Below are 49,355 nucleotides of genomic sequence, written 5' to 3' on the forward strand. Positions count from 1 at the left end.
ACATCCTTTTTCAGTAGGGTGAGGAAAATCCGGTATTTTATGCAAAAAAAAAGAACCCGCCTCTGTTTGTGAAACAGGCGTTAGTTCCTTTGTGCTGTTCTTGTTCCTTTTAGCTTTTAAATATTTAATTTTGATAGGGTTATTGCGCTTCCTTTCACCATATTCAATGTCCACGACTTTAGAATCTGTAATTGGAACATTTTAATCTTCTTTTCGAGCATATATAAAGAACCTCCACGTGTCTTCCTGAATAAAATAACCGGGAAATTGTATTCGGGAGATGATTTGTGATTGGATAACATGAACAGTATTAGACCTGATGACCTTTGTGAGAAATTCGCGGAAATTCTGGGGGCAACTCCCGCTGTTATTAATGGCGTTTGTACTGCAACAAGATCCCGTACAAATATTCACCCGGTTGTACTAGGCCGTAGAGCTGATTCCTTTATGTTTGTACCTCAGGCATACTCCTTTGAAAACCTTGATCAAAATGGAAAGGCATTGTGTCTTGGTGAAACTGTCCTTCTGCAGGAGGAAGCAAACCGATTTATGGTGAGGCTGCGTGAAGAGGGAATCATTGTAACCGCCCTTCACAACCATTGGTTGTTTGAAAATCCGCGATTGATGTATATGCATTTCGAATCCCTGGATGAACCTTTATCTTTTGCCAAAAAAGTAAGAAGAGCTCTGAACGTTTTAACTACCCGCAATATTGGACGTTCCCGAGGAAAACAAAAAACACCGAATAGACGGGGAGAAGAGCTTTGTGAGGAGTTCAATCAAATTTTGGATGGCAGCATGCATACATTTGAAGATGGGGCTTGTATTGTGATGAAATCTCGTACAAATATTATGCCTCGGGTTCTCGGAAGGCGGGGAACGTCATTTTTATTAATTCCGCAAATGTTTGCCTTTGAATCGTTATCTTCAGATGGGAGAGCCCTTTGCAGCGGGGAAACGGTGATCCTGGAAGAAGAGCTCAATCCATTCATCAGTGAGCTTCTTAAACATGACATTATTGTAACCGGCTTTCATAATCATTGGTTGTTTGAGGATCCGAGGCTCATGTATATCCATTTTGAAAAAGTTGAAAAGCCAATCCGATTTGCGAAAGATGTAAAGGATGCTTTAGAAGTATTGACTACAAAGAAGGTATCCTCCGATATTATATAATGAAGACATACCATATAAAGTGTGAGAACATAAGGGGGCTTCACTAAAAGAAGGAAATGTCCCCGGAGCAATAGGGATTCAATTTTTAGAGCATGTGTTAAACACGGTCAGCCACTGCTATTATGGATAATTCATAATTTCTTGGATATAAATAACCCTGTCTCTGGAAGAGGCAGGGTTACTTATGTTTGAGTGATGAGGACTACGCCTATTTATTTAAATCCCGTTTCATTTCCGCTTAGACAACACCCTGCATGATCATCGCATCCGCAACTTTAAGGAAACCAGCAATATTAGCACCAACGACAAGATTGTCTTCATAGCCAAATTCAGCAGCTGCATCTTTTGCTTGTTTGTAGATATTTTTCATGATGTCATGCAGTTTGGCATCCACCTCTTCAAATGACCAAGGCATCCGTGCGCTGTTTTGCGCCATTTCAAGAGCAGAAACGGCTACGCCGCCTGCATTGGCTGCTTTTGCCGGGGCAAAAAGAACACCATTTTTCAAGAAAATATCGATTGCTTCAAGGGTAGAAGGCATATTTGCCCCTTCGCCGACTGCTTTCACACCATTGTCCACAAGCTGCTGTGCTGATTCTGCATTAATTTCATTCTGCGTTGCACAAGGAAGAGCAATTTTACAAGGAATCGTCCAAATACCTTCGCAGCCTTCTGTATAAACTGCAGTCGGATGGAATTTCACATATTCACTGATACGCTTGCGCTCTACTTCTTTCAACTGTTTTACAGTAGCGATATCAATACCGTCTTCATCGTAAATATAGCCGCCTGAATCCGAGCATGCGACAACGGTGGCACCAAGCTCTGTCGCTTTTTGCATAGCGTAAATGGATACATTCCCCGAACCGGATACTACGACAGTGCGTCCATTGAATGTTTTTCCTTTATCCCGCAGCATCTCATCCACAAAATAAACCGTGCCAAAGCCTGTTGCTTCTGTACGTGCAAGGCTTCCACCATATGAAATACCTTTTCCTGTTAAAACACCTGCTTCATAGCTGCCACGAAGACGTTTGTACTGGCCAAACATGTAACCGATTTCGCGTGCGCCGACACCAATGTCACCAGCTGGCACGTCAACATCTGGTCCAATATGACGGTAAAGCTCAGTCATAAAGCTTTGAGTAAAGCGCATGACTTCATTGTCTGATTTTCCTTTAGGATCAAAGTCAGATCCGCCTTTGCCGCCGCCGATCGGCTGCCCGGTCAATGAGTTTTTAAAGATCTGTTCAAAGCCGAGGAATTTAATGATACTTGCATTTACCGACGGATGGAAGCGAAGCCCGCCTTTATACGGACCAATTGCACTGCTGAATTGCACACGGAAGCCGCGGTTCACCTGTACGTTGCCATTGTCATCTGTCCAAGGTACGCGGAAAGAAATAACGCGTTCAGGCTCTACCATACGCTCTAAAATATTGTGCTGAATGTATTTTGGATATTTTTCAAATACAGGCGTTAACGACTCGAAAATTTCTTGAACTGCCTGATGAAATTCATGTTCGCCAGGATTGCGTTTTTGAACAATTTCAAATACGCGGTCTATGTATTGTTTAGCTGCTTGCTTTTCGTGTGTTGTAACATTCGTCGTTGTCATTTTCTCTATCTCCTTTGTGCAAAATAAACAAATCCATTAACAATATTATCATTATCTTCTGAAAAATTCATATATTCAATATTAAAAATAGATTATATACATACTGATTTGAGAACGATTTGCTTAAATTGGCGAAATTCATATATTTAATCTCTAAGACAGATGATATCGACATCAATCTAAGATCAATTTATTCATACTGAGAAAACATACTTTAATAACCCAAAAATCTCAAAACTCTTCTAATTTTTGTACATAGTTTTCTTTTTTTCATCCGTTTCTTAGTATTTATAAACTTTTTCCCAATTTCTTTTGCTTCTTCAGCTATATGCTTTCTCTTTCCATCTAGATTATGCATCATTAATATCTAGCAGTGAAAAGGTTGGGCAGTTATACTAAATCAATCCATAAGTATCTTTACCTTAAGGGAGTAAAATGTAAAATAAAAGGATATTATGCATTATTTTCTCGAATTGTATATAATGATATAAATAACTATCTAAAAAACGAGATGCTTCTTACGTTTTTCAAATTATCCTTGAAGGAGACTTTAATCATGGTTAGAGTGTTAAAATCGAAAAAAGATATTGAACAATTTTCATTCGATTTCCCTGAAATTTCTTTTTACGATGAATACGGAAACAAGTATTATTTTGTTTTTGAAGATAAGCAGCGGAATGGCCAGTGGACACTGATGTTTAGTGAAGAGACGAAGGCGTGGACGATTCATGGCAAAGGCGAAACTTATTGCGATCCAGATGAACAGATGCTAGAACCAACAGAAATAGTTCAGTTTGTCTGGAAGAATCGCGGCTCTGTTAATAAGGCTTTACGTGAGAAAGTGACATCCAATAGCCAAAAAGTATAATACATCAAAAAGCCTGCTTCATTATTCCTCCTAACATAGCTGCGACCTTTCTGCTAACGCTACCAGAAAACATGGAATGCAGATGTGCTGAATGTTAAATTGAGACAGGCGGTTCTGGTTTGGATACAGAAACTGCAAAGATACTGGTTTCCACCTACTTTTAAGGAGGAATCAGCCATGACCATTAAAACTATAAGCAAAAAAGAGAATCCTCGATCTCGAAAATGAAGTAAAAGGCGGCCTGTATATTGTCCTGGTGAAATTATCGAGAAGCCAGGACTTGATGACAAAAAGCTAATTGGGCAAATAAAAAAGGGAACAATAGACAGCATAGAAAAGGAGAAACAGGACCCAAGTGCGGGTTCTGTTTTTTTGTTTTCAGTTTAACAATTCATCACTGTCCCTGAGTTTCCAAATCACAATGTCTCGTGTATTCGTCGTATATATAAAACCACCTTTTTAAACAATCAGAGGTGGACAGGGAGCTGCCGTGCCCGATTTGCAGTTTCTGGTCCAATGCCACCAACTTCCCGTGATACGCAGGAAAGCCCAATACCACTACCCAAGCTATTTTTACAAATACGAGGCTAAAAACGTTTGCTTCGCAAAACTGACATTCACCCCATCGCTTGTTGATGGGCTGCACCCCTGACGAAATTGAGCAGGGGTACTCTTTCAGTAGAATCTGATAGAAAAGGCTAGAACGGCCCTTAGGCTGTTTTAACTTTTTTAGTTTCTGCATAACCCACAAACCAACCATCACTATTTTCCCCGTTCATGGCAACCCTTCTTTTTTCATCAACTAGCATTCTAATTTTTTATTTTTTAGTACATAACTTTAAGGTTTTATAATTTGATTGAACAGGAATTATATAATGGAATAGTTTTCTATAACTTATTATGGAAGGAGTATGGACTTGAAAAACTGCGCCTACAGTTTAATAAGTGTCGGTTTGCTGCTATGTATTCAAGGTAATAGTCCAGTCTTTGCAGAGAATAATGAGGAAAAACAAATGCTCATTGTTTTTGATGAAGGAATAAGTCAGCAGGAGATTGACCAGAAAGTAGAAGCTGTAGATGGTGATGTAAAAGAGACATTCGAGCAAGTGGGGATCACATCCGTTGAGGTGCCCGAAGAGTCAATAGATGATCTTCGGAAAGACCCTTCTGTAGAACACGTAGAAGAGGATACTCTTGTTCACTTGAGTGAGCAGATAGAGGATTGGGGCATTCCGGTCACTAATATACCAGACGCCTGGAATTCTGGTTTTACAGGTGAAGGAGTTAAAATAGCAGTTATTGACTCAGGGATCGCACCGCACAGTGATTTGGCGGTTGCGGGAGGGGTATCAACAGTTGGCTATACCTCTTCATACAGTGATGATCAAGGCCATGGAACACATGTAGCAGGTATAATTGGTGCGCGAAATAACGGCTTTGGAGTAAAAGGTGCTGCTTACGAGTCGGAAATTTACGCGGTAAAGGCGTTTGACCAGGAAGGGGCAGCTTATTTATCTGATTTGCTCGAAGGAATTGACTGGTCAATTTCAAATGGAATGGACATCATTAACTTAAGCTCAGGAACTCAAACAGCATCCGCTGCGTTACAATCCGCTGTTGATCAGGCTTATGAAAGCGGTCTGCTTATTGTTGCCGCAGCCGGAAACGATGGAGCACCGGATGGATTAAAAGACACCGTTGATTTCCCAGCCCGTTATTCGTCGGTTATCGGGGTAGGCGCTGTAGACAGTTATTTTAATCGAGCTTCTTTTTCATCAACTGGACCAGCTGTCGAGGTAGCTGCTCCCGGTGTAAAAATCCTTAGTACATATTTAGGAAACCAGTATGCTTATATGAGCGGAACTTCCATGGCAGCACCTTATGTGACGGGAGAGCTTGCTTTATTAAAGCAGGCTTATCCTGAGCTTGCCAATGAAGAACTGCGCAGGGTACTGGTTGAGCATACACAGGATTTAGGCACAGAAGGAAGAGATCCGTTTTTTGGATATGGTCTAATTCGGGCTTCTTCGTTTACAAAGCAAGAATTTAAAGAGATAAATCCGTTATCGGCCATAACTCTCAATGAAAATTCCCTCTCTGGAATGCCTGGAGACGTCATTAGCGTTATAGCATCCGCCACATACAAAAATGGCGAAGTTCAAAATATAACAAACGAGGCAGAGTGGTCATCGGCCAACCCGGCTGTTGCCACAGTAGAGGACGGAAGAGTAGAGCTGAAGGGCTATGGCAGTACAGCGATCACTGTCACATATGAGGATCAATCAGCGGTTGTGATGGTAGATGTTCCAGCTCCAGAGCCAGAACCCAACCCTGTGGTAAAACTCGAAGCGGCCCAAACCATTTTAACAGGGCAGCCCGGAGATTCTGTGGAGGTAACGGTGTCTGCAACGTACAAGAATGGGGAAGTGCAGAACGTGACGAACAGGGCAGAGTGGTCATCGGCCAACTCAGCTGTTGCTACAGTTCAAGATGGAAGAGTAGAGCTGAAGGGCTATGGCAGCACGACCATTACAGTCACCTACGAGGGGCAATCGACCATGATTGTCGTAAACAGCCCGGAACCGCAGCCGGAACCGAACCCTGTTGTCAAACTTGAAACAAGTAGTGCCTCGCTAACAGGAACACCTGGAGATATGATCACTGTCACAGCATCCGCGACCTACAAAAATGGCGAAGTGCAGAACGTCACGAATGGAGCAGAATGGTCATCCGCCGACAATAGTATTGCAACGGTGGAAAGCGGGAGAGTCGAGCTTAAGGGTTATGGCAGTACGACTCTGACAGCGGCATATGCGGGAGAAACAGCAGTCATTATAGTAACCGTGCCAGAGCCACAGCCCGAGCCGGTAACAGAAACGGGTGCTTTCCAAGATGTTCCTTCATTTTATGCACCTGCCGTAGAGTATCTGGTCCGTAACCAAATTACCCAGGGTTTATCTCAAACAGAATTTGGTGTTCAGAAGGATATTATCCGTGCAGATGCCGCCATTTGGCTGGCTAAAGAACTGAACCTAAACACGGAAAGGGCAGAGGAATCGGGCTTTATGGATGTACCGCCAAGGGCTGCAGGTGCCGTAAATGCGCTGAAACAAGCAGGGATCATCGGCGGGAAGACAGTAACCAGATTCGGTGCCTCTGATCCGCTCACACGAGGGGAAGTCGCTCTTATTTTACAGCGGGCTTACAACCTCTCAGGAGACGGGAGGTCCTCTTCTTTTACAGACGTGTCTTCTCGTTATAAGGAAGCTGTAGATGCATTGGTGGCAAACAATATCACCTCTGGTTATACTGAAACCCAATTTGGGGTTTCACGCAACATTACTCGCGGCCAGCTGGCTGTTTTCCTTTACCGATTGTCATCTGAATAATATTTAGAGGAGTATCGGTATCAAACCGGCATAAAAGGAACCCAGGGGGGGAGTCAATAGGGAGCTGTCGTGCTCGATCTGCCATTCCTGATCCAACGCCAAAAACTTTTCAATGCACGTTAATATTTTCAGGCTTATCAGCCGGTGAATTTCCAAAGACAATAGGGCTAGATTATGATTTTCTGCTTGCGCAAAGATAAAAGAAAAGCAGCTGCCGATTGGGCGCTGCTTTTTCTAATTAAAATTCAAACAGTGACAGTTAATCCATTAAGAAGGCCGGTCATTAATGAATATCTCTCTTTTTAAAGCGCCCTCCACGCACTTCTGTAATATCTCCTACTGCTAAAAAAGCATTTGGATCTAACTCTTCCACAATTCCTTTTAATTTAGCTTCTTCCAAGCGTGTAATAATACAAAAAATCACCTTTTTTCCATCACCAGTGTAGGCCCCTTCGCCATTAAGAAACGTTACCCCACGACCTAAACGGGCATTAATGGCATCTCCAATTTCCTGAAAATGATCACTGATAATCCAAGCGGATTTTGATTCATCCAGCCCGGCAACAACCGTATCAATGGTTTTAGAGGCAATGACATACGCTAAAATCGAATACATAGCACGATCCCAGCTAAAAACAAATCCTGCTGTACTTAAAATAAACACATTAAAGAACATCACAATTTCACCAACAGAAAAAGGCACTTTTTTATTAATCAAAATAGCAAGAATTTCTGTCCCATCTAGCGCTCCGCCATAGCGGATAACAAGGCCAATCCCACTGCCAAGTGCCATTCCTCCAAAGATCGTAGCAAGAAGAATGTCGTCTGTAAAAGCGGGAATCGGATGAAAGTAAGCTGTGAAGATGGACAGCATGAAGATTCCAAAAATAGTCGATAATGCAAAGGTTTTACCGATTTGTTTGTATCCAATGTAGACGAACGGTAAGTTTAAAAGGAAAATAAAGAGTCCAAGGCTTACCCCGGTAATGTGGGAAAGCATAATCGATATCCCCGTAATGCCTCCATCAATAACGTGGTTTGGAACTAAAAAGATCTCCAATCCCGTTGCCATCAATAAGGATCCAACAGTGATGACAGCTCCTCTTTGAATAATCTCAAACAGTGAAGCCTTTTTGTGTTGAATTTTTAGTTTTACTGATTCAGCCAATGTATTCCTTCCTTTCGTGAAATATTCATTCTAATAAGTGATACATTTTTGTTGGGAGCAGGAAAATTTTATTTTTAAAAAACTCCGCAAAAATACATATGACTAACCTGATAACAAGCTTTAGCAAACTGACATATCTATAACATAAGTTTTATTAAAGAATAAGAAATTAAGCCCTAAAAAATTGTAGAAGATAAGAGATATAGCAAGAATGATAAACTAACTGACAATTAGATAGGTTGTACTGGAATATAAGAAAAAATGTCATTGAAGAGATATGGGTAAGGAAGTCAGAAAAACTATAATTCAGTTACCGGTGCACCTGATTGATCAAAACTCAAGAGAGTACCTACTCTAATCCTCTTCTCATCTTAAGCGCTCTTTTCTTTATTATACTCTCTAGCCCGCTTGGGAAGAGGGCAATAAACTTATTTAGCTGTTTATTCAAAAATAAAATATTTTTGCTGTTCAAAGGTATGTATATGTTTTATAAACACTAGCTGACCAAGTTCTTTTTCTGTTGTATTCATCTGCACTATCTTTGTATACATAAAGTTTCACTTGTAGCCACATGTATTAAAAAGGATAAAAAAACAAAAGGAGAGACGATAACATGGCTATCAGGAACCATTTGTAAGAAACAAAAAAAGAAAAGGGTCCTTAACTGATTTGGCTCCCCGCCTTCCGGACAGCCTATACAATGACTTTAAAGGACATTCTAATAATTTGGAAAAAAGCTATTTATCTCTAGGTAGAACAAGAAATAACTGCTAATGAAAAGCAGTGAAAGATCTTTGTACATAAGTGAATACACCAAAAAAGCGGACGTAGTTGAGGTGAATACAAAAAGTTCTATTGAATATCTGAGATAGATTACCGATATAAGTAAAAGCATGAAAATAATCGGTAATGGAGTGTTATCAATGAATTTTACAATTGGAAAAAAGCTGATGATTGGATTCTTGAGTATTGCCATGCTTCTCGGCATGATTAGTTTTATATCCTATTACAACCTAAAAAAAATAGACGAATCATACACAGATTTAGTAGATCGCCGGGCTGCTATCCTATCAAATGCACAAGATATTCAAATGAATGCATCTCAAGGAATTGCCGGGCTGAGAGGTGTTTTATTGCAAGAGGACAGTGCGGCAGAATTTTTATCAGAATCAATCACTAACCTAAATGAGAACATTCAAGCTACAAGTAGTTTGGTACAACGTGAAGAAGATAAAGATTTACTGAATGAACTGGCCGGAATGAATGAAGAGTTTGAAAATAAAGCAGATGATGTTATCACTTTAGTAGAGACCGACAAAGTGGAAGCTCAGCGGCTTGCTGCCGAGGAAGTTACCCCATTGGCTATAGAAATAGAGAATACTGCAGATGCTTTGCAGCAGGGACAGGCGAAGTTAATGGAGGAAGGAAGCACAGCAAACAACGAAATGGTTGATGCTTCCACAAGGATGGTCCTTATCTTAAGTATAGCTGCTTTTATTTTATCCATTATAATCGGTACAGTCATTACCCGGGTCATTACCAAGCCTATTTTATCTCTTGCAAAAGGAGCGGAAAGTATTGCATCAGGCGATTTGGCTCAGGAAGATATCCAGGTAAAATATCGAGATGAAATTGGAAAACTGGCACATTCCTTCAATCAAATGAAAATGAATCTTAGAATGCTGATTCACCAAGTTGGATCCAATACAGAACAAGTAGCTGCAACATCAGAAGAATTATCTGCAAGTGCAGAAGAGACGAGCAGAGCCACAGAACAAATTTCATCAGCTATCCAGGAAGTGGCATCCGGCTCAGAAAAACAAGTTTCCAGCGCCGTTGAGTCAACCCAGGCACTCGATGAAATTTCAAGGGGAATGGCTCAAGCAGCATCTTCCATTCAGTCTGTTGCTGATTTAACGGCTTCCACAAATGAGAAAGCAAACATTGGGAATACCATTGTGAACCAAACTGTTAAACAGATGAATCTTGTGCAAGACTCGACAACTGAATCTACAGATGTTGTAAATGCCCTTGGGGAAAAATCAAAAGAAATCGGCCAAATTGTAGAGCTGATTACACAGATTGCAAATCAAACGAACTTGTTAGCTTTAAATGCGGCAATAGAAGCTGCACGAGCGGGTGAGCAGGGTAGAGGGTTTGCTGTTGTCGCTGACGAAGTTCGAAAGCTCGCTGAGCAATCTGCTGAAGCAACGGGTCAAATTCACGATCTTATAAAAGAGATTCAAACACAAGCGGAAAAAGCCGTTCAGTCTATGAATAATGGTGCAGATATTGTGCAGGAAGGCATTAGAATGGTTGATCAAACAGGAGAAGCCTTCCAGGACATTGTACACTCCATAGAACAGGTAGCTGCCGAATCCCAAGAGGTTTCTGCTATTGTAGAACAAGTGAGTTCAAGTTCACAAAGTGTCGTGGAAATGATGAAAGAAGTCAGTCATGTCGTTAAACAATCAGCAGGTAATATACACAGCGTGGCTGCTTCAGCCGAAGAACAGAACGCTGCAATGGAGGAAGTCTCATCTTCGGCAGAAGTGTTAAGCGAAATGGCTCAAGAATTGAAAGAAGTAATAAGTAAATTTAAAGCTTAATATCAAAAATCCTCACTGGCGTTAAACAGTGAGGATTTTTGATTAATGAAAATTAAAGAACAAAACAAACGTTTCATAGAGATAGTTCTGCAGGCGGAAATGTGGATTTCATCCATTTGTATTTGTCTTCACTACTTTTGTATGCATAAAACTTCGCTTGTCGTCATATGTATGTATCAGCATATAAAAAGGCAAAAGAGGAGAAGATCACATGAGCTACTTGGAACAATTCGCAAGAAACAAAAGAAGAAAAGAGTCCTCAACTGTTTTGACTGCCCGCCTTCCAGACAGCCTATATGATGACTTTAAGGAGCGTTGTGATGAGCTAGGCCTTTCTATTAGTGAGGCTATTTATCTCCTTGTAGAACGCGAAATAACCGCTGATCAAAAAGCTGCGAAAGAAGCTGCATCGTACATAAGTGAACACATCCAAAAAGGCGAAGAAGCGGCTACGAATACAAAACCTGTCATTGAACATACAGTCAAAATGAAACTAAATACAAAGCAATTTACCGTCAAACAATGGAAAGTGGACAAGGAGCTGCCGTGCCCGGTCTGCAATTCCTGGTCCAACGCCACCAACTTCTCAAGGCATGCAAAAAAGCACAATACTACTACCCAGGCTATTTTTACAAATGAGGAGTACATTAAGAAAGCGAATAATATGGTCCAGCAAAGAAAAGCGGAACAAAACATGTAGGATACGGTGATAAAAGAAGGAAGAACAGCCTCTGGGCTGTTCTTCCTTCTTTTATGTTCATGTGTTCAATTAGAGCAGGATCTTTAAAACACAGATGAGCTTTTTTGTTTATTTATCTAATTACTGGCTAATAGTAGAACGAAACTGTTGACGAACCACTATTTGCAAAAAAATAAAGTGGTTCGTCAAATGAAATATAGGCTATTCTTCATGCCGTTCGTAAAGCTCAATTACTCCTTCTAAGAGTTGGATATCTATTTGTATTTGCTTTTTAAGAGTAATGTTTGGGCACCGCCTATATTCGTCAGCTAAGAGCAATAATTCATTAGAAAATATATTTACTATTTCTTCCATAGCAGTAACTCCGCTCTATAGGGGGTATTTGTTAATCTTTCTTACAAAAAGCAGCCATAAAAAAAACGGGAATTCATCCCGTTTTAGCTGTGGTATCTGAGATGTGATTCTAATTTTTATATACCCAGGTTAAGGGAAAATATGCAAAAAAAAGCCGAAGAACCAAAGGATCTTCGAAAAAAAAGATGAGTTAACTTTAGATGGGGGTAGTACTTGGTACTTTACTGATAATACCCCACAGAACTGGAAAACAAACCTCTGCAGCAAGTCACTATGGCATTCCTAGTTAGGAATATTCCCAAACCTTTAATTCTCGAGATGAATAAATTCAGAGAAAAGGAGAAATATAAAAAGTAAGAAAACTGGGGGGTGAAAACTTTGTTAAAAGTAGGAGAGTGGAGGAAAGTACAAATTGGCGGTGTGAAGGTAATTGGTTATGTGAGCAATATTATGCAAAGCGGGTTTCAAGAGTATAAGATCGAACTCACAAAAGTAATACGGATCAAAGATGGTGAATTCCAATTTAGAACACCGGTACCCGGCATCTTTACAGAAGAGCAATTGGAACCGATTGATGATTTTTGGGACAAGCATCAGGACAAATCAGCACTCATTGACCTGGCACTTTTAACAAGGGATGAGCAGTGGTTTAAAGAATTGACGGGGGGAGAACAACATTGGCATACTGTGGAACATTCGCCAAACAGCAATGGATCCCAGAATAGGTACAAGCTTATTGCAAAGAAACGTTTGAATCCAAGAGGCCGGTTTACGTAAAGAAAACAGAATAAGAGGATGTCCTCCGTTCTTCGAAAAATAGCCAGCGAAAAAGAAGTGAGCTATGTCTGACAAGACCAAACAGGCAACAATACGAGCGTTATTTGAAATAAGATTTACATCGCTATCCCCACCTGCCATCTATCTGGCTGAAGGAAGCAAAAAAACGATGGGGATTTGCATGAAAAAGCAGCCAGGTGGGCGCCTGACTACAAATAAGTGGGTGACATTTCATTGCGGTATTTTGTATATAGGAGACGAAATCCAAACTAAAACATAATCAGTATACGTTATTGTAGAGCCCTTATGAAAAAAGCAGCCAGGCGAGGGGAGCCTGGCTATAAAAATGTTCTGGGTTCATAGGAAGCTGGATTCGAAACTCAGAATACGATTATGACTCCTCAAAAGAATTTTATATAAAAAATAAAACAGACAGGCGGGAACCTAACTGCTTTTTAGAAGTGGAAAATGTGAATTTGTGAGGGTCAGCCCGCCTCACCGTTAACATTAGGAACACGTTCAGAAAGTTTTATACAGACAAAATAAAAAAGAGCCAGGCAAAAGCCTGGCTAAGAAATAGTTGCGTCTTTAGGAGTTGGGTTTGAATCAACAGTACCATTATGACCCGTCAGATGAAAATTTATACAAAAAACAGAAAAGTAAGGGCACTTAGTAGTATCCTTTACCACCGTGTCCGTAGTGTCCTTTATTATCGTAACCGTAGTCTCCTTTTACATAAGAGGCACCGATAATAATGAGAAGAATAAATAAGACAACAACAAGTGCAAAGCCAGATCCGTATCCACCTTTGTGTTCACATCCACCTTTATCTTCATAGCTCAAAGCTATCACCTCCTACTTCTACATAGTATGGAGGAATTCAGGCAAGAACTGTACGAATGACCTTATAAAAACAAAAAAGTTTATCGGTGAGGTAAAGAATAACAGCGGAGGGTTGCATAAAAAAGCAGCCAGGTGTGAGAAACCTGACTGCAGAAATGGCTTACCAGTACATTATTAGGGACTATTTAAACGAATAGAAATGTACGGTTTATGTAAGTTTATCTCTATCTTCGTTCAAAAAAAGTGGATTACATTAACACATAGTTAATCAACAGTCCGCATAAACGGAAGATAGCCTTATTTAATCTGTTTATTGGAAGTAGGCCTCATTTAGAGACCTATTATTCCAACGATTCATATTGACCTTAGTAGTGCTATTTCTACCGATGTAAGCGTTCCAAAATATCTATATAATAAACGGTTTCCCGGCTCATGTGATCGGCAAGGAGAGGAGGGAAATTCGTCTGTTTAGTCGGTATTGTGCAGGTTGTTATATCATTTAATACACGTTGGAGATACATATTAAAATCACAGGAAATTTTAATGCCTTCACGTACTAACTTTTCAAATCCCGTGCCTGTTTTCTCAACTTCTTTTGACTGTGATCTATGATTCGCGAACTCCTTTTCAAAGAAAAGAGCCTGTTGGCGGTAATTTTCTTGAACTTCCGGCCTAAAGGACATGGAAAGGTGATGGGCATGTTCCCCATGGACACGGGAAAAGAAAGCTGTTTCTTCAATACCGACTTTAAAAAGCTGTTTTCCTGATAAACGATGGTACAGATTTCTTGGTACGGTTTCAGCTAAGATTTGACCATTAGGAATGCCTAGTTGATTTCTGGTTTTCGTTTGCTTACTTTTAGAGCGTTCTAATGTTCCGACGAACCGATCTGCTTCCCTTCGGATATGATCGACCAGCATGGAAGGCAGGATACCAAGTCCTTTACATTCTTCCAGAAGCTTAAACAATGTTTTCTTAAAAATAATAAGTTGATTGACCATTTGTATCGTTTGTTCTCTTAAATTAATTAATATTTGTGTTGGAGCCGTGTTCGGGGTCTGTTGTATACAATAGTGTAATTGCTCTAATTGAATAGCGAATTGGTCTGCCATTCGAAAAAAATGCTCTTGATCAGGATTAGGATCCAGTCCCAGCCTTATAAATTTAGCGTGTTCTGCCATCAGAATAACCCAAACCCTCATTTCTTCAACAGCTGCAACTACAGATTCATGAAGCAGTCCCGCTGAACTGCTCGTATCACTGCATCCACACGGCCTTTCAGGTGTACATTTACATTTCGCTCCACATTTACAATGGGGATTGTAGCAATAGGGATTAGGACAAGGTTTCGAATAGGACTGAAGGTTCTGTGAAAATCCATCATAGTTATCCATCAATGAGTAGCCTCCTTTGATTACACCTCAATCATCAATCATATGTATGAAGTAAAAATTAAAATAATACTCTTTAGGGAATAGGGAGGGTTTGGGCAGGTTAGAGCTATGGAAAAAAGGGATGAACAGGAAACGTGACCAGCTTATGTAGTTAACGGTACATCCAAACAAATCATTCATGAGTACTAATATTTTTATAAACATTACAAAAGGTAGCGAAAAATTCTTCAATATACATAAGTGAACACATCCGGAACGGTGAAGAGACTGATACGAATACAAAGCCTATCATTAAACATACAGTCAAAATGGAGTTGAATACGAAGCGATTTACCGTCAAACAATGGAAAGTGGATAGGGAGTGCCGTGCCCGATTTGCGGTACTTAGTCCAATGCCATCAACTCCTCAAGGCACGCAAAAAAGCACAATACGACTACCAAGACTATTTTTACAAATGAGGAGTATATTCAGAAAGCGAATGAGATGATCCGGCAAAGAACAGCAGGACGAAATGATAGTAGAAAAAGCGGCTGTCTTGATGAAAAGGTCATCAAAATAAGAGGGGAGATAACCGATGAAAGTAGGTAAGATGCCTGGTCAGAAGAACATGATCTTCTGTTTGCTGAAACGGTATTACGCCATGTGAGAGAGGGAAGCACCCAGCTGAGAGCGTTTGAAGAAGTAGGAGATACATTGGCGGCATGCGGGTTCCGCTGGAATGCTGTGGTCCGGCAGCAGTATGAAAAAGCATTGAGCCTTGCGCGCAAACAAAGGAAACACTATTTTCGTAATGCCTAAAAGAAAGAAGAGGTTTCAGGGCTTCATATTGTTTCTGCGAATAAGCCTGCAGACCCAGATACAATCGAAATTCCAAGCCCGAATACTCTTACGATGAGACAGATTATCAATTTTCTGCAAAATATAAATGCTTTTGAGGCAGATTACGAAAGCCTTCGAAGAGAGCTTGAAACGGCAAAACAAGAGAAAACGGACATACGCAGAGCTTGAAAAAAGAGCACTCACCATGCAGCAAGACTATGAGGATTTAGTAAAGATCATGGACAGGGCCAGAAAGATGGTCGTATTTGGGGATGAAGCGGCCAAAAAAACCTTCTATACAGCTGGAGAATTATGAAGATTTAGAAATAGCAAAGTAAAAGCACAGCATATCTGCTGCGCTTCTTTCCTTTTTAGAACGTTCTTTTTTATCTTGGATCTGCTATTTATTTTTTCTTGATTTATCCATTTGCTCTATAATAGAGATACTTTCTTCCTGTCTCAAATTTGTATAAAGAGAGGTCGTTTCAATAGAACTATGCCCCAGCTGATCACGAAGTTTTACAATGTCACCCCCGTTACGGAGCCAGCCGCCAGCAAAAGAATGCCGCAATTTATGTGGACTCATGGCTCGTCCCGACGTAAAAGCTTGCGTATACTGATTAATATTGGTTTCAATCGACCGGATAGAGATTTGCTGTGCTTTTCCCTGATAACGTGTTAAAAAGACAAAGGATTCTTGTTTTTGTGGCTGGTATCTTGCTTCACGCACATCCAAGTACGCGCGAAGATCTTCCATTGTAGAAGGGAGGACCAATACAGTATCTTCCTTTCCACCTTTACGCGTTACATCTATGGTATTCTTCTTATGGTTAATACTGTTCATCAAAAGCCCTGCCGCTTCACTAACACGAATCCCGCTGCCTAACATAAGAGAGATAAGTGCAATATCCCGTTCCTTGTTGCGCAGGTACATGGCCTGTTTTCTTGGAGTCAGGGTGAGCTCATACTCATTCTTTAGGAAGAACAGAAACTCCTGGATATCATCATCATTCATAAGTAAAGTACTGATACGCTGGGAGCGCCGTTTGGCAGTTTCTTTTGCTTTCCCAATTTTAATCTTTGTCATTACATTACGATCAAAGTAGCACTCTCCGTTTTCAAGCTCCGTTTCCTCTGTTAAATAGCGAAACAGAGATTTTAATGATTGGATGATCCGAGTTACACGGGTAGCTGAACGCTTTTTCCAAACATCTTTTTTTGCTTCAAATGGTTCATCCCGAACATAATCAATAAAAAACTCTACATCCTGCTTTCTAAGCGTAGCCAGTATGGAATAGGGAATCTCAGAGATAGATTGAGCTGAAGGGGCTAAACCTTCTTTTAAAAGCCATTCAAAAAAGATCCGGAAATCATACAGATAGTCCAGCTGGGTAGAGGGGGTGTTGCCATATCTGCGTTTATCACGTATATATTCTTGAATATAAAAAGGAAAGGATGGCAGCATAGCTTCAATTCTTTGTTCAGCAATCCTTTCTTCGCGCGGTGCCGCCATAAAATCACTCCTGCCTTAAAGGTCAAATTTAGTCAAACTTTGCGCCAAATCCAATTTTGGCGAATATTTGTTTGTATTAATTTAGTGAATTTCCAAGGGTAGTTAGTTATTATAATGCTCATAGTGAGCACTAATAAATAATTGTAGATAATTAGAAAAATCAATTTCAGTTAGTTGATGGGAATGAGACCACTCATAATATTTGATTCGTTTTAAAAAACTATAGAATCGTTCATCTTTAAGCAAATTCATAATCATATGTATTTGGGCTTTCTTTTTTCGTCCTGAATAGGGAGGATTGGTTACAATTGTTCTAATCATTCCTAGGAAAAGATCAGTTGTTTCTAATCCGGCTTCTAAGCCTTTAGAAGCGTAACGACTTTCAACTATTTTAAACGATTGTCCTCTATAAATTGCCTGTACATTCAATTGTTTAGGAAGCTGCTCTTTTAAATTCACATTTTCTTTTTGATATTCTGTTGCCTTTTCAGTGACAATTCTAGCGTCAATTCTGCTTAATCTGCCGTAATTTCTTAGTAAACCATAAACAAGCCTCTCCGGCAATTTCATATAAACAGTTGCATCCACCAGGCCAGGATCAACATCTTCAAAGCCTATCGCTTTTTCTTCGATGACAGACTGATCATAGTTAATAATATTCATTTTAATAAATCTCTCGTGGTCCCATAACGTTTTGATGATCTTCGTAATCATACCACGTTCTTTGCTGTCACCATTGTAATGTTTCCAATGTATTTCATGGTCTCGGATTATGGGGTTAAGTTCTTCGAAAGAGGCTAGAGAATAAATAGTATTAGGTATCGCTAGAGCACCCATTAAATGAGGACGATCACTGTTTTTTCCACTTTCATCAAATTTACATTCGTTTTAAAATTGTGCATAATTAAGTGTACAGTATTATAAGATAACTCGACTCGTTGTGCCTTTGATCAACAACGCGTTATTTTTAAAAGCACCCTGACTATCTACGCGATTCTTTTTTATTATAATGATAATTTTATCAAACGAATGTTTGTATGTCTATATTAACTGTTCGCAAAATTAGTATTTGGCGCAAAGTTAATATTGTTGCAATAAAAAATAACCCATCCTGTGTATAGAGTTCGCGGCTCTTCACTGGGTTATTTTTTTTGACCTAATTCAATTAGCAGCTGACATTCTATCATGGGCTGTAAATACGGAGATGTTACCAGCATCCCTGTTTTGTTAGTATAGAGAAAATATTGATTATTCGCAATTGTAGTTTTGTTAATTACAAAAAAGCTTCATTTTTTCTATTGTGTTTCAATATCATAAGATTACCGTTCATTTTGGGATGAAACATTTTTACTGCCAGCGGTAATATAAATTATGCAGAATAAAAATTAATTTAGATTAACCCTTTGTGTTTTTCCCTTTTATAGTTGAAAGCTAACAGAGCAATAAATAATATGTATATAACTACAAGATTCTGAGTAAACTAATCTTATTTAAAACTTTAGGAGGCTTCTCATATGGAACCTTATAACGAGTTATATAAGATTATTGTACTTGAACATGGACTCGAAGCCGATAAAAAATTTGATTTCAATGGGTATTATCTTACGGTAGCCGATTATATTCAGGCTGTTTCAGATCGTGGCGGTCATAAAAAAATACTGGCTGTTTTAAAAATGATTGATCACTCAAATATTGAGACTTTTGTCAAAGGCGCTATCCGTCGAATCATTCAGGAAACGCTTGTCGGAAACAAAGATTTCGTAAATTACTATAAGCCGATTATTAAAAAAGTAAGTTAAGCGGCCTGCCCTTTAAGCATCCGCTTTGTCTCCAAAAGAATTTATTAAGGCTGGACATTAAGCCAAATTTTAAATTTCTTAAATTTATATAAAATGATTCTTAAAATATAAACAATTAAAGTGCTGAAAGAAATGTTTCGAATATGTATAAATTTAATATTTAGCGTAAGGTTGATATTTTCGCAACAAAAAAATAACCCGTCCTTTGTGCAGAGTTCGCGGATCTACACCGGATTATTTTTATAACATTATTTAATTAGCCGCCGACTTGCAGTCACGGGCTATAAAGACAGGGATGTTACCAGTATCCCTGTCTTTTATTGTAGAAAAAATGTTCAGTACCTGCAAAGTCTAGTCTCGTTAATTACAAAAAACTCCATGTGTCTGAATGTCATGAGATTGCCTTTTACATTAAGGCGAAACAACCTCACTGCCGGCAATATAGAATATACAAACAAAAATTAATCTACATTAACCCTATGTGCTTATCCCTCTTATGGTTTGAAACCTCACTGAAGGACGAATAATATGTATATAAATACAAGATTTTGAGTAAACTAATCTTATTTAAAACTTTAGGAGGCTTCTCATATGGAACCTTACGACGAATTATATAAGATGATTGTAATTGAACATGGAGTCGAAGCCGATAAAAAATTTGAGTTCGATGGATATTATCTTACGGTAGCAGATTACATTCAGGCTGTTTCAGATCGTGGCGGTTATAAGAAAGTACTGGCTGTTCTAAGAATGATTGATCATCCCAATATTGAAACTTTTGTCAAAGGCGCTATCCATAAAATCATTCAAGAAACACTTGCCGGAAATAAAGATTTCGTCAATTATTACAAGCCGATTATTAAAAAAGTAAGTTGAGCGGTTTGCCATTTAGGCATCCGCTTTTCTGTTTTTAAACTTTCTTAAAACACGAGCGATACGCAAAATTTAACACCTTCTGTATAGATCGTTAATATCATATTCTCTTGTTAGGCAGGCTATATGATATAATAATAGTAACAGCTACATACAGGATGGGTGGCGGCAATCCCCGGTAGAAGGGGGGTGCAGCCTGTGACGACGTTTCAAACACTTTCTTTAATGATAATGTTTGCATCTCTTGTTGTATCAATTATTGCTGCAACAAAAAAATAACCCGTCCTGATACAGAGTTGGTGGCTCTGTAATGGGTTATTTTTTGACCGATTATATCAACACGCCGCCGACATTCTGTCATGCGCTGTGAAGACAGGGATGTGTCCAGCATCCCTGTTTTTTTTATTATATCCTCATTATAGAGAAAATATTCATTAATTGCAAAGTGTAGTCTTGTTACCTACAAAAAGGCCTTTATTAAGGTGAAAAATAAATAGCGTTACATTATTGAAAATAGTCCATAAAATAATGTGATTTTTTATTCGTTAGGCTTATCCGTCATATTAGTACCATTAATCATATTTTCACCCATTTTATCCGTTGAAGCTTTTTGATTTAGCTGGGTATTGACTAACTCATTTCTGCTGAAAATATCATTAGACCTGTTATTTAAGTCATTAGTGTCTTTATTTCCTGTAGTTCTTTTAGAAGTGTTTTCTCGTCCCTGTGGCATATAATCGTCTCCCTCATAAAAGATATTTGCTTCAATATGATTCGCTTTAATTATATAGAATAAAACAAGTAAAAGCTGGTTCCCTAATTTCAATATGTTTTGTTTAGCATTATCTGGATTGCATGAAAGATGATCTTAAAGGAATACTCATTTGCAAACACTGAATAGCGTTATGAATGACTTAACAATCAAGGAAATTCTATGAATGTCTCTAAAATTATCAAAAAATGATATTTTAAAGCATCATGAATTTTTCTTAAAATTGATATTTTACGCAAAGTTTGAAGCGGATATGAAAAAAGAGCGATTGAACTTGGCCGCTCTCTTCTCTACTAAGATGTTTAGGAACTTACGAATTCCATCGGTTTTTTATCGTAGTACAGGTGCATTCTATGAATCATCAAAGCGAATTGGCCTCTTGTTAAGGGCTCGGTTGTACCAAACCGGTTGTTCGATTTCCCTTGAATAACGCCACGTTCTACAAGAAAGTTTACAGCTTCTACGTAGCGGCCTGTTACATCTGTAAATTTGGTTGATGTGCTATTTTCAGAAGTGCCTTCAAGTGTCTCCGTTCCAAATGCTCTATAAAAAATAACAGCTGCTTCGCCTCGCGTAATATTGTCTGTAGCTCCAAAGTACACATCCGACTTACCATATACAATTCCATGATGTTTAAGAATTGCCACAGCTTGAGTTGCACGAGCCGGCACATCTTTAAAATTCGTCTTAGGGGCAGTATGGAGATCAAGCTCCAAGTATCTAGCCATTATCACAGCAGCATCCACTCGTTTGATTGGTTCTTCTACTCCATAACGATCAGGATAACCCGAAGTCATATAATTTTCCATAAGGAATTCTACTGCTTCTTCATAAATTGTTCCCTCAATATCAGCGTATGATGATGCGGACGCTGGTGAAACAGACGACGTGAAAATTGTTCCCGCTATTAGTGATGCAGCTAAAACACTTACCGGCTTTTTCATTATGCCTCTCTCCTTATATCAGCCTTGATTCTACAGTCTAGTATAATATAACAATAAATGGATTAACATACAAAAAAAAGTATTTATTCCTCTTTTGTCCTTAGGCTTCATATTCTCAATTTTTCCTTTGCTGCTTTTCAATTGATATAATAAAAGCAAAAACTAAGGAGTTTTATAAGTGAATCATTCAGCTTTATACCTGGTAACGGATCCAGCAGTTAAACAAATGAATCCGGACCAAAATGCGTTTATGGAATTTGAGCGGCTTTACTATGTAACGAATCCCATTAATCGCCATGTAAACTTAATTGGAGAAAAAGCCCTTCGAGAACCCTCTGATGAGCTGAATTTCATTTTCGGTGTTCCAACCATGAAAGATGTTGCAAAATTGGTAAAGCATGATCGTGCGTTTCGTCAGGCTGTAATGGAAGTGAATGATAAAATAGACAGCGAAGATGAGATAAGAATGGATATGATTGTTCGCTTGGTTAGTATTGACGAGCTGCTAGGATTTTTGGATGGTGCTTCTAAATTATTTTCCTATATCGGTGATGTATCCGAGCGGTTCATAACCCCCTATCCCAAGCAGATTCTCATACAAGAAGGGCCTTATAAATGGGACGATGAAGGCTGCTATTATAAAGAAGTCTTGCCCAGTACAACAATAGACTGAGCTCCTCTGCCTGGTTTTACAACGACAATAAAAAAGAGCGGCCTCTACTCAAGATTGCCGCTCCCCTATTCATTAAAACGCAGACATCAGAAATGTAACCATCATGAACAAGTTAATACATATTCGATAAAAAGTTAACGCTTACAAAGAAGAAATAAAATATATATGATTAATTTTAAATAAAGTCTCCTACCGACATCTAGTACATTCGAGCCCAATTCAATATACCACCCAAATTCCTGGTATGCTTTATTTCCTTGACTCAAAAATGGGAGAAAGCGCTTTAAGGTCTGTCATTTATTTATTATTAGATGGCCCTTTACGACCTTTCATTAACCGTTTCAATTATCTTTTCAACTAGTGCATTCACATTCTTTGCTTCAATTGTCGTTAACTGAATTCGACAGAATGGAGTCACCCGGCATTCTAAACACCGTTTAAAACAACCAACTGTTTTAGGTTCTACTATACCTTGATAATCACGTTGCAAAATATTTATCACTTCTCCAGCTTCGGTTGCTTCAATATTGCGCTTACAAAACTTAGCCACCCGCATTCTTTAACGTCCTTCCATAATATGCAGCCAAATATTAGCTTTACTTATTACTGATCGTAATGAGTAAATTGAATATCTAAAGTACGCAGATACGTTTGAAGCCCCGCGTCCTGAATCGGTATAATGTATGCAGCTTCTCCAGATTCATTGTGATGAGAATGCCACAACCCAGGAGGTGTAACGAAAGCCTTTCCTGTCACCCAATCGATGCGAATAGGATCAATGATTTTCTGAGAATCTGGATCTATCTGATCTCCAACCAATGTGTACGTACCAGGTGCTGCATAAGCAACAAAATCAAGAGCAACTGATTTATGGCTGTGAGGAGCTTGATTAGATCCTACTGGAACAATCCCGAACATTGCCCATAATACATGCGTAATTGTTAATGTTTGATCGAAATTTTGATTATTCAGCAAGATAGAGATACGGTTTTTCAAATGAGCGTCAGGAGCATTTGCTACCTCATCCAAATGTGCTTTAGCTTGCTCTGCTGTATAAAGTGTTGGCGCAAAACGGGCTTCTGTTGCTTTTACACCTAGATAATCTAAAAGAGGAGTATCTAAAATATAGTAGATCGTTGTATCTTCCGTTGCAGTATGGATGCTAAGTGATCCTGATGGAAGTGTTAAAAAATCTCCTTTTTTCCAATTGATCACCTTTCCATTTGTTTCGGTACTGCCAGCGCCAGAAATAATATAATATAACTCACTCGTTGCATTTGGCTCTGTTTTAATCAAATCTCCTGCTTTTATGTGTATGAAGTGTGCAAGAAGAGAAGGGCTAGTTGCTGGATAGTTTGTTCCTAATTCTTTACTTAAATCCAGCATTTCAATTCGAGTTTCTCCAGAATTGTACAGCTCTGGTTCAAATTCTTTAGCGGGAATCGGGCTAATAATTCCGCTGCCGATGGGATCAGCAGCATTCGTGTACTCGTAAAAACGGGCATCTCCAGTCCAGTTCTCTTTTACGTTCCCAACAGATAATTGACCTGGCTTTGCATTTGTAGTCATGTGTAAGCCTCCTGTCATAATTTATACAGTTAGTTTATCTTGTGAAGAGATGCGAGTAAATTATATAATTCATATAACTATTATATGTTTTTTAAATAACTGAATATTAGGTGACGGAAAATGGAACTTAGACAGCTGGAATACTTTATGGCTGTAGCTGAAGAACTTAACTTTAGCCGTGCGGCGAAACGTCTTCGAATTACGCAGCCCCCATTAAGCTTACAAATTCAGAATTTAGAGAAAGAGTTAGAAGTTATTCTTTTTTACCGTAATAATCGGCATGTGGAATTAACGGAAGCAGGAAAAGCATTTTATAAGGATATTTCGAAACTATTCGATCACCTTCAATGTGCTGTCGAGAATGCGCAACGCAGCCACGAAGGAAAGCTCGGAAACCTTCGAGTAGGTTTTGTTGGTTCAGCAACCTATGATATTCTTCCTTCTGTTCTGAGAGAATTTCGTTGTCTATTTCCGGATGTTCAAGTACACCTTCATGAACTATCGACCCCGCTGCAAGTGGAAGCATTGCGTCAAAACGAAATTGATATAGGCGTTTTAAGACCACCTGTGCTGGATCATTCTTTATGTACTGAAATTGTGTCCATTGCTCCTTGTCTACTGGCTGTTCCAAAACAGCATCCATTACTAAAAAAACAAAATGTTTCTCTTACAGATCTTAAGCCTTATCCATTTGTGATGTTATCGCCAAAAACGTGGGCAGGTCTGTATAATGAAATTTTGGGTTTATGTAACCCTATTATTCAGCAAGAAGCTCTCGAGTTCCAAACCGTTATTGGATTGGTTGCTGCTGGAATGGGAATAGCAGTCGTCCCTCAATCAGCTACAAATCTTCATACTCAAGAAGTGGTCTACAAAGATATAAACAATCAGTTACCCCTTGCTTCCATGGGGGTTTCTTATCGACGAAACGATCAGTCTCCTCTTGTTAGGGCTTTTGTCAATATAGCACAGGAAAAGGGCTAATATAAAATCAATTAGTAATGAGCCTCTCCACCTAAACCGAAGATTTTGATGAAGAGGTTCACCCTGCCTGTGCTAGTTTAAAGACAATTGTTTACCATTACGCTAACTTATTTCTACAATAAAAAGAGCCGCCCGTAGGCAGCTATAAATTAGCAATTACGAATACAATTAACCATCCAATCTACTTCATAACTGTAGCAAAAGTAGCTTCGGGTCTTGCTACCTTTTCATAAAAATCTACAAATCTATCCCGGTCTGCACTATCCCGGTAAGCCATAGCCACACGCGGATGCTCATTGAGCACACCTGAGATCATATAAGGGATAATATAGCCCCATTCCCAATTTTGACGCATATCCAGCATGTGCTTTTCAATGACGTGAAGAATCGGCTTAAGCTCATAGCTTGGTTTCGGAATGTGGCTGACGAGAAGCTCTGTGTTACAATTGCCGGCTGCACGTCCCATGCCGTAAACAGATGAATCAAGGAACGTAACTCCATTTTGAAACGCAGTTAAGGTATTGGCGAATGCCAGCTGCATGTTATTATGCGTGTGGACGCCAAGCTGTTTGTTGGGAATCATGGATTGAAACTTTTTCACCTGATGCTCGATATCCGCCGGTTCCAAACTGCCAAAAGAATCTACAATATATACCACATCCACCGGACTTTCTTTCACCATTTCAAATGCTTCAAAAAGTTGATGTTCAGGTGCACTTGATAAAGCCATGATGTTGAGCGAAGTCTCATAACCTAAATCATGAAATATTTGTACAAGTTCTAAGCCTTTATTTACTTCACGGATGTAACATGCCACCCGAATCATATCCAAAACACTTTGATCCCGGGGTAGAATGTCATTTGGATCTACCCGGCCAATGTCCACCAAGGCAGACAACTTTGTAAACTTTTTCTCAGGAATAACTTCTTTTAAAAAGTTATCGTCGAGAAATCTCCATGGATTGGGTTCAGACACATTCAGAAGCTTAGCAGAATTTTTGTATCCAATCTCCATATACTCAACGCCGGCTGCACTTAAACTATCATACAAGTCTTGAACAAATTCAACACTGAAATCCCAATTGTTGACTAAGCCCCCATCACGAATAGTACAATCTAAAATTTTGCTGTGATCATTCATAATATCAACTTCTCCTTTTGTTTGTGGTTGTGAGTCACCTTATTGTTAAACATTTATGTTTTGTATTATGATTCTTTAAAAAGCATTACATTTGGGTTTTCAATGGTGAATATTCAAAGCTGGACTTGAAGTAACTGCCTTTTTGCCTTCGGGAACCGGGAAAAACGGAGTAAACCCTTCACCAAATACCTCAGTTGCCTCACACAAGATGATAAAAGCATGAGGATCAATTTCTTGTACAGAAGATCTTAGGTCTTTTACTTTTGATTGCTCAAGGACAATCATCATAATGACTCGTTCATTACCGCTGTACCCCCCTGCCCCTGATACTTTTGTTAACCCTCTCCCCAGTTTGTAAAGAACCCAATTAGCTATCCTTTTTTCATAATTTTCAGAAGATATAACGTAGACTATGTTTGACCTTGTGTTTTTCCCTTGAATAATGTCCATCGTCTTTCGAGTTACAAATGCTCCAGCCAGAGCATACAATGCTTTTTCGGGAGAAAAAATAAGCCCTCCTGCTATCATAACGGCTGCATCCATATACATAATTGAAGTACTATGTTTAGCAGCCTTTATTTTATGTAGACTTTGAGCAATTAACGTAAAACCGCCGGTATTCCCCCCTGCTCGAAAAACCAGCCCCAAGCCGGCTCCTACTCCTAGACCGCCGCAGATAGAAGCCAATAGCGGATCGTTTGTAAGCGGAGGTAAGTCGTTTGTAAGGTAAACAAAAAACGGAATCAATAGAGATCCAATCACCGATTTTAAAATAGAATGCACGCCTAAAAAGTAACAACAAACAACTAATAAAAACAAGGTGGTCACCCATAAAATGATAGCTGAAGGAGCATTAAATATAGAACTAAGAACAAGAGAGGCTCCTGTTAAACCACCAGAAGCTATTTGATTTGGCCCCTGCAGTAATGTGAAAGATAAGGCAATAATAAACGTGCCTGCTAACATAGAGATATAGTGCTTTATCTGATTCATAATGCAGCTCCTTCCTTTTAAGAGATTATATTTTTAAATTGGTTTTCATGCAAAGACTCCAATCAACGCTTTGCTGTTTTCTCGCTTTTACGCTTTTACTCACTAAATTACAAAAGTTTATTAATAGAAAAGATACAAAAAAATATCTCCAAAAGCACACATGCTTTATTGCGTTAAAATCATGATGCTGTAAAGAGTATTCGCGTTAAAACAAGCGTTTGCTTGATAAATTTTTATGTATTATGATTTGAACCACCACACCTATAAAGACGAAAAATTCTAATAATTTTACGTACAAGAAGGTAAACATGAATTAAGCGAAAGACTTGTTCCTTGTAAGTATCATTAATAAAAATTTGATACAATTTGTCGCGTTCTCAAGCGAGCACTAAAAAGAAATTCTGTGACAATTAAAAACTTGAAGGGAAAGTGAAATAATGAAAACTATGCTGCCCCAAAATGATCAAGATCTAAAGGTTTCTATAATGACGGATCTGTTCGAAAAGATGCAGGAACATGAGCAGGTCGTGTTTTGTAATGACCCAGAAACCGGACTAAGGGCCATCATCGCTATTCATAACACTACAGCGGGCCCAGCTCTCGGAGGAACTAGAATGCGAAATTATGAAACGGTTGAAGAAGCATTGGAGGATGCCTTGCGGCTGTCTAAAGGCATGACATATAAATGTGCTGCTGCTGATCTAGACTTTGGCGGCGGAAAAGCAGTGATAATTGGAGACCCTGCCAAAGACAAAACACCAGAGTTGTTTCGAGCATATGGACAATTTATTGAATCATTAAATGGAAGATTCTATACAGGAACGGATATGGGTACTGTACTAGAAGATTTTGTACACGCTTCCAAAGAAACACGCTGTATTGCTGGTTTGCCAGAAGAATATGGGGGTGGGGGTGAAACTTCTATTCCGACGGCACTTGGCGTTCTTTATAGTATAAAAGCTGCTGCAAGCTATTTATGGAACAGCGAAGATCTATCTGGAAAAGTTTTTTCTATTCAAGGTTTAGGGAAAGTTGGGTTTAAAGTAGCTGAACATTTGCTGAATGAGGGAGCAGATTTATATGTAACAGATGTAAGTTCGGATGCTATAGACCAAATTAGAAAAGCTGCTGAAAAAACGGATCGAAAAGTTATTGCTGTAGAAGGCAATGAGATTTATGGAGTTGAGGCGGATCTGTTTGTTCCTTGTGCTATAGGAGGAATTATTAACTATTCGACTATTGATCAGCTCAAGGTTAAAGCAATTGTAGGAGCTGCAAATAACCAGCTTCTGAGCGAAGACTGTGCTGAGCTTTTGAGAGAAAAGGGAATCCTATACGCACCAGATTATATTGTAAACAGTGGCGGGGTCATTCAAGTGACCGATGAATTATACGGCCCTAACAAAGAAAGAGTCCTTCAAAAAACGAAAACGATTTATCATACACTATTAGATGTTCTTCATAAAGCAGAATCACACAATATTACAACTGTGGAGGCCGCAAATCTGCTTTGTGAAAGTCGAATTGGATTTAGAAAAAACAGAAATAGCTTTTTCTCACCATTAAAACGCCCGAAGTGGGTAATTGGTTCTTAAAAAAGCAGGGAGAAAATATTACTTTAAAGAAGACTTATATCAATAGATTGGTTGACTGCAGGCTCCCTGCTCCCCTTCGTTTTTTTTAACAAGCATTATACCAATCGCTTTGTATTTATTAAATTTTGATACAAAAAAGGTGCACTTACTCGTTGAAGTAAGTGCACCTTAAATACTTTAGCTTTTTCAAAACAATATTTAGCTTTGAAAGAAATGAAGCCGCACCATAAATTAACTGTAATCAGACGTGTTAATTTATACTTCTCTCTTTTTCTGGCAGCCGCTCTAAAACCTCGCGTAAACAGCTTTGCTCTCTTTGCAGACTTTTTTTCATACGAAATATTAAGTTTGATCTAGCATTGGTTTCTAAATTAATCATTTCATATGTTTCTCCGTTCATAATTCTTCCTGCTACATGAAACCTCTGTGTAAAAGCTTCTAATTCTTTTAGCGTACATAAATCATCAAAAAAATCAGCGCATTCTTCCATTGTATTTAATGAAAGAATAGCTTTAAAAAGTTGTTCTTTTGCTGCTTGCCTTTTCTTTTCATCCATATTTATTCTCCCGAAGTATATGAAATTTTTTATAGTTAAAGGGAAGCTTCTCTTTGCCCTGGAAGCTCCCTATGTTTGTCCAAATTACTTTAAATGTTGGCTTAAGAAGGCTGGTAATGCATCCACCCGGCCAGTTACATTACCTTTTTTCGTAAGGCTCTATGCGATCTAAGGCGATCCGATACCCATCGTTTCCATAATCCATTAATTTTTTAATTCTGGAAATAGTACCTGAAGCAGCTTTGGTTTCCGTCTGGATAAAGTCATAAGTACATCCTTCTTGAAGCAGCCTTGCAACTTCCAGCCTTTGTGTAAAGGCAGCCAGCTCATTCATTGTACATAAATCATCAAAAAAGGCACTGCATTCTTCTTTTGTCTGTAAAGAAAGAATGGCATTAAACAATTGCTGTACGTTTTTTTCAGGCAATTTCTTTATATACATAGCGTATCTCCTTTAACGTCTAATACACCAATTTAACTAATATGCTGCACACTTCGGTTACTCAATGGCTCTATTCACAGCAAGCATAGATTAACTTTTAAACATTTGGTCACTATTGATTAATATTAGGTGTGGCTCTATCTGTCTTTTCCAGAGCTGCACCCTTTTGAGTATTTATAGAACCGATCATAATAAGGGTGCCGCATAAATAAAATACACCCGACATACCTAATGAACTGGAGATTGTTCCTAACGATAAAGGCCCAATAATTTGTGTTAATTTGTTAAACATGAGCCGTAAGCCAAGCCCCTCGGCCATTCTTTCGTTCGGCAAAGCTTCTATGGTCATAAAAATAGACAGCGGCTGTCCAATCCCTGTAAAAAAGCCAAGGATAAAAGATAAAATGCTAAGCCACATTACATTGTCGGTTAAAGGATTGAACAAGTAAATTAAACCTGAAATGATAATGGATACTGTCACAACTAGATTTCTGTTAAAAAGGCGGGAAAGCCATGGCAAAATCTTATGAATTAATATACCTGCACCTGCATTTAAGGCGATAATGACCCCGATAGCAGCGTTTGAAATTCCTTTATCCGCGGCAAGCAGCGGAAAGAAAGCTGTATATGTTTCACGCGCAAGTAAAATCACGGAACTTACCACAATTGCTTTACGCAAATTAGATATACGCACCAAACCGAAAGAGTTTTCCCTTTGCCTCTTCGGTTTATCTAAATATGATTTTTCTTTTTTGAACAAAAAAGAAATCGGCAATAAAAGAAAGAGAATAGCACCCAGCAAAAGAAAAGCATAGGTATAGCTGTAAATATCCGATAGAAAGCCTCCAATTAAAGGTCCTATAAAGCTCCCAAATGCAATTCCAATACTTAGCAAGGTAATGTAATATTCACGCAGCTTTCTTTTTAAAAACTGACCTGCGTATGCCTGAATAGCGAGAACAAATATTAATTGCGAAAGGCCCGAAAATACTTGGGAGACGTATAAGCCTAAAATATTGGTAAACATAGCGAGCAGGATCATAGAGACACTTCCAAAGAGAATGCTGACAGCCAGCGGAATTTTTATCCCGATCCGATCTATAATTTTTCCTGACTTAATAGATAAAAACAGCGGCAAAAAAGAGAATAACGCTACGATAACACCGATTTCAGCATAGCTGGCACCTAGATCACTTGCATACAGGGGAACAAGAGGACGGCTCCCTGCGATGCTGCTCATAAATATACTGGTACAGACAAAAACGAGATATTGGTCAGGCCTTTTTCGCTTCTTCATCTCATCTACCTTTCAAAACAATTTATAAAAAATAAGCAGACTCGTCTTAAATGGGACGGTCTGCTTGCTAACTGTTTCTACAAAGGCAGAAGTTATTTAAGAACATTTTCTTTTTCGATGATGTTCTCTTCTTTATACCTTATCCCATTTTTTACGTAATAAAGAGCTCCTTCTTTAGCACGTTCAATATTTTCTGGTGTCAGTTTTCGAATTACCTTGGCGGGAACTCCAGCAGCTAAAACGCCAGGTTCAATCACTTTTCCTTCCGGAACAAGTGCACCCGCTGCGATTAAAGCTCCTTCTCCAATGACAGCTCCATTTAAAATGGTTGCACCCATGCCAATCAGTGCGCCATCTTCCACTGTACATCCATGTAAAACCACGTTATGCCCTATGGTTACATGTTCACCTACATTAATCGGGTAGCCTGGATCAACGTGGACAATAGCTCCATCTTGAATATTGGATCCTTTTCCAATCGTAATTTTCTCATTATCTCCTCTTAACACAGCATTGAACCATACGGATGTTTCCTCCTGAAGTTCTATGTTTCCGATTAACTGAGCTCCCGGAGCTATATATGCACTTGGATGTATATTTGGATAGTGTCCTTTAAACTTATGCAGCATTCTTCATGCCTCCCTTTTGAACGAATAACGATTTCTCCATAAAACAAAATTTCCAGAGGAACCATTATTCTAAAATTTTCTCTTAAAACTTTTTAATAAAGCGAAAAAAACTGATAACGAGCTTTTCGTCCACAAAATCCGCATACCTTACCTTGGTATTTCACCTTAGCAATGTGTGGAAGATGAACGACTTTCAAAGCCTCGGTTACATGTTTTTGACAACAATATTTTCCTGCCCCCGCTTGTCCAGTAGAATGCAAAATTGATTCATTGTTAACAGCCAGCTTTTCCATGTTCGTCATCCTCCACCCATCTTGATGTTTTGCTATTGTTATAAAGCAATAGTTCCTTGGAATATACCTACAATAGTATAAATTAGCAGAATCCCTACAGACCATTTAGCAGCATGTTTATGGAGGTCTGACAGACTGATTCCTGTTATATGAGTTAATAAATAGACCGATGCGACGAGCGGGCCCATAATACCGAATGATGTTCCGTATAAAGAAGCGGTTCCGAGTGATAGAGTATCGATCCCGTACGCAGCAGCCGTTTCGGCCAGTACCGGCAAAATACCGAAATAAAATCCGTCAGGTCCGATCAAAAAGAGCGCAGGAGCACTAACCACGGCAGTAATTAGTCCCATAAAGGCGCCAAGGTCTGTCGGAATAATTGCCACCAATGATTGAGCCATAGACTCAGAAATAGGCGTGCCTTTAAAAATTCCTGAGAAAATCCCCGCAGCCAGTACCATGCATACAACAGCCAGTGCATTGGGCGCGTGAGCTGCCAGCCGCTCCCGCTGATCATTAAGAACCGGATAATTAATCAATAGGCCAAGTGCTGTACCTATGATAAAGAGAACAGCAGCCGGCAGCCATTCTAGTACAATTGCAACCATAATAACTGTAGATAAAAGGAAATTGACCCAAATTAACTTTGGACGCTTTAAATTCGAATCTGCAGAAGGAATGTTTTCAATTGTTGCGCTTTCGATCGCTGCATCTTTGATTTTAGCTGTCTGCATCGGAATAAAATCAATGTTTTCTTTTTTGCATCGAGCACGTTCTTTTAAGCCGATAAAATAGGCAACCCCAATAACATATAGCAAACTAATCAGCATTCCTGGCAACATTTGAAGATATAGCTGAGTCGGGTCAAGCTTTAATACGCTCGCTACCCTTCCCGCAGGACCGCCCCATGGAACTAGCGTGGTAATCCCAATTTGCATGATTGTAATCGAAGCCAGAATAATCGGGCTGATGCCGAGCTTCTTATATAATGGAAGAAACGCTGTCACAACGATCATCATTGTGGTAGATCCATCGCCGTCAAATCCGATTAACCCGGCTAGCACAGCGGTTCCAACAATGATTTTCAGAGGGTCACCTTTGGCCAACTGGATGATCTTTGATGTCAGGGGATCAAATAATCCCGTATCCAGCATGATGCCAAAGTACATAATGGCAAACAGCAGGAGAACCGCGGTAGGCGCTACTCCCAGGATCCCTTCCATCATTAACTCTCCTAATTCAGGGCCGAATCCCCCTATCAACCCATACACAATAGGTACAATGGTTAAGCCGATAAATGGCGAAATACGCTTTGTCATAATTAGAAACAAAAAGGTGAAAACCATGGCAAACCCCAAAATAGACAACATATGCTTTATTCCTCCCCACGCCCGTTTTTGTTACCGCTTTCAAAAGTTCGTGAAATTCAAACCGGCTTAACCGTACCCCTTATCCAAATTTCTGATTGCCTTTCTACCGAGAGCGACAAAAAGGCAATGATCAATAGGTTTAACATTCTTAAGTCACTTTGAATAATTATTTAGGCTGAGTTAATTTTTGACCAATGACTTCTTCGTTATGCTGTCCTAATTCAGGGCCAATCCATTCAATGCTGCCCGGCGTTTCAGATAGTTTTGGCACGATCCCAGGTACGAGCACCTGCTCCCCATCAGGCAATGTCACAGTTTGCAACATATCCCGCGCTTGAAATTGCTCATCATTCACGATATCTTCAATGCTGTAGATAGGGCCTACCGGCACTCCAGCTGCATCAAGAATACTTTGCACTTCTTTTTGTGTGTGGCGCTTTGTCCATTCTTCAATTACTTGGTCTAAGTATTCTGCATTTTCGGCCCGTCCCTGATTATTTAAATATACTGGGTTTTCAGCAAAGTCGGGGCGTCCAATCGCTACCGCGAACCGCTTAAAGATGCTATCACTGTTTGCAGCAATGACAATGTACTTCCCATCAGCGCATAAATACGTGTTAGATGGGGCAATGCCTTCCAATGTAGCACCTGTCCGTTCTCGCACAATCCCTTTCATGTCGTACTCCGGCAGGACACCCTCCAATAAAGAAAAAACAGATTCTGTCAATGCAACATCCACACACTGCCCTCTTTTTAGTGGATCCATATCTCTAGCTCTCAATGCCATTAAAGTGCCATTTACCGCGTACAGACCTGCAATTGAATCTCCAACAGCTAATCCAACACGGACTGGCGGGCGGTCAGGGAATCCTGTCAGGTAGCGAAGACCACCCATTGATTCAGCAACGCTCCCAAAACCTACTTTGTCACGATAAGGTCCCGTTTGGCCGTATCCGGAAATTCGAGTCATAATGAGGCTTGGATTTATTTTTTTTAAGTCTTCATAGCCAATTCCCCATCTTTCGAGCGTGCCTGGGCGGAAATTTTCAATAATGACATCCGCATCTTTTGCTAGCTCCCGGACCATTTCCTGTCCTTCTTCTTCGCGAAGGTTAAGTGTAATTGATTTTTTATTCCGTGCATGTACATACCACCAGAGGGAAGTCCCTTTGTGCATAACACGCCAGTTACGAAGGGAGTCTCCGTTCTTCGGATCCTCTACTTTAATAACTTCCGCACCAAATTCCCCAAAAATCTTTCCTGCAAATGGAGCTGCTACAAAGTTCCCTAATTCTAGTACTTTAATGCCTTCTAAAGGTTTTTTCATTAGGCTCCCACCCTTCATTTATTCACTTCTTTTCTTTGATCCTAAGCTCCATACAATAACAAAGATAATTTTATTTTACTGAATATTCTGATAATGTATACAAACTAAATCAAAATTTACTATTCTTATATCTCTTACACTGTTTTGGTTAAAACTTTCGAGTTGCTTAACAATTGAGGAAACTCAATATCTAATTTCTTTAACTGTTCCAGATCTATTCCAGTTTTAATATTTTGCTGTTCTAAAAATGCTACCACACGACTTGCCTGAATATTTCCAGGAGACCCAGGGGCATATGGACATCCCCCCAGCCCAGCTTGCGCCACATCCACTAGATGGACACCAGCTTGTATTCCAGCCATAACATTTGCCAGTCCATATCCATACGTGTCATGCAAATGAAGGCCAATCGGAACATCCAGGAATTTCTCTGCCAAACGGCTGCAGTATTCATATACCTGTCTTGGTGTTGCTTTGCCAATTGTATCTCCCAAGCCTAACTCATTAACGCCATGATTGACCAGATGCTCCGCCACTCTTTCCACTTCTGAGTACGGTACAACTCCGGCAAACGGACAAACAAATGCAGTCGAAATGGCACCAATTGTTTTTCTGCCTTCTTTGTTGGTTATTTCGATTAACTCTTTTATTTCTTCTAAGGATTGATCTGTCGTCTTATTCAAATTTGCCTGGTTATGCTCTGTACTTGCAGAAAGAAAGAAAAGTGCATTATGGATTTTTGACTTTAGAAATCTGTCTAACCCTCTTTTATTCGGAACAAGTGCTTCATATTCTACACCAGGAGACATTGGTAAGTTCTGTCCTAATTCATCGGCATCTTGCATAGCAGGAACCCATTTTGGATGAACAAAAGATGTAACTTCCAAGCGGTCAAACCCTGCCTCAATTAAATTTTTTATTTTATTGATCTTTTGATCCGTTTCTACAAATACAGCTTCGTTTTGTAACCCGTCTCTCAATGTGACATCACGAATTTTAAGTTTTTCTGGAAAAATCATAGCGGCCACTCTCCATTTGTAAATTTTTCAGCATGCCTATGCTTTGTAAAGTGATAGGATTAATATTTATCCTCTTTAGCACTCGAGTACATGGAAGTATAAAACTGATAATCACGCTGAATATGTACTCTCATTAACTCCTCTGCTGCTTTTCCATCCTGAGTTTGAATTGCTTGCCATATCGCCTGGTGTTCTACAGCACCCTCTTCTATTCGCAGAGGGATGTTTAAAACGGCATTTCGATAAAAAGAAATTAATGAATTTAACTGATTCATCATCTTCACTAAATATGGGTTTTCACTAGCCTCTACAATTAAAGAATGAAATTGACTGCTTATGCTTTTTAACTTTTCAAGATCTTTTTTCTCAACCATTAGATTCATTTCATCTACTATAATTGACAAACGGTCACGCTGTTTGTCGCTCATACGTAAAGCGGCATAATAGGCTGCAGTAGGCTCCAAACTTAATCGGCATTCATAAAGGTATTTAAAATCTGAAAAAGTTGCGCGATACACTCTTACTCCGCCTCTCGGACTTACGGAAACCAACCCATCACTGTTTAGCCTGCGAATTGCCTCCCGAATCGGACTTCTGCTGACACCCGTTTCCTGAGAAATTCTTTCTTCCACAATTCGCTGGCCAGGCGGTATGTTTCCGCTTACAATTTGTTCGTGTAAATATTCATACACCTGGTTTTGAAGAGTTTGAGACTGAGCTATCTTTGAATTCAACTTTATCACACCCGTAGTCATAATTTTCAGACAATGTATACAAAAATGTTTGAAACAATAATTATTCGAACAGTTCTTATCTTATAACAAATTTCTACCTTTGACTACAGGATTTTTAAAAGTTTTCCCAGTTCTCAAAAATGTTTTTCTTTTTATAGATATCTTCCTCCCTCTCCTTTATCCAATGTGCAAATAGTGTTATTAAACCAATTTAATAGCCACTTTGCTCATTTTTCTAAATATTATAACAAGTTTTTCGTGCCTGCAAGACTATACACAAAAGCGTTTTATCGGTGCATCATATATCTTTCACCGCGTTAAAGCAAAAAAATATTGTTGAAAAACAAAGAGCGTGTGGGCATGCCGCATCGCTCTTTGCTTTAGATATCCAGTTTCATTTGTTTAACTTTGATGGATCCATTTTTATTAATATCAATTTCAAATAAACCCTGCTTGGATAAAAAGATCGCATACGCATTTTTACTGACTTTCTCGTTGTTTATCTGGCGGATCGCCGAAGAGAATTTTCGTATGAAGTAATTGATATCTGTCCTTGAAACATCTACTTCGTTCATTAAATAACTGCGCAGGTACATCATTTCTGTATTTGGAAATGTTTTATAAAAAAAATCAATAGAGCTGCTTTTTTGAAAATGGTCATCTGAGGAATAATACGTAACACGAAGCATGCCGCCTTCAGTAAACCCGGCTAGTATGTAAACAGTTGCATAATCCTGTCCAGGGTACGATTTTTTAAACAGCTCTAATGAATGTTTAAATAATTTTTGGGATTGTGCTTCAATCTCTTCAAAAGAATTTGCGTTAAGAGAAAATAATTTTAATTCTTCTATAGCCATATCAATGACATTTTTAACACCCGCAAAGGCAAAGATAACATTTTGGTTCAAGGCGATTATTTTCTTTTCATTATCGCTGAAGTTATTCGTTCCTCTATAGGTTATTCTTTTATCGGCCATTATCAAAATACCGTTTTCGAACTGCTTCCCAATCAATGCTGTCATAATGTACCCCTTCAGAATTAAATAATGCCCTACCATTAATGCTAAAGAGCAGCATTTGGAGTAGGGCTTTTACACATATCTTATCATAAACCGGCTTCTTCTGAAGGTTTGCAGTTTTTTTAAGAGGGCAACTACTTAAGCGTTGCAGCCATCGATTAAACATTTTTCATTATAATTTCTTTTTTTTATATGGTTACACTACTTCTTCCTGTTTAAGGCCAGCTACATGCTGGTCAATTTTTTCATAAAGTTCATCCGGATCATCGGCAACAATGTTTTCACCATTTACAAGCGCGAATGGTTCCATTAAGCATTGCCCACAGTACAACAAGCATCTTTCCTCAATAACCTCCAAGTCGCTGCGCTCCATTAATTTTTCTTTGGTCGCTTCTAACTCATCTTCAAAATTGCAAGGACAGAACTTGACGTTAATTTTCATGGTTAACTCCCCCTTGTTTTGATTGCCAACATTTTAAGTGGATATGTAAAAAAGATGCAAGAGTGCGCTCAAACGCGTATATGCTTTAATGCGGTAAAATGCTGACGCCGCAAAGACTAAACGCGTTAAAAGGCGTGTTTGCGCGGTGAATTTTTATGTATTATGATGTGAACCATCACAGACAGTAAATTTCGAAAATTCTGTTTGTTTAATAAAAAATTAAAGGGAGCGGTAAAAATGGCAGAAAAAATGGTTGCAGCACCTAAAGCAAAAAAAGAAGAATTGTTTCCAGTAAAAAATGTTCACTACGTTGAAATTTATACTGGCAATGCAAAACAAGCAGCTTATTATTACGCAAAGGCATTCGGCTTTAAGCTTGTAGCCTACAGAGGGTTGGAAACTGGGTCACGTGATCGTGTTTCTTACGTTATGGAACAGGGTGCCATTCGATTAGTGTTAACAGGTTCTCTATCTGATCAAACTGACATATCAACTTTTACTAAACTCCATGGTGAAGGTGTAAAAGATATCGCCCTTCTTGTAAAAGATTTAGAAAAGACCTATAAGGGAGCCATTGAACGCGGCGGCATCGCCATTCGTGAACCATGGGTAGAAGAAGATGAAAATGGAAAAGTGAGAAAAGCAATCTTAGGCACATACGGAGATACCATTCATACACTTGTTGAACCGATTGATTATAAAGGCGTTTTTATGCCTGGCTATGAAGCACGTGAAGATATTTATAATGCCCAGTCTTCAGGCTTAATCGGCGTTGATCATCTTGTTGGCAACGTAGAAGTGATGGAAGAATGGACGAACTATTATGAAAGCGTATTCGGATTTACGGTTCTGAAACATTTTGATGATGAAGACATTTCAACTGAATATTCTGCTTTGATGTCTAAAGTGATGATGAATGGAACAGGCCGCATTAAATTCCCAATCAATGAGCCGGCAGAAGGAAAACGCAAATCGCAAATTCAAGAGTATTTAGATTACTACAATGGACCAGGGGTACAGCATCTTGCCCTTTTGACAAATGACATCATTGGCACGGTAGCCGCTTTAAGAGAAAACGGGGTTGAATTTTTACAGACGCCTGACACTTACTACGAAGATCTTGCTAATCGTGTAGGCGATATCGACGAAGATGTAAAGCGTCTACAAGATTTGAATATTCTTGTTGATCGCGATGATGAAGGCTATTTGCTTCAAATTTTCACAAAGCCTCTCGTAGACCGCCCTACTATGTTTATTGAAATCATTCAGCGTAAAGGTGCGCTTGGTTTCGGAGACGGGAATTTTAAGGCGCTGTTCGAATCTATTGAACGTGAGCAGGAACTCCGCGGAAACATCTAAATCTAATCCGGTCACGCCAGGGCTTTCCTGGTGTGACTTCCTTTCATGGGAGGTGTGAGGCTATTGTTAACAAAAATAAATGTAAAGTGGGAAGAAGCCGCTGTCAGTCATTTCATGACGGAGCTCATTGATTATGCAGGACTGTTTCCTCCGGCAGCACTTCCGCTTGCTGAAGCCATTTCAAACTATCATTCTTATATCCATGGTTCTGACAGCTGGATGCTGGGCCCTTTTGTTATTCCTGCTTCACGATTGAACGAACTTCAGCCTTTTGCAGTACAGTTTAATGACCAGTATCCACTGCGGTTGACCGTTATCTTATCGAAATCAGAAGCAATTGAAAAAGAGATCGAGGCCATGAATCTCTTCTTAGAAACATATAATACGGCCGGTACCATTGAAGCAGTTGAAATTCCGCTTCCTGAAAAAGTTGATTTTTCGTTTCTAAAAAAACTGGAACAGTACACAGAAGATTATCCTGTTTATTGTGAAATGACCGGAACGAATCAAGAGATTCTGCGAACATTGGATACGGTCTCTTCGCTTAATCAAATTTCTTCAAAAAGCATCGGTGTTAAAATGCGCATGGGCGGTATTACAGCTGACTTATTTCCATCTGCTGAGCGTGCTGCTTTCATTATTCATGAAACCCAAAAAAGAGGGCTGGCTATTAAATTTACAGCAGGCCTTCACCATCCAATCCGTCAATATCGAAATGAAGTTGAAACAAAAATGCATGGATTTGTGAATGTCTTTACGGCTTCCATTATGGCCTATTGCCATTCAATTAATATAGATACCATTCAGGATATTTTACTAGATGAAGATCCTGCAAACTTTTCATTTACAAAAGAGGCTCTTTCCTGGCGCCATTTTACAGTCACCTCGGCTGAAATCGACAAAGCCCGCACTTTATTTGCGGCTTCATACGGAAGCTGCAGCTTTGATGAGCCCCGGGAAGAACTAGGAGAGCTGACTATTTTTCAAGGGGAGGCAGTACAATGAATTATTCCTTTATAGAAACCACACCAGATTCACATTTTCCTATACAAAACCTGCCATACGGCATTTTTCAGCCAATAGGAAAAGAACCGCGCGCAGGTACAGCAATCGGTGATTATGTTCTTGATTTATCGGTAATGGATGAGGCTGGATTCTTAAATGGTACAGGTGCAGAAGGAAAAAATATTTTTTCAGCCTCTTCACTCAATCAATTTATGGCTCTTGGCCGCCCTGTCTGGAGCGCAGTGCGAAAAAAACTTCAATATCTTTTAGACGCTGACACACCTGATTTACGGGATAATGAAGAACTTCGCTCACAAGCGTTTCACTTAATGAGAGATGTAGAAATGCTTCTTCCAGCAGACATTGGGGACTACACTGATTTTTATGCTTCAAGAGAACATGCAACCAATGTAGGTACCATGTTTAGAGGAAAAGACAATGCACTGATGCCAAACTGGACACACCTGCCGGTTGGCTACCACGGCCGCGCCAGTTCTATTATTCCCAGCGGAACCGAAGTACGCCGTCCTCTAGGACAGCGCAAGCCGCCAAATGAAGAAAATCCTGTCTTTGAACCGTCTGTACAGCTTGATTTTGAGCTTGAAATGGGCTGGTTTATCGGTCCCGGCAACCGTCTTGGAGAACCGATTCCTGTTAACCAGGCGGAAAATCATGTTTTCGGGCTTGTTCTTGTGAATGACTGGAGCGCCCGAGATATTCAAGCGTGGGAATACCAGCCTCTTGGCCCCTTTCTGGCTAAAAACTTTGCCACCTCTATCTCGCCTTGGGTGGTGCCGCTAGAAGCGCTGGAACCTTTTCGAGCATCAGGACCCGAACAAGAACCAAAGCCGTTCCCATACTTACAACAGGCAAAAGAGGGAGCTTTTAATATTAATCTTGAAGTTCATTTACAACCAGAAAACGCAGAAGAAGCCACAAAAATTACAAACACCAATTTTAGCTACATGTACTGGTCGATCGCTCAACAGGTAGCTCACCACACGATTACAGGGTGCAATATTCGTCCTGGTGACATGCACGCCTCAGGTACTATCAGCGGTCCAGAACGTGCCGAACGCGGCAGCCTGCTCGAACTTACCTGGCGCGGTGCTGAACCAGTTCAGCTTAATGGCGGCGCCCAAAGAAGTTGGATCGAGGATGGAGATCAATTGACCATCACTGGCTGGTGCCAGGGAGACGGATACCGGATTGGTTTTGGTAGCGTCACTGGCAAGGTTTTGCCAGCTCTTTCGGAAGCAGAAATTTTAAATGTCGAGAATGTAAAAATATAAGGTGTAATGATAAAGAAGATAAAGACAGCGAACGAAGGGAGTTTAACCAATGACACATTATGTTAAAATGGGGCGCATTCCTCATAAGCGACACACCCAATTTCGCCAAGAAGATGGCAGCCTTTACTACGAACAGTTAATGGGCACAAAAGGTTTTTCAAGCATCCAGTCTCTTATTTACCATATTAACCAGCCGACACAGGTGAAAAAAGCTGTAAAGATCCGTGATGTAAAGTATGAGTTTGAAGAAAAGGATGCCTTAAAACACCGGCATTTCCGTACTTGGAATACGGAGATAGGCGGCGATTTTCTTGAAGCTAGGAAAATTTTCATGGCAAATGATGATGTAGCACTTGGCTTGGCACGGCCTAACCGCCAGATGGATTATTTTTACCGGAACGGTGAAGGAGATGAGCTGCTGTTTGTTCATGAAGGAACAGGCAAAATCGAAAGCATCTTTGGAGAACTGAGTTTCGGACCTGGTGATTACCTCGTCATTCCGATTGGCACAACCTATCGTGTCGTTTTGGAATCAGAAGAAGCCCGCTTCTTTATCCTAGAGTCTAATTCATCGATTGTGCCACCAAAGCGCTACCGCAATGAATTTGGACAGCTTTTAGAGCACTCTCCTTTTTGCGAACGCGACTTCCGGACACCAGAAAAGCTGGAACCAAAAGATGAAAAAGGAGAGTTTGAAATACGAGTGCGCGCCCAGGGGATGATTACATCCTATACGTATGATTTTCATCCACTTGATGCAGTGGGATGGGATGGCTACCTCTTCCCTTACGCATTTAGCATTCATGATTTTGAACCAATCACAGGGCGTGTTCATCAGCCGCCTCCCGTACACCAAACATTCGAAGCGCACAATTATGTTGTATGTTCATTCGTACCGCGTATGTATGATTATCACCCGGAAGCAATCCCGGCCCCTTATGTACACAGCAACGTTGAGAGCGATGAAGTGTTGTATTACGTAGATGGCGACTTTATGAGCCGCCGCGGAGTGGAACAAGGCTCCATTACGCTGCATCCAAGCGGCCTGCCGCATGGCCCTCATCCAGGCAAGATTGAAGGAAGCATTGGCAAAAAAGAAACCCAAGAACTGGCCGTCATGGTCGATACCTTCCGTCCGCTGTATATTGTAAAGGATGCACATGCGATCGAAGATAAAGAATATATGGACAGCTGGCTAGTAAAATAATTATTAAATTCCGATTCCAATTAAAATAATTGATCTTCTCCCCAGATAGATCGATTTCCCTTTAATTTAAATATAAAGCCGGAGCAAGTTTCCCCTTGCTCCGGCTTTTATTTATTTACTTTTTTTATTACAGTTTATCTCACAAATCCACATAACATAAAGCGCTTACTCTTTAAGGAAGCGTGCTTTCATTAAAACTCTTATTTGTCTTGCTGTATATATTTAGGAAAAGTGATAGAGAAATATGTACCTTTTCCCCATTCACTTTTCACTTTAATTTCTCCACCCATTCCCCGGATGACACTAAATGAAACCATCATTCCCAGCCCAGTTCCATTTTCCTTTGTTGTGAAATAAGGCTCGCCTATACGATTTATTTGCTGCTTAGTCATACCTATTCCTTCATCTTTTATAGTTACCGTGATCATGGATGTTCGTTCGCAGTCTAACGCAATTTGTATTTTTCCGCCCTTTGGCATCGATTCGATTCCATTTTTCAATATATTCGCCAAACATTGCTCGAATCTTTTTCGATCTCCCAAAACAAAACAATCCTTATTTTCCGTGAAAGAAATGTTTATTTCAACATTATTTACTGCCGCTAAAGGAGTAAGATCCTTGACCACACACTGAATTTCTTCCAAAATGAAGATTTTCTCTTTTTCTCTAGGCGCTGGTTTTGCAAAGGTTAAGTAATCATTGATAGTATCTATCGCCTGATCCAACTCTTGCGCTGCAATTTCCAAGTAATTTTTTCTTGTTTCAAAAGGAATTTTTTCATCTGATAGAAGCTGCATAAATCCTCTAGTCGCGGTAAGCGGGTTTCCAACTTCATGTGAAATACTTGCAGCAAGATGACTGGCAACTTCCATCTTTTCTGCTTTCATTGATTTGCGCAGCAAAGCAAAATTAATCAAAATCACTTCCGTAAGAAGTGTTGCAATCACCATGCCGATAACATTGATAAGCAAGTGTTCTAAGCGAACATTCAATACCATGGCCACATGAAAGACCTGTGTAGAAAACAGTGTTGAAAAAAATAACGAGAGAACGATTAATACACTGCTTGTCAGTACTTTCATTTTTAAAGACATCTTTATATAGTATTTAGACATTAATCCTGCGAAAATAGCGGTTAACATTAAAATAAAAAATGAATTGTAAAAAGCCTCCCCGCCAATTAAATAACGGTGTGTTACAACCACAGATAATAATAAGAGTGCGACTTTATATCCGCCATATAAAGCGCCTAAAATTAATGGAATCCTGCGAAGATCTAGAAGAAGAGGTTCGATAAAAATAATAGGAAAGGTCATACACATTATAAGGGATAGTACTGGGAAAACAGCAAACATCCACTTTTCTACCCACTCAAACTGATAAATATAGTGTAAAAGATAAAACATTTGCCATAAGAATAACGGAAACAAAACTAATAAAAAATTAATAACTAAATCCATTGTATAAATGTCCATATCAGCACCAATTTTTCGATGATTTCCACAAAATTAAATAATGGATGATCAAATCATACCAAGAAAATGTGGCTTCTACACAAAAAACTTTCACAAAAATATAATTCTAACTATGGGGTCAGTCCCTTTATGAATGCCTTGGGCTTTACCTATAAATAAAACAAGCTTGCATTTTTGTTGCATTAAGGCTGAACTTTTGTTCTCCTTTGGCCATTTCCCGTTCAGCAAGCACACCATCACATCATTCTGCATTTTCAAAATGAATAAGGTATACATTTTATTCTATTCATTGACAGGATCGACTGATGATAATATTAAGATATGGAGCGTTCAGACTGGAGACAAAGCAGCCTCAAATCAGAGATTTGAGAACTACTTTGTCTTTTTTTATGTGTTTAGGCAGCCCTGACTGGATACTTTCACTGTTTAAACCGCATAGTACGTCTACTTTTTCTGTTCTACCTTGATCAGCTCCCGTCTGATGTTAAAAAAAGCAAGGCTTCCTCAAGCTGTTTCTCAATACCTAGAGGCGCGTACACACTCCACTTTTGCCAGTCTAGAAAAAAGCAGCGGCCATTTTGAACAGCGGGGTGGGCTGACAAGAGAGAGTCCGTTTTAATTTCATGCTCCATTATCCGCCGGCGGTGTTCACTATCCGTGACAATCCACATGAAATCACTTCTATCCCTCTTCATCTGTTCAAGAGAAGCGGGCATCCAGGTAAACATTGTGCCCATTGGATGCTCCTCCATCTTTTCCTGAAGATACCGAGGAGCACGAAAGCCCAGCAGCCGGTAAAACACATGTCCCATATTACGGGCTCCGTACAGCCGAACTCCCTTGTTTGTTACACTCCAAACAGCAGCAGATCTTCCGGTTCCAATCCGGTTTTCTACTGCAGCCCGTGCTTTTCTGACTTTTTCGTTATGTGCGCCATGCCATGCTGAAAGAGCCTCTTCTTTTTCCAGCAAGCGGGCAATGGTGTCTGCATGGCTGTATACGTCCATGCTTGTCCAGTCAATTGATACAACCGGAGCAATGTCCCCGATATGCTCTTTCGCCATACCGGCAACGTTGTTTTTACACAAGATTAAGTCAGGTTTCTGTTCTAAAAAAAACTGCCGCTGGATATCCCATGGCTCGCTCGCATGATAAGGAAGCGTCAGCTCTTTGATTCGGCCGTCGAAGCTTTCCTGAAGTTGGCCCGCTGCAGGGGTTACACCCAGTGCAAGCAAATGGTCGGTATACGGGTAAGAAAGAGAGACGACCTTTTTAATATGTCTTCTATTATAATGGGAAGGCGCGATGCCGAATGTCTGCTTAAAACGGCGGCTGAAATAATGTTCATCCTGATACCCGGTTCGGCGGGCGCCTTCCTTGATTTTAATGTCTCCTGTCAAAAGCATCTCTTTCGCCGTGTTCAGCCGAAGATGGGTCAGCCATTCCATCGGTGTTTTATTCATTTTTTGTTTAAATAGATGAGAATAATATGCCGGGTTCATACCGGCCATTTCAGCCAGCCCTGACAGGGTGATAGGTTCAGTAAAACAAGTGCTCATATAACCAAGCGTTTGATGAATACGCTCTTCATTGTCTTCAAGTCGAAGGGATGACGGCTGATCAGAAAGCCAGTGAAGCAGTTCTGCTGCCGCTCCCTCCCTCACATACGGAGGATCGGCATCTCTATGATGGATAGAAGATAGAAGACGGCAAATCGCTGAACGGTGGTAGGAAACCAGCCCTTCTACCGAAAACGTCCGTGCTTTTTTGTACACCAGTTTTTCAGCGGTCCGGCTTTGTTCCTCATATAAGTCGAACAGCAGCATACAGCCGCTTATTTCATCCTCATTTACCGCTTCAACCGAAAAAGATGTGCCTGGATGCAGCAGAAAAACAGCCCTTTTTCCAAGTGCCTGCTTAATCCCATTTATGATTAATGATCCGCTGCTTTTTTCAATCGATAAAAGACAAAAAGAAGGCACAGCTTGCTGAGTCTGCTTTCCGCTTAAAAGACATGTCTTTACAATTTCCATTCTCACCTGTAATGCCCCCTGATGGATTAAAAAATAATGAAACGAAAAATAATACATGAAAAGAAGCCAAAAATCGTACATTGACGCTTATTTCCCTTATTATTATACTTAATTGAAAGTGATTATCAATAGCAGTTAGAAAGGTCTTGTTTTCTTCTGATGAAAAAAAGGTACAGCTTATTTATTATCATTTTTTTTGCGGCAACTTGTTTGTTAGGTGTGTCATTGTTCGCCGCCGTTTCCTCGGGAGCGAAAGAACTTAACCTGCCCACCGTCTGGGCCGCTGTTTTTCATTTCAATGCAGAGCTGACGTCTCATCAAATTATTCATGAGCTTCGCCTTCCCCGCGTGCTTGGCGCTGCGCTTGTCGGCTGTGCCCTGGCCGTTTCCGGCGCTTTAATGCAGGCGGTTACCCGGAATGATTTGGCGGATCCGGGTATTTTAGGGATCAATGCCGGCGCATCTCTTATGACAGCTCTTTGTTTTGCTCTTTCCCCCGGCATACCGTATTCTCTGCTGATTGTGTTTTGCTTTTTCGGATCGGTCATCAGTGCAATATGCATTTTTTGGATTGCCTCTGGTGCACCGGGCGGCATCACGCCGATACGCCTGACGGTTGCCGGAGCCATTTTAGCTGCTCTGTTCAGCTCGCTCAGCTCAGGAGTTGCGATTTACTTTGACTTAAGCCAGGACCTTGCTTTTTGGTTTGCGGGTGGCACTGCCGGCATTAGATGGGGGCATCTTACATACCTGGCACCGATTATACTGGCCGCCGTCTTACTGTCTCTTTCCTTTGCCCGGCCGCTCACGCTGCTCTCTCTTGGAGAAGAAACCGCAGCTGGGCTTGGTGGAAACGTGCCGCTGGTCCGCCTGGCTGCGATCGGAGCCGCCGTTCTTCTGGCAGGGACATCGGTTTCAGCAGCCGGCTCAATCGGGTTTATCGGGCTGATCGTTCCCCACATTGCCCGTAAGCTAGTTGGCGTTGACTATCGGTTTATTATTCCGATCAGCGCCTTGGGAGGCTCGATTTTACTTGTGCTGGCTGATTACGGGGCCCGTATGGTAAACCCGCCGCGTGAGCTGGCGATCAGTGCGATGGTTGCTCTTTTAGGAGTACCCTTCTTTTTGTTCCTCTCCCGTCGGCAAAGGAGGAGAGAATCATGAAGACACGCCAGAAAAAAGCTGTAAGGGCCTCGCTTGTTTTATTACTGTTATGCCTGTGTGTGCTGCTTATCAGCTTAAATACCGGAACGATTCGCCTCAGTCCCGTTGAGGTATTAAAAACAGTCCTTGGACTCGGTTCTCCCCGTGACTCCATCGTGCTGTTCGATTACCGACTTCCCCGCCTGTTAATTGCGATGCTGGCAGGTGTGGGTTTGGGAATCGCCGGATGCCTGCTGCAGGGCTTATCCCGCAATGCGCTGGCAGACCCGGGGGTGATTGGCATTCACGCCGGAGCCGCTTTCGGGCTGATTCTCTTTTTACGTTTTTTTGGTACGCTTGAAGGCAGCTTTACCATTTTCATTCCGCTTTTTACTTTTATCGGTGGACTTTGCGCAGCAGGGCTGATTACTATTTTTTCTTTTGACCGTAAGGCTGGCTTTCTGCCGCAGCGCTTGTTGTTAAACGGCATCGCGCTCGCAGCGGGCTTTAGTGCCCTGACACTTGTACTGTCGCTTCGCCTAGATGAGGAAGTGTATTCTTTTGCGGCCTACTGGCTGGCGGGAAATATATGGGGACGGGAATGGATACACGTACTAGCATTGCTGCCGTGGCTGCTCGTTTTGGTACCATATTCGTTTTTCCATGCAGGCACATTAAATATGCTGTCGCTTGGTGAAGCGCCGGCAGCCGGGCTTGGTGTTAATGTGGCCAAACAGCGGGCCGGCCTGCTGCTTTGCGCCGTTGCTCTGTCGAGTGCGAGTGTTTCCATGGCTGGAGGGATTGGCTTTATTGGACTCGCCGCTCCACAAATTGCCCGCCGGATTGCCGGGCCGCTTCATCAGTATGTACTGCCGCTCTCCGGCTTGGTTGGCATGCTGATTTTAATGGCAGCTGATACGATCGGCCGGTCATTGTTTGCGCCAGCTGGCATTCCGGCCGGCATCGTGACTGCAGCGCTCGGTGCCCCCTATTTTTTATATGTATTTAGAAAATCTACTCATTCATGATAGGAGCTTGCGTAATGAAAAAAATAACATTCTTCTGCTTATGTATGTGCCTTACCTTATTGCTTGCCGCTTGTGGAAGCAAGGAACCGGCTGACTCTGCCGGTGACTCAGCACCAGCGCAAGAAAACGGGCAAAAAATTGCTTCCTTGTCGATTCACATAACGAATAACCTATTAGCTCTTGGCATTCAGCCAGCCGGCTCCGTTGTCGGCGGCAAAGTAGGAGACTTTCTTCCCCACGTAGCCGATCAGCTGAAAGGAACAGAAAAACTCGGTGAAGCAAAAGATGTCAACATGGAAGCATTGCTTGCATTAGAACCTGACTTAATCCTCGTTGATAAAGAATTTGCCGGCCAGGACCTCAGCAAGTATGAAGACATTGCGCCTGTCGAAGTCATTGACCTTGACCAAGGGACATGGCGTGACCATTTAACACAGCTTGGCAAGCTGCTCGACCGTGAAAAGGAAGCAAGCACATTTATTCAGAAATACGACCAAAAGGCGCAGCAAGTTAAAGCTGAACTGCCAGACACCATTCAGTCAGGCACAGCGATGGCCATTCGCATCAATGCAAAAGAGCTTCGTGTTTTTACAACAGCCCGTCCGCTTGGACCGATTTTGTTTGATGATCTTGGCTTAACACCTGCTAAAGGGATTGAAGAACTTGATTCAAATGAACCGTACGAGGTTATTTCTCAGGAAGTGCTGCCAGACTTTGCTGCCGATACGATTTTTGTTGTTGTCGATGCAGAAGATGATGCACAGCAGTCATTCAAAGAGATTCAAAAAAGCGCCATCTGGCAGGGATTAAAAGCAGTTAAGCAGGACCAGGTTTTCGTGATTAAAGAACAGCCGTGGCTGGATTACTCCGCGGTCGGCAACAAAATGGCTCTGGATGAAGCACAATCTCTTTTATCAAAGTAACAAAAAAAGCGGACTTTTCGCTTCAGCCTGTAAACAAAGCCTTCATTTTGAAGGCTTTGTTTACAGGCTTTTTTATCATTTTCGGCGAGAACACCCCCACTTCAAGCTTGCTAAGTGGGGATGAATCGCTGCTCTTTCAGTCATTCTTTTTCCTTGAACGCTCTATTGCTAAAATGGTATAATTAGGTATAGA

Annotated in this window: 45 protein-coding genes and 1 pseudogene; 20 read left to right on the forward strand and 26 right to left on the reverse strand. The window is 40.3% G+C overall.

The annotated features are described in order from the left end of the window. Nucleotides 1-300: 300 nt before the first annotated feature. Nucleotides 301-1,173, forward strand: a complete 873-nt coding sequence (locus tag L2D08_RS14570; protein ID WP_242234699.1) for a DUF1259 domain-containing protein — start codon at nucleotides 301-303, stop codon at nucleotides 1,171-1,173. Between the two features lie 238 nt (nucleotides 1,174-1,411). Here L2D08_RS14570 and gdhA read toward each other — a convergent pair whose 3' ends face one another. Then, a complete protein-coding gene (gene gdhA / locus L2D08_RS14575) occupies nucleotides 1,412-2,791 on the reverse strand; it encodes an NADP-specific glutamate dehydrogenase (RefSeq protein ID WP_242234622.1) in 1,380 nt (459 codons plus the stop codon). Between the two features lie 556 nt (nucleotides 2,792-3,347). Here gdhA and L2D08_RS14580 point away from each other — a divergent pair. Together L2D08_RS14580 and L2D08_RS14585 are read left to right on the forward strand one after the other, a co-directional pair. Continuing rightward, nucleotides 3,348-3,659 carry a hypothetical protein gene (locus L2D08_RS14580; protein ID WP_242234624.1) on the forward strand — a complete coding sequence of 104 codons (312 nt, stop codon included), beginning with the start codon at nucleotides 3,348-3,350 and terminating at the stop codon, nucleotides 3,657-3,659. A gap of 917 nt (nucleotides 3,660-4,576) precedes the next feature. Continuing rightward, on the forward strand, nucleotides 4,577-7,048 hold the full coding sequence (locus tag L2D08_RS14585) for a S8 family serine peptidase (protein WP_242234626.1): 2,472 nt from the start codon (nucleotides 4,577-4,579) through the stop codon (nucleotides 7,046-7,048). A 283-nt stretch (nucleotides 7,049-7,331) separates the two neighbouring features. Here L2D08_RS14585 and L2D08_RS14590 read toward each other — a convergent pair whose 3' ends face one another. Further along, complete coding sequence (locus L2D08_RS14590; RefSeq protein ID WP_375337589.1) at nucleotides 7,332-8,171, reverse strand: YitT family protein; 840 nt, start codon at nucleotides 8,169-8,171, stop codon at nucleotides 7,332-7,334. Nucleotides 8,172-9,139: 968 nt separating this feature from the next. On the opposite strand from L2D08_RS14590, the gene L2D08_RS14595 reads away from it, so the two are divergent. Both L2D08_RS14595 and L2D08_RS14600 read left to right on the forward strand, forming a co-directional pair. Further along, nucleotides 9,140-10,825 carry a methyl-accepting chemotaxis protein gene (locus tag L2D08_RS14595; protein WP_242234630.1) on the forward strand — a complete coding sequence of 562 codons (1,686 nt, stop codon included), beginning with the start codon at nucleotides 9,140-9,142 and terminating at the stop codon, nucleotides 10,823-10,825. A 211-nt stretch (nucleotides 10,826-11,036) separates the two neighbouring features. Next, nucleotides 11,037-11,525 carry a hypothetical protein gene (locus tag L2D08_RS14600; RefSeq protein ID WP_242234632.1) on the forward strand — a complete coding sequence of 163 codons (489 nt, stop codon included), beginning with the start codon at nucleotides 11,037-11,039 and terminating at the stop codon, nucleotides 11,523-11,525. 201 nt (nucleotides 11,526-11,726) lie between these two features. Here the strand turns inward: L2D08_RS14600 and L2D08_RS14605 are convergent, their stop codons facing one another. Then, on the reverse strand, nucleotides 11,727-11,879 hold the full coding sequence (locus L2D08_RS14605) for a hypothetical protein (RefSeq protein WP_242234634.1): 153 nt from the start codon (nucleotides 11,877-11,879) through the stop codon (nucleotides 11,727-11,729). A gap of 378 nt (nucleotides 11,880-12,257) precedes the next feature. On the opposite strand from L2D08_RS14605, the gene L2D08_RS14610 reads away from it, so the two are divergent. Then, nucleotides 12,258-12,656, forward strand: coding sequence for an IDEAL domain-containing protein (locus L2D08_RS14610; protein ID WP_242234635.1), 399 nt, complete (start codon nucleotides 12,258-12,260; stop codon nucleotides 12,654-12,656). A 669-nt stretch (nucleotides 12,657-13,325) separates the two neighbouring features. On the opposite strand, the gene L2D08_RS14615 is transcribed toward L2D08_RS14610, so the two are convergent. Both L2D08_RS14615 and L2D08_RS14620 read right to left on the reverse strand, forming a co-directional pair. Further along, nucleotides 13,326-13,499 carry a YjcZ family sporulation protein gene (locus tag L2D08_RS14615; protein ID WP_242234638.1) on the reverse strand — a complete coding sequence of 58 codons (174 nt, stop codon included), beginning with the start codon at nucleotides 13,497-13,499 and terminating at the stop codon, nucleotides 13,326-13,328. A 380-nt stretch (nucleotides 13,500-13,879) separates the two neighbouring features. Further along, on the reverse strand, nucleotides 13,880-14,893 hold the full coding sequence (locus L2D08_RS14620; protein ID WP_242234639.1) for a DUF2935 domain-containing protein: 1,014 nt from the start codon (nucleotides 14,891-14,893) through the stop codon (nucleotides 13,880-13,882). Nucleotides 14,894-15,509: 616 nt separating this feature from the next. Between L2D08_RS14620 and L2D08_RS14625 the strand changes: the two are divergent. After that, nucleotides 15,510-15,683: pseudogene (locus L2D08_RS14625) on the forward strand (RsfA family transcriptional regulator); the annotation flags it as partial. A 430-nt stretch (nucleotides 15,684-16,113) separates the two neighbouring features. On the opposite strand, the gene xerS reads toward L2D08_RS14625, so the two are convergent. Both xerS and L2D08_RS14635 read right to left on the reverse strand, forming a co-directional pair. Continuing rightward, entirely contained in the window at nucleotides 16,114-17,226 is a 1,113-nt protein-coding gene (xerS, locus tag L2D08_RS14630) for a tyrosine recombinase XerS (RefSeq protein WP_242234641.1), read from the reverse strand. 102 nt (nucleotides 17,227-17,328) lie between these two features. Next, on the reverse strand, nucleotides 17,329-17,889 hold the full coding sequence (locus tag L2D08_RS14635) for a hypothetical protein (protein ID WP_242234643.1): 561 nt from the start codon (nucleotides 17,887-17,889) through the stop codon (nucleotides 17,329-17,331). An 851-nt stretch (nucleotides 17,890-18,740) separates the two neighbouring features. Between L2D08_RS14635 and L2D08_RS14640 the strand changes: the two genes are divergently transcribed. The 3 genes from L2D08_RS14640 to L2D08_RS24490 all read left to right on the forward strand — a co-directional run bounded on the left by L2D08_RS14640 (nucleotide 18,741) and on the right by L2D08_RS24490 (nucleotide 20,177). Beyond that, nucleotides 18,741-19,025, forward strand: a complete 285-nt coding sequence (locus L2D08_RS14640; protein ID WP_242234645.1) for a hypothetical protein — start codon at nucleotides 18,741-18,743, stop codon at nucleotides 19,023-19,025. Nucleotides 19,026-19,616: 591 nt separating this feature from the next. Beyond that, a complete protein-coding gene (locus tag L2D08_RS14645; RefSeq protein ID WP_242234647.1) occupies nucleotides 19,617-19,901 on the forward strand; it encodes a hypothetical protein in 285 nt (94 codons plus the stop codon). A gap of 195 nt (nucleotides 19,902-20,096) precedes the next feature. After that, on the forward strand, nucleotides 20,097-20,177 hold the full coding sequence (locus tag L2D08_RS24490; RefSeq protein ID WP_375337590.1) for a putative holin-like toxin: 81 nt from the start codon (nucleotides 20,097-20,099) through the stop codon (nucleotides 20,175-20,177). A 259-nt stretch (nucleotides 20,178-20,436) separates the two neighbouring features. Here the strand turns inward: L2D08_RS24490 and L2D08_RS14650 are convergent, their stop codons facing one another. Both L2D08_RS14650 and L2D08_RS14655 read right to left on the reverse strand, forming a co-directional pair. Continuing rightward, nucleotides 20,437-20,631: a hypothetical protein gene (locus L2D08_RS14650; RefSeq protein WP_242234649.1), complete on the reverse strand. Its 195-nt coding sequence runs from the start codon at nucleotides 20,629-20,631 to the stop codon at nucleotides 20,437-20,439. 341 nt (nucleotides 20,632-20,972) lie between these two features. After that, complete coding sequence (locus L2D08_RS14655) at nucleotides 20,973-21,614, reverse strand: S-layer homology domain-containing protein (protein ID WP_242234651.1); 642 nt, start codon at nucleotides 21,612-21,614, stop codon at nucleotides 20,973-20,975. 178 nt (nucleotides 21,615-21,792) lie between these two features. Between L2D08_RS14655 and L2D08_RS14660 the strand changes: the two genes are divergently transcribed. Continuing rightward, nucleotides 21,793-22,287, forward strand: a complete 495-nt coding sequence (locus L2D08_RS14660) for a hypothetical protein (protein WP_242234652.1) — start codon at nucleotides 21,793-21,795, stop codon at nucleotides 22,285-22,287. A 319-nt stretch (nucleotides 22,288-22,606) separates the two neighbouring features. Here L2D08_RS14660 and L2D08_RS14665 read toward each other — a convergent pair whose 3' ends face one another. Together L2D08_RS14665 and L2D08_RS14670 are read right to left on the reverse strand one after the other, a co-directional pair. Then, nucleotides 22,607-22,843 carry a DUF1450 domain-containing protein gene (locus tag L2D08_RS14665; RefSeq protein WP_242234654.1) on the reverse strand — a complete coding sequence of 79 codons (237 nt, stop codon included), beginning with the start codon at nucleotides 22,841-22,843 and terminating at the stop codon, nucleotides 22,607-22,609. A gap of 47 nt (nucleotides 22,844-22,890) precedes the next feature. After that, nucleotides 22,891-23,856, reverse strand: coding sequence for a cupin domain-containing protein (locus tag L2D08_RS14670; RefSeq protein WP_242234656.1), 966 nt, complete (start codon nucleotides 23,854-23,856; stop codon nucleotides 22,891-22,893). Nucleotides 23,857-23,976: 120 nt separating this feature from the next. On the opposite strand from L2D08_RS14670, the gene L2D08_RS14675 reads away from it, so the two are divergent. After that, complete coding sequence (locus tag L2D08_RS14675) at nucleotides 23,977-24,840, forward strand: LysR family transcriptional regulator (RefSeq protein ID WP_242234658.1); 864 nt, start codon at nucleotides 23,977-23,979, stop codon at nucleotides 24,838-24,840. Nucleotides 24,841-25,021: 181 nt separating this feature from the next. Here L2D08_RS14675 and L2D08_RS14680 read toward each other — a convergent pair whose 3' ends face one another. Both L2D08_RS14680 and L2D08_RS14685 read right to left on the reverse strand, forming a co-directional pair. Continuing rightward, nucleotides 25,022-25,981: an aldolase catalytic domain-containing protein gene (locus L2D08_RS14680; RefSeq protein ID WP_242234661.1), complete on the reverse strand. Its 960-nt coding sequence runs from the start codon at nucleotides 25,979-25,981 to the stop codon at nucleotides 25,022-25,024. Nucleotides 25,982-26,080: 99 nt separating this feature from the next. Then, complete coding sequence (locus tag L2D08_RS14685; protein WP_242234662.1) at nucleotides 26,081-26,974, reverse strand: YitT family protein; 894 nt, start codon at nucleotides 26,972-26,974, stop codon at nucleotides 26,081-26,083. 446 nt (nucleotides 26,975-27,420) lie between these two features. Between L2D08_RS14685 and L2D08_RS14690 the strand changes: the two genes are divergently transcribed. Beyond that, a complete protein-coding gene (locus tag L2D08_RS14690) occupies nucleotides 27,421-28,569 on the forward strand; it encodes a Leu/Phe/Val dehydrogenase (RefSeq protein ID WP_375337591.1) in 1,149 nt (382 codons plus the stop codon). Between the two features lie 250 nt (nucleotides 28,570-28,819). Here the strand turns inward: L2D08_RS14690 and L2D08_RS14695 are convergent, their stop codons facing one another. From L2D08_RS14695 to L2D08_RS14745, 11 genes are all read right to left on the reverse strand, one after another. Continuing rightward, entirely contained in the window at nucleotides 28,820-29,125 is a 306-nt protein-coding gene (locus tag L2D08_RS14695) for a YerC/YecD family TrpR-related protein (protein WP_242234664.1), read from the reverse strand. A 139-nt stretch (nucleotides 29,126-29,264) separates the two neighbouring features. Continuing rightward, nucleotides 29,265-29,567, reverse strand: a complete 303-nt coding sequence (locus L2D08_RS14700) for a YerC/YecD family TrpR-related protein (RefSeq protein ID WP_242234666.1) — start codon at nucleotides 29,565-29,567, stop codon at nucleotides 29,265-29,267. A 112-nt stretch (nucleotides 29,568-29,679) separates the two neighbouring features. Further along, entirely contained in the window at nucleotides 29,680-30,864 is a 1,185-nt protein-coding gene (locus L2D08_RS14705; protein WP_255821977.1) for an MFS transporter, read from the reverse strand. 92 nt (nucleotides 30,865-30,956) lie between these two features. Beyond that, entirely contained in the window at nucleotides 30,957-31,493 is a 537-nt protein-coding gene (locus L2D08_RS14710) for a gamma carbonic anhydrase family protein (RefSeq protein ID WP_242234668.1), read from the reverse strand. Between the two features lie 92 nt (nucleotides 31,494-31,585). Continuing rightward, nucleotides 31,586-31,786 (reverse strand): hypothetical protein, encoded by a 201-nt coding sequence (locus L2D08_RS14715; RefSeq protein WP_242234670.1) that lies wholly within the window; start codon nucleotides 31,784-31,786, stop codon nucleotides 31,586-31,588. Nucleotides 31,787-31,824: 38 nt separating this feature from the next. Next, nucleotides 31,825-33,156: a CitMHS family transporter gene (locus L2D08_RS14720; protein ID WP_242234672.1), complete on the reverse strand. Its 1,332-nt coding sequence runs from the start codon at nucleotides 33,154-33,156 to the stop codon at nucleotides 31,825-31,827. 166 nt (nucleotides 33,157-33,322) lie between these two features. Continuing rightward, the gene (locus L2D08_RS14725; RefSeq protein ID WP_242234674.1) at nucleotides 33,323-34,483 is read right to left on the reverse strand and encodes a CaiB/BaiF CoA transferase family protein; all 1,161 of its coding nucleotides are present in this window, start codon (nucleotides 34,481-34,483) and stop codon (nucleotides 33,323-33,325) included. 134 nt (nucleotides 34,484-34,617) lie between these two features. Further along, nucleotides 34,618-35,502, reverse strand: coding sequence for a hydroxymethylglutaryl-CoA lyase (locus L2D08_RS14730; RefSeq protein WP_242234676.1), 885 nt, complete (start codon nucleotides 35,500-35,502; stop codon nucleotides 34,618-34,620). A 59-nt stretch (nucleotides 35,503-35,561) separates the two neighbouring features. Further along, a complete protein-coding gene (locus L2D08_RS14735) occupies nucleotides 35,562-36,245 on the reverse strand; it encodes a GntR family transcriptional regulator (protein ID WP_375337592.1) in 684 nt (227 codons plus the stop codon). 371 nt (nucleotides 36,246-36,616) lie between these two features. Then, nucleotides 36,617-37,258, reverse strand: coding sequence for an Ntn hydrolase family protein (locus L2D08_RS14740; protein ID WP_242234679.1), 642 nt, complete (start codon nucleotides 37,256-37,258; stop codon nucleotides 36,617-36,619). Between the two features lie 193 nt (nucleotides 37,259-37,451). Further along, entirely contained in the window at nucleotides 37,452-37,697 is a 246-nt protein-coding gene (locus tag L2D08_RS14745; protein ID WP_242234681.1) for a DUF1450 domain-containing protein, read from the reverse strand. Nucleotides 37,698-37,934: 237 nt separating this feature from the next. Here L2D08_RS14745 and hppD point away from each other — a divergent pair, with 237 nt between their 5' ends. The 4 genes from hppD to L2D08_RS14765 all read left to right on the forward strand — a co-directional run bounded on the left by hppD (nucleotide 37,935) and on the right by L2D08_RS14765 (nucleotide 42,560). Then, nucleotides 37,935-39,056 (forward strand): 4-hydroxyphenylpyruvate dioxygenase, encoded by a 1,122-nt coding sequence (gene hppD / locus L2D08_RS14750; RefSeq protein ID WP_242234683.1) that lies wholly within the window; start codon nucleotides 37,935-37,937, stop codon nucleotides 39,054-39,056. A 63-nt stretch (nucleotides 39,057-39,119) separates the two neighbouring features. Continuing rightward, nucleotides 39,120-40,061: a hypothetical protein gene (locus L2D08_RS14755; protein ID WP_242234685.1), complete on the forward strand. Its 942-nt coding sequence runs from the start codon at nucleotides 39,120-39,122 to the stop codon at nucleotides 40,059-40,061. Further along, on the forward strand, nucleotides 40,058-41,353 hold the full coding sequence (gene fahA / locus L2D08_RS14760) for a fumarylacetoacetase (RefSeq protein ID WP_242234686.1): 1,296 nt from the start codon (nucleotides 40,058-40,060) through the stop codon (nucleotides 41,351-41,353). Before L2D08_RS14755 ends, fahA begins: the two co-directional genes overlap by 4 nt. 49 nt (nucleotides 41,354-41,402) lie before the next feature. Then, nucleotides 41,403-42,560 carry a homogentisate 1,2-dioxygenase gene (locus tag L2D08_RS14765; protein WP_242234688.1) on the forward strand — a complete coding sequence of 386 codons (1,158 nt, stop codon included), beginning with the start codon at nucleotides 41,403-41,405 and terminating at the stop codon, nucleotides 42,558-42,560. 200 nt (nucleotides 42,561-42,760) lie between these two features. Here L2D08_RS14765 and L2D08_RS14770 read toward each other — a convergent pair whose 3' ends face one another. Beyond that, the gene (locus L2D08_RS14770) at nucleotides 42,761-44,020 is read right to left on the reverse strand and encodes a sensor histidine kinase (protein WP_242234690.1); all 1,260 of its coding nucleotides are present in this window, start codon (nucleotides 44,018-44,020) and stop codon (nucleotides 42,761-42,763) included. A gap of 482 nt (nucleotides 44,021-44,502) precedes the next feature. Further along, a complete protein-coding gene (locus tag L2D08_RS14775; protein WP_242234705.1) occupies nucleotides 44,503-46,068 on the reverse strand; it encodes a helix-turn-helix domain-containing protein in 1,566 nt (521 codons plus the stop codon). Nucleotides 46,069-46,227: 159 nt separating this feature from the next. Between L2D08_RS14775 and L2D08_RS14780 the strand changes: the two genes are divergently transcribed. From L2D08_RS14780 to L2D08_RS14790, 3 genes are read left to right on the forward strand one after another with little or no spacing between them, the layout of a single operon-like run. Beyond that, a complete protein-coding gene (locus tag L2D08_RS14780; RefSeq protein ID WP_242234692.1) occupies nucleotides 46,228-47,232 on the forward strand; it encodes a FecCD family ABC transporter permease in 1,005 nt (334 codons plus the stop codon). Then, complete coding sequence (locus L2D08_RS14785) at nucleotides 47,229-48,239, forward strand: FecCD family ABC transporter permease (protein ID WP_242234694.1); 1,011 nt, start codon at nucleotides 47,229-47,231, stop codon at nucleotides 48,237-48,239. Before L2D08_RS14780 ends, L2D08_RS14785 begins: the two co-directional genes overlap by 4 nt. Nucleotides 48,240-48,253: 14 nt before the next feature. After that, complete coding sequence (locus L2D08_RS14790) at nucleotides 48,254-49,162, forward strand: ABC transporter substrate-binding protein (RefSeq protein ID WP_242234695.1); 909 nt, start codon at nucleotides 48,254-48,256, stop codon at nucleotides 49,160-49,162. The last annotated feature ends 193 nt before the right edge of the window (nucleotides 49,163-49,355 follow it).

Origin of the sequence: Domibacillus sp. PGB-M46 (assembly GCF_022668875.1) — a bacterium.
Taxonomy (GTDB): domain Bacteria; phylum Bacillota; class Bacilli; order Bacillales; family Domibacillaceae; genus Domibacillus.

Coding starts and splice junctions, on each gene's coding strand:
- L2D08_RS14600 (WP_242234632.1), top strand. CDS start 11,037: ATGAGCTACTTGGAACAATTCGCAAGAAACAAAAGAAGAAAAGAGTCC.
- L2D08_RS14665 (WP_242234654.1), bottom strand. CDS start 22,843: ATGCGGGTGGCTAAGTTTTGTAAGCGCAATATTGAAGCAACCGAAGCT.
- L2D08_RS14740 (WP_242234679.1), bottom strand. CDS start 37,258: ATGACAGCATTGATTGGGAAGCAGTTCGAAAACGGTATTTTGATAATG.
- L2D08_RS14730 (WP_242234676.1), bottom strand. CDS start 35,502: ATGATTTTTCCAGAAAAACTTAAAATTCGTGATGTCACATTGAGAGAC.
- L2D08_RS14775 (WP_242234705.1), bottom strand. CDS start 46,068: ATGGAAATTGTAAAGACATGTCTTTTAAGCGGAAAGCAGACTCAGCAA.
- L2D08_RS14650 (WP_242234649.1), bottom strand. CDS start 20,631: ATGCCACAGGGACGAGAAAACACTTCTAAAAGAACTACAGGAAATAAA.
- L2D08_RS14670 (WP_242234656.1), bottom strand. CDS start 23,856: ATGACTACAAATGCAAAGCCAGGTCAATTATCTGTTGGGAACGTAAAA.
- L2D08_RS14685 (WP_242234662.1), bottom strand. CDS start 26,974: ATGAATCAGATAAAGCACTATATCTCTATGTTAGCAGGCACGTTTATT.
- L2D08_RS14635 (WP_242234643.1), bottom strand. CDS start 17,889: ATGAATATTATTAACTATGATCAGTCTGTCATCGAAGAAAAAGCGATA.
- L2D08_RS14780 (WP_242234692.1), top strand. CDS start 46,228: ATGAAAAAAAGGTACAGCTTATTTATTATCATTTTTTTTGCGGCAACT.
- L2D08_RS14655 (WP_242234651.1), bottom strand. CDS start 21,614: ATGAAAAAGCCGGTAAGTGTTTTAGCTGCATCACTAATAGCGGGAACA.
- L2D08_RS14680 (WP_242234661.1), bottom strand. CDS start 25,981: ATGAATGATCACAGCAAAATTTTAGATTGTACTATTCGTGATGGGGGC.
- L2D08_RS14710 (WP_242234668.1), bottom strand. CDS start 31,493: ATGCTGCATAAGTTTAAAGGACACTATCCAAATATACATCCAAGTGCA.
- L2D08_RS14620 (WP_242234639.1), bottom strand. CDS start 14,893: ATGGATAACTATGATGGATTTTCACAGAACCTTCAGTCCTATTCGAAA.
- L2D08_RS14595 (WP_242234630.1), top strand. CDS start 9,140: ATGAATTTTACAATTGGAAAAAAGCTGATGATTGGATTCTTGAGTATT.
- L2D08_RS14725 (WP_242234674.1), bottom strand. CDS start 34,483: ATGAAAAAACCTTTAGAAGGCATTAAAGTACTAGAATTAGGGAACTTT.
- L2D08_RS14690 (WP_375337591.1), top strand. CDS start 27,421: ATGCTGCCCCAAAATGATCAAGATCTAAAGGTTTCTATAATGACGGAT.
- L2D08_RS14640 (WP_242234645.1), top strand. CDS start 18,741: ATGGAACCTTATAACGAGTTATATAAGATTATTGTACTTGAACATGGA.
- L2D08_RS14580 (WP_242234624.1), top strand. CDS start 3,348: ATGGTTAGAGTGTTAAAATCGAAAAAAGATATTGAACAATTTTCATTC.
- L2D08_RS14715 (WP_242234670.1), bottom strand. CDS start 31,786: ATGGAAAAGCTGGCTGTTAACAATGAATCAATTTTGCATTCTACTGGA.
- fahA (WP_242234686.1), top strand. CDS start 40,058: ATGAATTATTCCTTTATAGAAACCACACCAGATTCACATTTTCCTATA.
- L2D08_RS14790 (WP_242234695.1), top strand. CDS start 48,254: ATGAAAAAAATAACATTCTTCTGCTTATGTATGTGCCTTACCTTATTG.
- L2D08_RS14720 (WP_242234672.1), bottom strand. CDS start 33,156: ATGTTGTCTATTTTGGGGTTTGCCATGGTTTTCACCTTTTTGTTTCTA.
- L2D08_RS14785 (WP_242234694.1), top strand. CDS start 47,229: ATGAAGACACGCCAGAAAAAAGCTGTAAGGGCCTCGCTTGTTTTATTA.
- L2D08_RS14605 (WP_242234634.1), bottom strand. CDS start 11,879: ATGGAAGAAATAGTAAATATATTTTCTAATGAATTATTGCTCTTAGCT.
- L2D08_RS14675 (WP_242234658.1), top strand. CDS start 23,977: ATGGAACTTAGACAGCTGGAATACTTTATGGCTGTAGCTGAAGAACTT.
- hppD (WP_242234683.1), top strand. CDS start 37,935: ATGGCAGAAAAAATGGTTGCAGCACCTAAAGCAAAAAAAGAAGAATTG.
- L2D08_RS14770 (WP_242234690.1), bottom strand. CDS start 44,020: ATGGATTTAGTTATTAATTTTTTATTAGTTTTGTTTCCGTTATTCTTA.
- xerS (WP_242234641.1), bottom strand. CDS start 17,226: ATGGCGGCACCGCGCGAAGAAAGGATTGCTGAACAAAGAATTGAAGCT.
- L2D08_RS14765 (WP_242234688.1), top strand. CDS start 41,403: ATGACACATTATGTTAAAATGGGGCGCATTCCTCATAAGCGACACACC.
- L2D08_RS14695 (WP_242234664.1), bottom strand. CDS start 29,125: ATGGATGAAAAGAAAAGGCAAGCAGCAAAAGAACAACTTTTTAAAGCT.
- L2D08_RS14745 (WP_242234681.1), bottom strand. CDS start 37,697: ATGAAAATTAACGTCAAGTTCTGTCCTTGCAATTTTGAAGATGAGTTA.
- L2D08_RS14645 (WP_242234647.1), top strand. CDS start 19,617: ATGGAACCTTACGACGAATTATATAAGATGATTGTAATTGAACATGGA.
- L2D08_RS14705 (WP_255821977.1), bottom strand. CDS start 30,864: ATGAAGAAGCGAAAAAGGCCTGACCAATATCTCGTTTTTGTCTGTACC.
- L2D08_RS14700 (WP_242234666.1), bottom strand. CDS start 29,567: ATGTATATAAAGAAATTGCCTGAAAAAAACGTACAGCAATTGTTTAAT.
- L2D08_RS14570 (WP_242234699.1), top strand. CDS start 301: ATGAACAGTATTAGACCTGATGACCTTTGTGAGAAATTCGCGGAAATT.
- gdhA (WP_242234622.1), bottom strand. CDS start 2,791: ATGACAACGACGAATGTTACAACACACGAAAAGCAAGCAGCTAAACAA.